The organism is uncultured Methanobrevibacter sp., from assembly GCF_902770715.1.
In the GTDB taxonomy this organism is placed as follows: Archaea; Methanobacteriota; Methanobacteria; order Methanobacteriales; family Methanobacteriaceae; genus Methanocatella.
In genome coordinates this window covers 1-40,938 of the sequence record NZ_CACXTS010000026.1, presented here as the reverse complement: position 1 = coordinate 40,938, position 40,938 = coordinate 1, and the positions used below count along the sequence as shown (strand labels likewise).

45 protein-coding genes, 1 tRNA gene and 1 pseudogene are annotated in these 40,938 nt (G+C 34.3%); 23 read left to right on the top strand and 24 right to left on the bottom strand.

The window, feature by feature from the left end; genetic code table 11:
- The first annotated feature begins 271 nt into the window (after positions 1–271).
- The 8 genes from polC to QZU81_RS08195 all read left to right on the top strand — a co-directional run bounded on the left by polC (position 272) and on the right by QZU81_RS08195 (position 9,517).
- Complete coding sequence (polC, locus tag QZU81_RS08230; RefSeq protein WP_295591112.1) at positions 272–3,568, top strand: DNA polymerase II large subunit; 3,297 nt, start codon at positions 272–274, stop codon at positions 3,566–3,568.
- Between the two features lie 257 nt (positions 3,569–3,825).
- Entirely contained in the window at positions 3,826–6,144 is a 2,319-nt protein-coding gene (gene nrdD / locus QZU81_RS08225) for an anaerobic ribonucleoside-triphosphate reductase (RefSeq protein ID WP_295591110.1), read from the top strand.
- Between the two features lie 286 nt (positions 6,145–6,430).
- Positions 6,431–6,721: a 50S ribosomal protein L21e gene (locus QZU81_RS08220; RefSeq protein WP_295591108.1), complete on the top strand. Its 291-nt coding sequence runs from the start codon at positions 6,431–6,433 to the stop codon at positions 6,719–6,721.
- A gap of 5 nt (positions 6,722–6,726) precedes the next feature.
- Positions 6,727–7,071, top strand: coding sequence for an RNA polymerase Rpb4 family protein (locus QZU81_RS08215; protein WP_292824032.1), 345 nt, complete (start codon positions 6,727–6,729; stop codon positions 7,069–7,071).
- Between the two features lie 161 nt (positions 7,072–7,232).
- Positions 7,233–7,868, top strand: coding sequence for a DUF655 domain-containing protein (locus tag QZU81_RS08210; RefSeq protein ID WP_295591105.1), 636 nt, complete (start codon positions 7,233–7,235; stop codon positions 7,866–7,868).
- Positions 7,869–7,876: 8 nt separating this feature from the next.
- Positions 7,877–8,749, top strand: a complete 873-nt coding sequence (gene rsmA / locus QZU81_RS08205; protein ID WP_292824036.1) for a 16S rRNA (adenine(1518)-N(6)/adenine(1519)-N(6))-dimethyltransferase RsmA — start codon at positions 7,877–7,879, stop codon at positions 8,747–8,749.
- A 5-nt stretch (positions 8,750–8,754) separates the two neighbouring features.
- Positions 8,755–9,339, top strand: a complete 585-nt coding sequence (locus QZU81_RS08200; RefSeq protein ID WP_295591103.1) for a HemK2/MTQ2 family protein methyltransferase — start codon at positions 8,755–8,757, stop codon at positions 9,337–9,339.
- Positions 9,340–9,352: 13 nt separating this feature from the next.
- Complete coding sequence (locus QZU81_RS08195; RefSeq protein WP_292824042.1) at positions 9,353–9,517, top strand: hypothetical protein; 165 nt, start codon at positions 9,353–9,355, stop codon at positions 9,515–9,517.
- Between the two features lie 4 nt (positions 9,518–9,521).
- On the opposite strand, the gene dapF is transcribed toward QZU81_RS08195, so the two are convergent.
- Together dapF and lysA are read right to left on the bottom strand one after the other, a co-directional pair.
- A complete protein-coding gene (dapF, locus tag QZU81_RS08190; protein WP_292824045.1) occupies positions 9,522–10,382 on the bottom strand; it encodes a diaminopimelate epimerase in 861 nt (286 codons plus the stop codon).
- 9 nt (positions 10,383–10,391) lie between these two features.
- The gene (lysA, locus tag QZU81_RS08185; protein WP_295591100.1) at positions 10,392–11,675 is read right to left on the bottom strand and encodes a diaminopimelate decarboxylase; all 1,284 of its coding nucleotides are present in this window, start codon (positions 11,673–11,675) and stop codon (positions 10,392–10,394) included.
- 100 nt (positions 11,676–11,775) lie between these two features.
- Between lysA and QZU81_RS08180 the strand changes: the two genes are divergently transcribed.
- Positions 11,776–12,198 (top strand): NUDIX domain-containing protein, encoded by a 423-nt coding sequence (locus QZU81_RS08180; protein WP_292824051.1) that lies wholly within the window; start codon positions 11,776–11,778, stop codon positions 12,196–12,198.
- Here QZU81_RS08180 and QZU81_RS08175 read toward each other — a convergent pair.
- A complete protein-coding gene (locus QZU81_RS08175) occupies positions 12,195–12,899 on the bottom strand; it encodes a hypothetical protein (RefSeq protein ID WP_292824054.1) in 705 nt (234 codons plus the stop codon). The genes QZU81_RS08180 and QZU81_RS08175 overlap by 4 nt on opposite strands.
- Before the next feature lie 9 nt (positions 12,900–12,908).
- Positions 12,909–14,069 (bottom strand): acetylornithine transaminase, encoded by a 1,161-nt coding sequence (locus QZU81_RS08170; RefSeq protein WP_292824057.1) that lies wholly within the window; start codon positions 14,067–14,069, stop codon positions 12,909–12,911.
- Positions 14,070–14,139: 70 nt separating this feature from the next.
- Between QZU81_RS08170 and QZU81_RS08165 the strand changes: the two genes are divergently transcribed.
- Entirely contained in the window at positions 14,140–14,571 is a 432-nt protein-coding gene (locus QZU81_RS08165; RefSeq protein WP_292824060.1) for a peptidylprolyl isomerase, read from the top strand.
- Between the two features lie 59 nt (positions 14,572–14,630).
- Here the strand turns inward: QZU81_RS08165 and QZU81_RS08160 are convergent, their stop codons facing one another.
- From QZU81_RS08160 to QZU81_RS08125, 8 genes are all read right to left on the bottom strand, one after another.
- Positions 14,631–15,992, bottom strand: a complete 1,362-nt coding sequence (locus QZU81_RS08160; RefSeq protein WP_295591097.1) for an MFS transporter — start codon at positions 15,990–15,992, stop codon at positions 14,631–14,633.
- A 114-nt stretch (positions 15,993–16,106) separates the two neighbouring features.
- Positions 16,107–16,502 carry a nuclear transport factor 2 family protein gene (locus QZU81_RS08155; RefSeq protein WP_295591095.1) on the bottom strand — a complete coding sequence of 132 codons (396 nt, stop codon included), beginning with the start codon at positions 16,500–16,502 and terminating at the stop codon, positions 16,107–16,109.
- A gap of 28 nt (positions 16,503–16,530) precedes the next feature.
- Positions 16,531–17,451: a DNA glycosylase gene (locus QZU81_RS08150; RefSeq protein ID WP_295591093.1), complete on the bottom strand. Its 921-nt coding sequence runs from the start codon at positions 17,449–17,451 to the stop codon at positions 16,531–16,533.
- Entirely contained in the window at positions 17,448–18,272 is an 825-nt protein-coding gene (hisF, locus tag QZU81_RS08145; RefSeq protein WP_295591091.1) for an imidazole glycerol phosphate synthase subunit HisF, read from the bottom strand. The genes QZU81_RS08150 and hisF overlap by 4 nt, the downstream gene beginning before the upstream one ends.
- Positions 18,273–18,324: 52 nt before the next feature.
- The gene (locus QZU81_RS08140) at positions 18,325–18,486 is read right to left on the bottom strand and encodes a preprotein translocase subunit Sec61beta (protein ID WP_292824075.1); all 162 of its coding nucleotides are present in this window, start codon (positions 18,484–18,486) and stop codon (positions 18,325–18,327) included.
- A 69-nt stretch (positions 18,487–18,555) separates the two neighbouring features.
- Complete coding sequence (moaC, locus tag QZU81_RS08135) at positions 18,556–19,023, bottom strand: cyclic pyranopterin monophosphate synthase MoaC (RefSeq protein ID WP_295591089.1); 468 nt, start codon at positions 19,021–19,023, stop codon at positions 18,556–18,558.
- Positions 19,024–19,028: 5 nt separating this feature from the next.
- A complete protein-coding gene (locus QZU81_RS08130; RefSeq protein WP_295591087.1) occupies positions 19,029–20,234 on the bottom strand; it encodes a tRNA pseudouridine(54/55) synthase Pus10 in 1,206 nt (401 codons plus the stop codon).
- 1 nt (position 20,235) lies between these two features.
- A complete protein-coding gene (locus QZU81_RS08125; RefSeq protein ID WP_292824084.1) occupies positions 20,236–21,579 on the bottom strand; it encodes a signal recognition particle protein Srp54 in 1,344 nt (447 codons plus the stop codon).
- Positions 21,580–21,674: 95 nt separating this feature from the next.
- Between QZU81_RS08125 and hpt the strand changes: the two genes are divergently transcribed.
- From hpt to QZU81_RS08085, 8 genes and pseudogenes are all read left to right on the top strand, one after another.
- Positions 21,675–22,244 (top strand): hypoxanthine/guanine phosphoribosyltransferase, encoded by a 570-nt coding sequence (gene hpt, locus QZU81_RS08120; RefSeq protein ID WP_295591084.1) that lies wholly within the window; start codon positions 21,675–21,677, stop codon positions 22,242–22,244.
- A gap of 1 nt (position 22,245) precedes the next feature.
- Positions 22,246–23,197, top strand: a pseudogene (dph2, locus tag QZU81_RS08115) (diphthamide biosynthesis enzyme Dph2).
- A 119-nt stretch (positions 23,198–23,316) separates the two neighbouring features.
- The gene (locus QZU81_RS08110; protein ID WP_295591082.1) at positions 23,317–23,886 is read left to right on the top strand and encodes an exosome complex RNA-binding protein Csl4; all 570 of its coding nucleotides are present in this window, start codon (positions 23,317–23,319) and stop codon (positions 23,884–23,886) included.
- A 14-nt stretch (positions 23,887–23,900) separates the two neighbouring features.
- The gene (locus QZU81_RS08105) at positions 23,901–24,179 is read left to right on the top strand and encodes a DNA-directed RNA polymerase subunit L (RefSeq protein ID WP_292824096.1); all 279 of its coding nucleotides are present in this window, start codon (positions 23,901–23,903) and stop codon (positions 24,177–24,179) included.
- A gap of 31 nt (positions 24,180–24,210) precedes the next feature.
- Positions 24,211–24,630: an NUDIX hydrolase gene (locus QZU81_RS08100; protein ID WP_295591080.1), complete on the top strand. Its 420-nt coding sequence runs from the start codon at positions 24,211–24,213 to the stop codon at positions 24,628–24,630.
- Between the two features lie 76 nt (positions 24,631–24,706).
- The gene (locus tag QZU81_RS08095) at positions 24,707–25,018 is read left to right on the top strand and encodes a transcription factor S (protein ID WP_295591078.1); all 312 of its coding nucleotides are present in this window, start codon (positions 24,707–24,709) and stop codon (positions 25,016–25,018) included.
- A 9-nt stretch (positions 25,019–25,027) separates the two neighbouring features.
- Positions 25,028–25,996, top strand: a complete 969-nt coding sequence (locus tag QZU81_RS08090) for a topoisomerase IV (protein WP_295591076.1) — start codon at positions 25,028–25,030, stop codon at positions 25,994–25,996.
- A gap of 22 nt (positions 25,997–26,018) precedes the next feature.
- Positions 26,019–26,092, top strand: a tRNA-Arg gene (locus tag QZU81_RS08085).
- On the opposite strand, the gene QZU81_RS08080 is transcribed toward QZU81_RS08085, so the two are convergent.
- On the bottom strand, positions 26,093–27,922 hold the full coding sequence (locus tag QZU81_RS08080; RefSeq protein WP_295591074.1) for a helicase C-terminal domain-containing protein: 1,830 nt from the start codon (positions 27,920–27,922) through the stop codon (positions 26,093–26,095).
- 95 nt (positions 27,923–28,017) lie between these two features.
- On the opposite strand from QZU81_RS08080, the gene cobI reads away from it, so the two are divergent.
- Positions 28,018–28,722: a precorrin-2 C(20)-methyltransferase gene (cobI, locus tag QZU81_RS08075; protein ID WP_292824111.1), complete on the top strand. Its 705-nt coding sequence runs from the start codon at positions 28,018–28,020 to the stop codon at positions 28,720–28,722.
- On the opposite strand, the gene QZU81_RS08070 is transcribed toward cobI, so the two are convergent.
- Entirely contained in the window at positions 28,719–29,492 is a 774-nt protein-coding gene (locus tag QZU81_RS08070) for a V4R domain-containing protein (RefSeq protein WP_292824114.1), read from the bottom strand. The genes cobI and QZU81_RS08070 overlap by 4 nt on opposite strands.
- 424 nt (positions 29,493–29,916) lie before the next feature.
- Between QZU81_RS08070 and QZU81_RS08065 the strand changes: the two genes are divergently transcribed.
- From QZU81_RS08065 to QZU81_RS08055, 3 genes are all read left to right on the top strand, one after another.
- The gene (locus QZU81_RS08065) at positions 29,917–30,741 is read left to right on the top strand and encodes an amino acid ABC transporter substrate-binding protein (RefSeq protein WP_295591072.1); all 825 of its coding nucleotides are present in this window, start codon (positions 29,917–29,919) and stop codon (positions 30,739–30,741) included.
- Positions 30,742–30,948: 207 nt separating this feature from the next.
- Positions 30,949–31,590 carry a heparan-alpha-glucosaminide N-acetyltransferase domain-containing protein gene (locus QZU81_RS08060; protein WP_295591070.1) on the top strand — a complete coding sequence of 214 codons (642 nt, stop codon included), beginning with the start codon at positions 30,949–30,951 and terminating at the stop codon, positions 31,588–31,590.
- 153 nt (positions 31,591–31,743) lie between these two features.
- A complete protein-coding gene (locus QZU81_RS08055; protein WP_295591068.1) occupies positions 31,744–32,040 on the top strand; it encodes a hypothetical protein in 297 nt (98 codons plus the stop codon).
- A 163-nt stretch (positions 32,041–32,203) separates the two neighbouring features.
- Here QZU81_RS08055 and QZU81_RS08050 read toward each other — a convergent pair whose 3' ends face one another.
- The 8 genes from QZU81_RS08050 to QZU81_RS08015 form a co-directional block, all read right to left on the bottom strand.
- On the bottom strand, positions 32,204–32,476 hold the full coding sequence (locus tag QZU81_RS08050; RefSeq protein ID WP_295591067.1) for a hypothetical protein: 273 nt from the start codon (positions 32,474–32,476) through the stop codon (positions 32,204–32,206).
- Between the two features lie 2 nt (positions 32,477–32,478).
- Entirely contained in the window at positions 32,479–32,763 is a 285-nt protein-coding gene (locus tag QZU81_RS08045) for a hypothetical protein (protein WP_292824126.1), read from the bottom strand.
- 574 nt (positions 32,764–33,337) lie between these two features.
- Positions 33,338–34,117 (bottom strand): class I SAM-dependent methyltransferase, encoded by a 780-nt coding sequence (locus tag QZU81_RS08040; RefSeq protein WP_295591065.1) that lies wholly within the window; start codon positions 34,115–34,117, stop codon positions 33,338–33,340.
- Between the two features lie 163 nt (positions 34,118–34,280).
- Positions 34,281–34,682: a DUF4405 domain-containing protein gene (locus QZU81_RS08035; RefSeq protein WP_295591063.1), complete on the bottom strand. Its 402-nt coding sequence runs from the start codon at positions 34,680–34,682 to the stop codon at positions 34,281–34,283.
- A gap of 956 nt (positions 34,683–35,638) precedes the next feature.
- The gene (locus QZU81_RS08030) at positions 35,639–35,818 is read right to left on the bottom strand and encodes a 4Fe-4S binding protein (protein ID WP_295591061.1); all 180 of its coding nucleotides are present in this window, start codon (positions 35,816–35,818) and stop codon (positions 35,639–35,641) included.
- 19 nt (positions 35,819–35,837) lie between these two features.
- Positions 35,838–36,125, bottom strand: a complete 288-nt coding sequence (locus QZU81_RS08025) for a DNA-binding protein (protein WP_295591059.1) — start codon at positions 36,123–36,125, stop codon at positions 35,838–35,840.
- A 16-nt stretch (positions 36,126–36,141) separates the two neighbouring features.
- On the bottom strand, positions 36,142–36,669 hold the full coding sequence (locus tag QZU81_RS08020; protein WP_295591056.1) for a DUF134 domain-containing protein: 528 nt from the start codon (positions 36,667–36,669) through the stop codon (positions 36,142–36,144).
- Between the two features lie 106 nt (positions 36,670–36,775).
- Positions 36,776–37,282, bottom strand: coding sequence for a GNAT family N-acetyltransferase (locus tag QZU81_RS08015; RefSeq protein WP_295591055.1), 507 nt, complete (start codon positions 37,280–37,282; stop codon positions 36,776–36,778).
- A 220-nt stretch (positions 37,283–37,502) separates the two neighbouring features.
- Here QZU81_RS08015 and QZU81_RS08010 point away from each other — a divergent pair, with 220 nt between their 5' ends.
- A complete protein-coding gene (locus QZU81_RS08010; protein ID WP_295591053.1) occupies positions 37,503–38,729 on the top strand; it encodes an FprA family A-type flavoprotein in 1,227 nt (408 codons plus the stop codon).
- Between the two features lie 44 nt (positions 38,730–38,773).
- On the opposite strand, the gene QZU81_RS08005 is transcribed toward QZU81_RS08010, so the two are convergent.
- Both QZU81_RS08005 and QZU81_RS08000 read right to left on the bottom strand, forming a co-directional pair.
- Positions 38,774–39,904 (bottom strand): site-2 protease family protein, encoded by a 1,131-nt coding sequence (locus QZU81_RS08005; protein WP_292824141.1) that lies wholly within the window; start codon positions 39,902–39,904, stop codon positions 38,774–38,776.
- 16 nt (positions 39,905–39,920) lie between these two features.
- A partial coding sequence (locus tag QZU81_RS08000; RefSeq protein WP_295591051.1) for a molybdopterin molybdotransferase MoeA occupies positions 39,921–40,938 on the bottom strand: 1,018 nt, incomplete at its 5' end.

The following is a 40,938-nucleotide window of genomic DNA, read 5'->3' as shown; positions in this document are numbered from 1 at the left end:
TTTATTTCTATTTCTAATTTTATCTAAGTCTAATTTCACTTTTTGCCCATACATGGCATTTAATGGTTTATCGTTTGACATTAATATCACCAAAATAGCAATAATAATTTAAAATTCAACTACAATATACAACTAAAATTTTTGAATTTTTGAATATTTAAGTATTTTTAAATCCGGATGACAAGATTGAATCTGAAAATTACAAACATTATTAAATTATGAAAATCAATAGATTATATGTTAAATTAATTTTGTAACTTGTGGCGATACCATGGATTATTTTGATAGATTAGAAGCTGAAACCCATCACCTATACGAGATAGCTAATGAAGCAAGATCTAAAGGGTTAGATGTTGAAACAACAACCGAAGTTCCTCTTGCAAAGGATTTAGCTGAAAGAGTAGAAGGGCTTGTAGGTCCCGAAGGTGTGGCTCAACGTATTAAAGAATTAGAACAAGATATAACAAGAGAAGAGGTTGCTTTTGAAATTGCCGCCGAAATTGCATCAGGCAAGTTTGAGCTAACCGGTGAAAAGGCGGACTGGAACGAGGAGCAAAGATGCGACCAAGGTTTAAGGACAGCATTGGCCATTCTTACAGAAGGAGTGGTTGCAGCACCTCTCGAAGGAATCTCTCAAGTAAAAATTAAACAGAACTTTGATGGAACAAAGTATATTGGAGTTTACTTTGCAGGACCTATTAGGAGTGCAGGTGGTACTGCAGCAGCATTAGCTGTGCTTTTAGGAGATAAAATCAGACAGGCTATTGGTATTGATGAATTTAAACCTATTGACGATGAAATTGAAAGATATGTGGAAGAAGTTGAATTATACGAATCAGAAGTTACAAATTTACAATACTCACCAACACCAGAAGAAGTGAGATTCGCTGCAAATCATATTCCCGTGGAAGTTTCAGGAGAACAAACTGACCAAGTAGAAGTGTCACACAGAGATTTGGAACGTGTGGAAACCAACAACATTCGTGGTGGAGCACTTCTTGCGATGGTTGAGGGAGTAATTCAGAAATCAAAAAAGATTCATAAAATCTCTAAAAAATTAGGCCTTGATTGGGAATGGCTCAGCGAATATTCAAAACCTAAAAAAGACGATTCCTCAAAGGATGAGGGAGAGTCCGATATTGTAAGTGAACCAAAATATATTCAGGATATTATCGGAGGAAGACCAATTCTAGGATATCCTTCTGAAAAGGGAGGATTTAGATTAAGGTACGGCAGGTCTAGAAATACTGGGCTTGCTACCATGGGCGTTCATCCTGCAACAATGGCTCTGCTTGAATTTTTAGCAGTCGGAACCCAGCTTAAAATTGAATACCCAGGTAAAGGAAACTGTGTTGTTCCTGTTGATTCCATTGAAGGACCAACAGTCAAACTCAAAAACGGAGATGTCGTGATTATCGACTCCGTTCGCCAAGCACGTGAACTTAAAAAAGATGTTGTTGAAATATTATTCCTGGGAGACATGCTTGTTGCGTTTGGAGAATTCTTAAGAAACAACCAGCCTTTATATCCATCAGGATGGTGTGAAGAATGGTGGATTCAATTATTAATGAGAAGTGAAAACTTCGATAAGGACAACAATGACCTGGATTTACATAAGCTTGAATATGAGTATTTGACATCCATCGAGGCATTTACATTATCCAAAAAGTACAACATACCTCTTCATCCGAAATACACCTATTGCTATAATGACGTGACTATTCAGGACTTGAACAATTTAATTGACCTGATTGAGAAAGGAAAATCAACATATAAACAGGATGAAGGAATTAAACTTGATTTATCATTCCAGAAAAGAACACTGGAGGTTATCGGTGTTCCCCATACTGTCCGTGACGGAAAAATAGTCATCGACAAAGATCATGCTTATGCACTTTTAGTAACATTATCAAAAAAATTACCTCAAAAGGAGAGTACCATTGAAGCCATAAATGAAGTTTCACCGGTTGAAATTAAGAATAAAGCTCCGGCATATATCGGTACTCGTGTAGGTAGGCCTGAAAAATCAAAAGAAAGATTGATGAGACCTGCACCACACGGATTATTCCCAATCGGGAACAATGGAGGTACAAGAAGATTAGTTGCAACAGCTGCTAAAAAAGGAAATATCAAAATTGATATATCCAGAAGAAAATGTACAAATCCGGAATGCGGAATTAGCTCATTCGGTTCCCTTTGTCCTAAATGCGGAGCTCCAACTGAAATGGGAAAACCGTCTCAAAAAAGCATCCCTCTTGCATCCATGCTTAAAAAAGCATCAGACAATGTTAAAGTGAGAAGAGTGGATGAATTTAAAGGGGTTATGGGTATGATTTCAGAATCAAAAATACCTGAACCGCTTGAAAAAGGGATATTGAGAGCTAAAAATGAAGTATTCACATTTAAGGACGGTACAATTCGTCATGACTCAACTGATTTGCCGCTGACACATTTCATTCCAAAAGAAATTGGAGTTACAGTTGACAAATTGCTTGAGATGGGTTATGACAAGGACTGCTACGGAAATCCAATTGAAAATGAAGATCAAATCATTGAACTTAAAGTTCAGGATATTGTAATTTCCGACAATTGCGGCGAATACCTGCTCCATACCGCACAGTTCATTGACGATGAACTTACAAGATACTATGGAATGGATGCATTTTACAATGTCAAAGAAAAAAGTGATTTGATTGGACATTTGGTAGCAGGACTAGCACCTCACACATCTGCAGGAGTACTTGGAAGAATCGTTGGATTTACAAAGGCGCTTGGTTGTTATGCTCATCCGTATTTCCATTCTGCAAAACGTAGGAACTGTGATAGTGACGAAGATGCCGTAATGTTATTATTGGATGCATTAATAAACTTTTCAAAATCATATTTACCAAACACTAGAGGAGGAAGTATGGATGCTCCTTTAGTTTTATCTTCAAGAATTGACCCTGAAGAGATAGATGACGAATCACATAACCTGGACATATTCGAAAGATTCCCTGTAGAGTTTTATGAAGAAACATACACTCCTCATAAGCCTGCTGAAGTCTTGGAGTACATCGATAATGTTGAAAAACATTTAGGAACTCCGGAGCAATATGAAGGATTGATGTTCTCACACCACACCTCAAATATTCATGCGGGTCCAACAGTCTGTCTTTATAAAAGATTGCCATCCATGAGAGAAAAGGTAGAAGCTCAAATTTCCCTTGCGGAGACCATTAGGGCTGTTGATCAACGTGGAGTTGTGGAAAAAGTATTGTCATCCCATTTCTTACCGGATATTATGGGCAATTCCAGAGCATTTTCCAAACAAAAAGTAAGATGTACCAAGTGCGGTGCAAAATACAGAAGAATGCCACTTACCGGAAAATGCAGATGCGGAGGCAATCTGATTCTTTCCGTTTCCAAAGGATCAGTGACAAAGTACCTCGAAATTTCACAAGAGCTGGTTAATAGATATCCTGTTTCCCATTACCTAAAACAACGTTTAGAAATTCAGGAATATGGTATTAACTCATTATTTGAAAGTGATAAATCAAAACAAAGTTCTTTAGATGTGTTCTTCTAAAGAATTTTTACAATACTTTTCAAATGCTCTTGGACGCTTAATATAATATATAAAATATATAAAAAATTTCATGGCACGTAAATATTGTTCGATGTAAGACGAACAATTTATATACCACGTCGCATAAAGTATAATGTAGATGTTCGTACTAATACGAACAATTAATTATACAAGTGCTTACAAATAGTATAGCATATGGGAGAGTGCTCTCTCAAAGGATAATAAACTTTTTAATAAATAGGAAAAATGGTGTGAAAATGGAAAAAATATCAGAATTAGGAAATAATTTAAATGAATCCGTTAAAATCAATGTAGAAAAAAATAACGGAATTAAAGAAAGATTCAGTTATGAAAAGTTAGTAAAATCTTTAGTAATGGTTGAAACCCCATTCTTCGAATCAGACAAAATCGTTGCAACCGTAGTATCTCAATTATACGATGGAATTAAAACTAAAGAAATTAAAAAAATCGTTTATGAATGTTTAGAAGATATTGACCCTGAAATCGCTAACAAATACTTAGCAAGTACCCAATTAAAAGTACGTACTTCAAGAGATACTATTGAAGCATTCGACTTATCAAAAATTGCAAATACATTAATTGAAGAAACCGGAGCAAGCCAAGAAACCGCTTTTGAAATCGCAACTGAAACCTGGAAAGAACTCAAAAAATTAAACGTCGAATACTTAACCGCACCAATGATCAGGGAAATGGTTAACACCAAATTGATTGAATACGGTTTAGAAGATTTAAGAAGCCGTTACACTCGTTTAGGTATTCCTGTATACAACATTACTTCTTTAATTGAAAACGGTAACAGGGATAACGCAAACATGATCCACAACCCTGAAAGTATTCACAAACATGTGGCTGACGAAGCATTAAAACAATATGCACTCTTAAAAATGCTCCCTGCACACTTGGCAGATGCACACATGTCCGGTGACATTCACATTCACGATTTAGAATTCTTCGCAGGAAGACCTTTAAACTGTATGCAACATGACATCAGAACTTTCATCAAATATGGTCTTAAAGTAGACGGTACCGGTGACCACACCTCAATTGCAGGAGCACCAAACCACATGGAAACTTTAATGAACCACACTGGTGAAATCATGCTCGCAGCACAACAAAACATGTCCGGAGGACAAGGAATGTCCCTTTGGAACGTATTTGTTGCACCATTCGCAAGAGGAAGAACCTATGAAGAAATCAAACAATCAGTACAAATGCTTGTTTACAACTTAAACATGGCTTACGCTGCAAGAGGATCACAAGTTCCATTCACAAGTATGGCATTGGAATTCGGTGTCCCTGATTTCTTAAAAGATGAAACTGCATACGGACCTAAAGGTAAAGTAGTTGGAACCTACGCTGACTTTGAAGAAGAAACCAGATTAATTCAAAGAGCATTCACTGAAACCTTACTTGAAGGAGACAACGAAGGAAAACCTCATTTATTCCCAAATACTATCTACACACTCCGTAAAGAAACAATGACCAGCGAATACGAAGATGACATAAGATTAGTTCATGAATTATCTGCAAAATATGGTTCATCCTACTTTGTTAACATGTTCCCTAAATACAGAGGAAAAATGGCTAACTACATGGGATGCAGAACTTGTTTACAAGACACTTGGACTGGTGACTGGGATCAAGACTGTTTAAGAACTGGTAACCTCGCATACGTAACCTTAAACTTCCCAAGAATCGGATACCAATCCAAAGATGAATCCCAAGTATTCGAATACTTAGATGAATACATGGATTTAGCGGTTGAAACCTTAATGCTTAGAAGGGAACAAGGATTAAAATGTTTAAATGACTTCCACATTTTACCATTCTTAAAACAGCAAGTAGGTGAAGAATCATACTACAGAATCGAAAACTCAACTTTATCCTTTGGTTTTGTCGGACTCAACGAAATGTTATTATCCTTATTCGGCGAAGGTATTGAAAATCCTGATGCTAATAAATTCGGTGTAAAATGTCTCGAATATGTTAACGACAGGGCTAAAAAGTTACAAGAAGAAACCGGACTTAGATGGTCTGTTTTACAAACCCCTGCTGAATCAACTGCATACAGATTTGCAACTCTCGATAAAAAACAATATGGCGATCAAGCTATTGTACAAGGAGACGGCAACGCTAACTACTACACTAACTCATCACATGTGCCAGTAGATACCAGCGCTTCACTCATTGAAAAAATCAAAATCGAAGAGCAATATCATAGTTTAACTCCGGGTGGACACATCTTCCATGCATTCATGGGAGAATCCTACTCCGATCCAGATTCCTTAATGAGCTTAACTAACAAAATTGCTAAAAAATCCGATATCGGATTCTGGGCTTACAGCTCAGCTTTAAGTTTCTGTTTAAAATGTAAAACTTTAATGAAAGGGTTAAACAATACATGCCCTACCTGCGGTGAAACAGAAGATGTGGAATGGTATGACAGAATTACCGGTTACGTACAACAAGTTGGACGTGCAAAATCTGCATCTGGTGGTTGGAACCCAGGTAAACGTCAAGAATTAATTGACAGAAGAAGATTTGAAGATAACTAAATAGTTATCTTCTTCACACCATTTTTTTAACACCAAAAACCATCAAAAAACAAACCCTGAAAAATAGATCAATCACATTTTTGAAAAAAATTTGAAAATATCGAATTTTGCCCTAAAAACTAAAAGTATATTAATACCATTAAACTAAAATTATAATATTATCATATCACTGATGGTAATAGTTATTTTCACATTCTATGTTACTAGTATTTATGGGCATTTTTTAATACTAGGTCGCTGATAACATAGATTTATACCCAGACTGAACTGATTAAGAGGTTATATAATGCAAAGATCAAGAGGATTAAAAAGTAGATCAAGAAAAAAAATGACTAAAGTGCAAAGACCGGGTAGAACTAACCCTATTACAAACAGACTCCAAAGATTTGAAGAAGGAGACTTAGTTCACATTACTATTAACCCATCCATCCAAAAAGGACAACCTGCTCCTAGATTCCACGGAAAAACCGGAAAAGTTATCGGTCAAAAAGGTAAAGCATACATTGTCGCTTTAAAAGATGGAAACAAACCAAAAGAGTTAATTGTAAGACCTGACCACTTAAAATTACAAAAATGATTTCTATGATTGGAAAAGAGGTTATTGAAACAAAACCAATTTCTGGTGCAGAAGTTAAAGAAATTCTTGAAGATTTTTCCAATGATAATGAGTTAAATTACGAGCAAAATCTTACATTGAATCATCTTGCAAGATTCAAAAGATACTCAATTGAAGATTCAAAAGAAATTGTTGAAAAGCTCCAAGATGAATTCGGATTAAGAGACAAAGTCGCTGTCCATATTGTTGATTTGGCTCCTAAAGATTTAGCAGACTTAAGATTAATTTTTGCTAAAGAACCTAAAAAAATCGAAAAAGAAGAAATGGAAAAAATCCTTGAATTCTTGGAACAATATGATATTGAAGAATAGTATTTAACTATTCCCCCCCCCTTTTTTTATTATTTTTAAATATTTATTTTAATTTGCACTTTTTTTTAGATATCTTTATTAATACTTAAAAACTAAAATTTATAATATATTTATATAATAGCTAATTTAACTTATATAAAAACAATAGTGAGTGATAAAAGATGGTTGATAATAGAAAGAGAAATGAAAAAAAACCAACAGTAAAAAAAGAACAATATGCTGTTGTGCTCGATTATCTAAGTCGAGGCTATGTTAAATCTGATATGTCTAAATTCGGAGGTAAACCTATTGCTCAAGCTATTGGTACAGAACAATTCACTTTACTCGAATTAGCTCCTAAAAATGGTGTTGATTTAGAAATACAGGACACCGTATATATTGGAAAAGGAAAGAGAGATAAAATCTATAGAGTGCTTGGAAGATTAGATTTCGAAAATTTAACTGCTACAAGTAGAATTGAATTAGATTATGCTATTCGTGACATTGTTGAAGCTAACGAAGCAAAATATGTTGAATTCTTCAATACAACTGAATCCGTAAGTACAAGACTTCATTCACTTGAGTTAATTCCAGGAATAGGAAAAAAATATATGTGGGACATTATCAATGCTAGAGAGGAAAAACCTTTTGAAAGCTTTAAAGATATTACAGAAAGACTCCCAACATTAACCGATCCTGCGGGCATGATTGTAAATAGAGTAAAACAGGAACTCGACACAACCACTATCAGAAGAGGTAACAAAGGCAAATACTATATATTTACTCAGCCCCCAAAAAGACCTAGAAATTCAAGATAAGTGATAAATTGACTAGTGAAAATTCCCAATCTTTATCTAAAATAACAAAAGCTATTTTAAATCAACATGGGATAAAGTTAAATAAAAATCTTGGTCAAAATTATTTGATTGATAAAAATAAGAGAGACCAGATTATTAACTTTGGAAATATTGATGAAAACGATACAATTTTAGAGATAGGGACCGGAATTGGCACACTAACAATTGAACTTGCCAAAAAAGCTAAAAAAGTAATAGCAATTGAACAGGACAAAAAGATTTATGAAATTTTAGCCCAACGACTTAAAGAGGAAAAAATAGATAATGTAGAATTAATAAACGATGATGCGTTGAATGTTGAATTTCCAAAGTTCAATAAAATCATCTCCAATCTACCTTATCAAATTTCATCACCGATTACTTTTAAATTTCTTAATTATGATTTTGATTTGGCCATTTTAATGTATCAAAAAGAATTTGCTGAACGCATGAATGGCGAAGTTGGAACAAAAAACTATTCAAGACTTTCTGCAATGCTATATTTTAAATGCAATGTTGAAAAATTGGCGGATGTTAGTTCAGAAAGCTTTATACCTAAACCGCAAATCGATTCGGCTGTTGTTAGATTAACACCGAAGGAAAATAAAATTTCAGATGAAGACTTTAAGGTTTATTCTAATTTTACAAAGGCATTATTCCAGCATAGGAACAAAAAAATAAGAAATGCCCTGATTGATTCAAGACACATTATAACTGACCTTGACAAAAAAGAAATGAAGAAACGTTTGAATGAAATAAAATCTGAAAAAATAGAAGAATATTTCAAAAAGAGAGTTACTGTAGTCTCACCAGAAGAGATACTGTTTTTATCAAGAGAAATTAACCCGATTTTAAATGGATAGATAATATGGTATATTTTATAATTAATACCGATGACAATGTATATATTCCGGCTGAAGACAGCTATTTATTAGCCGATAATTTGGAAATCAAATCCGGACAAAGCGTTTTAGAGATTGGAACCGGATCTGGAATTGTTGCAATGTACGCCTCAAAGTTAACTGATGACATTACCGTTACGGACATCAACTTTGATGCCTGCCTTTTGGCCGAAAAAAATTTCAAAGACAATGGCATTGAAAACATTGAGATTCTATTTGGAAATTTATTTGAGCCCGTGAAAAATAGAAAGTTTGATGTAATTTTATTTAATACTCCATATCTGCCTACTGAAGATGATGAAGTTTTAGATGACACTATAAATTATGCATTCGATGGTGGATTAAACGGTAGGAAAGTTATTGACTTATTCTTAAATGAAGTGGGGAATCACTTAAATGATGGAGGAATTGTCCAGATGATACAGTCTTCACTTTCAGGTAATGAAGAAACCCTGGAAAAATTGGATCATTTAGGCTTCATTGCTGAAATAGCTGCTTCGGAACACTTTTTCTTTGAGGATATAACTTTAATTAATGCTTATAAAATATAATGACGTGATAATTATGGAAGAATGGAAAAAATCAGTTTTAATAGGTACAATACTTTTAATTCTTGCAGTGATATTTGCAATAATTAGAAATGAGTTCAATATCTGGATAATATTGATAATACTGCTTGCAGTAATTGATATCATTTTCGGGATTATCAGAAAAATAAAAAAAGTATAGAGAATTAGAATTCTCCATCGAAAACAAGCTCTGCAGGGCCTTCCATGAAAGCTCCAAGAGCATCTTCTTTTTTATAAACATTGAATTTTAAGTCGCCACCAGGCAAATGAAGCAATATGTTTTCATCGAATAAACCTAGTTTATAACCGGAAATAGCTGTGGAAGTTGCGCCTGTACCGCATGCAAGTGTTACACCAGCACCTCTTTCCCAAGTAATCATTTTACCTTCATTTTTAGAAACGACCTCTACAAAGTGAACGTTGATTTTTTCAGGGAACACTTCATGGGCTTCAATGGCCGGACCGTATTTGTTGATGTCTATTTCATCAACATTGTCGACGAAGATAATGGCGTGTGGATTTCCAACACTAATGGCAGTCAAGTTAAAAGTGGTGTCCAATACTTCTAACTGGCCGTCTAAAAATTCTTCCTTATCGCTGGTCATTGGGATTTCAGGAGTTTTGAATGTTGATAATCCCATATCCACTTTGAACAATACAGGTTCATCACTATCTAAAGTAATCTCGATTGTTTTTATTCCAGCTCTTGTTTCAACAGTCATTTTTTCTTGTTTTAAAATGCCTTTTCTGTAAACAAAATCACCGAAACATCTTATACCATTTCCACACATTTCAGCTTCGCTTCCATCAGGATTGAACATTCTGTATCCGATGTCTGCAACTTCAGACGGTTCGACGAATAGTACTCCATCCCCCCCTACTCCAAAGTTCCTGTGGCATAAAATCCTACAGGCTTCCGGTTTGTCAGCTTCTGGAATGACTTCCCCATCAAATTCATTGATTATAGGAAAGTCATTGCCTATTCCGTGCATTTTTGAAAATTTTAATCCTTTTAAATCTACCATATTATCAACTTATTTTAAGTGTGGTGGAATGCTTTGTTTTGCATATAAGTCTTCAAAAGTTTCTCTTTCACGTACTAAACTACATTTTCCATCAGTTACAAGAACTTCAGAAGCTAATGGTCTTGAATTGTAGTTTGAAGACATTGTAAATCCATATGCACCAGCATTTAGAATACCTAATACGTCACCTTCTTCCACATCAGGCATTGGTCTGTCACGTGCGAACAAGTCTCCGGATTCACAGACATTTCCTGCAATATCGACTTCCTGGGTATTTTCAACATCCATTTTAGTTGCATCGACAATGTGGTGGTATGAATCATACATTGCAGGCCTTAAGAGTGTATGGAAACCTGCGTCTACACCAATGAATTTTCTGTAGCTTTGTTTTACACTATTAACTGTTACTAAAAGAACACTTGCATCTCCAACCAAGTATCTTCCAGGTTCTAGATACATTGTAGGATTTCCCATGTCGTATTCTTCTAATTTTTCTTTGAATAAACCTACATTAACTTCTGCAAATTTGTCCAAATCCACAATGTTTTCTTCAGGGGTGTATGGAATACCTACACCTCCACCAAAATCAACAAATTCGAAGTCGATTCCCGCTTCTTGGTGAACTTTTCCTGCAATATCCATTGTAGATTCAATAGCTAATTTGAATGGTTCAGGGTCTAAAATACCTGATCCAATGTGTGAATGCATTCCAATCGGATTGAATCCTAATTCTTTAGCCATTTCATATACTTCTACAGCTTCATTATCCATAATACCAAATTTACTCATTACCCCACCGGTGATACAGTGGTCATGGTGTCCGGCACCTACCATTGGATTAACCCTAAAGGATATTTTTAATCCTTCCGGATTAACTACCTGTGAAAGTCTTTTGAGGGCTGAAACTGAGTCAATATTTAAAACTGCACCTTCATCATGGACAAATTTCAATTCATCGTTAGTGATATTGTTACCTGTGAATAATATCCTATCGCCTGAAAATCCAATCATTTTTGCTATGTGAACTTCTCCAGGTGAAACCGCATCAATACAACAACCTTCACTTTCTAAAATTTTCATGACAGCAAGGTTGGTATTTGCTTTACATGCATAAAATACTTTAAAATCAGAATAATATTTTGAAAAAGCAGAGTAAAACCTATTATAGTTATCTCTTATCCTATTTTCATCAATTACATAGGTTGGAGTTCCGAATTCTTCTGCGATGTCCAATGCATCTGCACCACCAATATCTAAATGGTTTTTATCGTTTACTTTTATATTTAAATCCATAATTAAAACTCCTAAAAAAGTTACATTATGTTTTTACATATCTTGTTTAATATATTTAAAATTTGTTAAGGAAAGGATTTTTCCGTTTAAAATATTAATCATGAAATTAAAAATAGTCAATATGGCATTTTATGGACTTACAATGAGAGGAGTAATCAAAAATACTGACAATGAAATCCTGATTTTGAAAAGACATCCCAAATCAAAAACAGACCCCGAGATGTGGGAACTTCCGGGAGGAAAAGTTGAAAAGGGAGAGCATTTTACAAATGCCCTTATCCGTGAAATCAAAGAAGAAACAAACTTGGATTGTGAAGTCGGCGATTTCTGCGAAGCCGTTCAAAATGATTATATGCACAAAAGAACCGTGCAGCTGATAATGTATCTTGAAAATATAAAAGGTGATGTCAAAATCAGCGAAGAGCACACCGAGTTCATGTGGGCTGACTTGGAAAAAATAAGGTCATTGGAAATATCTTCATCACTCAAAAAAATATTGGAAAAAAGGAATTGGGAAATTTAATCAACATTTCGGACTTCAACAGTTACAAAATGACCTTCCTTACATTTTGGACATAATGAAGAATCCTTTAATGAGTGAAGCTCGCCGCCACAATGCTGACAATTGCCCCTATAGTCAAATAATAGTACGGTTAATTCATTGGTGTGCTGTTTGAGAATGTATCTTATTGAATCTTCATCCACATTAGATAAATTCTGCATAACTACAAATTTATTAATCTGCTTTTTACAGTTATCGCAGTAATATCCATAGTAATAGCCCCAAAAGTCATAATTATCATTATCCTTAAAATCATGGATATATGAATCTTCAATGACAAAATCATCATCCTTGCCAACTGCAAACGCCTTTTCGGATCTGACGTCCAGACTTCTTGAGCAGTTCAAGCAGTTTTGGAACTTATCATCGAATTTGATAATTTTAAAGGTATGATCGTAATCCTCAATCAAATTGATTATATCCTCATTGCTCATTTTTGAAGGATTTTCGGATATAATAAACTCTTTGACAATACTATCACAATCATAGCAGTAATATTCATGATAATAACCGCTTACCAATGCCTTTGACATTTCGGTGGATGTTAAAAACAATAACATGCTCACGTTTATTTCACAATTTTCATCAATCCAGAAAACTTCTAAATCCTGAACATGTTCATGTCCACAAACATCACATTTATATTTAATGAATTGACCCATACGAATGACCTACAAAATTTCATTTAAAGCTTTTACAAACTCATCGACTTCTTCTTTGGTAATAATCAATGGTGGAACGAATCTTAAAACATTGCCTGCAGTACAGTTGATTAAGAATCCTGCTTCTCTTAGTTTGTCCACATATTCAGCTCCAGGTTTAGTTAGCTCCAAACCAACCATCAAACCTTTACCTCTTACATCAGCGATGATTTCCTTATCCAATTTCTTGAGTTCGCTGATAAAGTATTCGCCGACTTCATTGACATTATCCAAAATGTTTTCCTCTTCAAATGCATCCAAAACAGCATTTGCTGCTGCACAAACCAGAGGTCCTCCACCGAAAGTGGTTCCGTGGTCTCCAGGCACGAATGCACCGGCAACCTTTTCGGTTGCAAGAATGCCACCCATTGGAACTCCTCCGCCTATTCCTTTAGCCATTGTCATGATATCAGGTTTGACATCAAAGAGTTCATGAGCAAATAATGTTCCGCATCTTCCAAAACCTGTCTGTACTTCATCCACGATGAATACGATATCCTTTTCATGACAGATTTCTTCAATTTGCTTTAGATAATCCTTATCTGGAACATTCACTCCACCTTCACCTTGAATAGGTTCGACAATGATAGCTGCAGTATTTTCTGTAATGGCCTCTTTAATGGCATCAATATCATTGTATGGTACGTTGATGAATCCTTTTGGCAATATTTGCTTAAATGGCTCATGGTATTCCTCATGACCAGTTGCTGCAAGTGTCACCAATGTTCTTCCGTGGAATGAATCGACAGTTGAGATTACTTCACTTTTTCCAGTGTATTTTACAGCTAATTTAATAGCTCCTTCATTTGCTTCAGCACCGCTGTTTGCATAAAAAATTCTGTCGAAACTGGTTTTGTCAATCAATTTTTTAGCATAAATCAATGCTGGTTCGTTATAATAAATGCTTGAAATGTGAATGAGCTTTTCTGCTTGATCTTGTATTGCTTTTACAAGCTTTGGATGATTGTGACCTAAAGCATTAACTGCAATACCTGCAAACATGTCCAAATATTCATTTCCATCAATGTCTGTAACCTTAACACCCTCCCCATGATCTAAAACTAGTGGTTGTCTTGTGAAAGTGTTAATGAAATAATCATCTTCAATTTTAATTAATTCTTGAGTATTCATATTATCCTCCATAAACTATTTAATCAATAATATTTATATTAATAGTATTATTTAAAAATTAGGTGATAAAATGAAAGTCGCTATAATTGAAACTGACAAAGGAAATATCGAATTAGAATTATTCCCAAATGAAGCTCCAGGAACTGTAGCTAACTTTGAAAAATTAGCAAACGAAGGATTTTATGATGGATTAACCTTCCACAGAGTAATTCCAAACTTTGTAATTCAAGGCGGATGTCCTATCGGAAACGGTACCGGAGGACCAGGTTACACCATCAAATGTGAAACTGAAGGAAACCCACACAAACACGGTACTGGTGCATTATCCATGGCACACGCAGGAAAAGATACCGGTGGAAGCCAATTCTTTATTACACACAGCCCACAACCACACTTAGACGGTGTTCACACCGTATTCGGTCAAGTTATCAAAGGTCAAGATGTTGTTAATGCAATCCAACAAGGCGACAAAATGAATAAGGTGACCATTGAAGAAAGATAATTTTATCTTTCAACTTATTTTTTATTTTTAACTACAAAATTTCTTTTATTTCTTGAAATCTAATTTTTAGATTTAATTCCAACAAATGAAGCAAACACAGACGCTATGCATAACACCACACAGATAATGCATGTTATTTGACAGCTGCTTATTAAAAGAGGATAATACTCTTCTACAATCGGCACATTGCCCATCACAAACGCAAACACCAATGTCAATATCCCCAAACTCATTGCCTGACCGACTGTACGCATTGTCGCTACTGACGCTGACGCCACCGATGTATCCTTTGGAGGAACGGAACTCATTATGACATTTGTATTCGGTGGGGAAAACAGTCCAAATCCAACACCATAAATTATCATTGCCACTATCAAAAATTCAAGTGATGTGGCCTCGTTTAAAAATGAGAAAAAAACCAGTGAAACTGTTCCAAGCCCCATTCCAATAGCTGCAAGAATCTGCGGAACATACTTGTCAGATAACCTTCCTGCAATCGGAGCAAGCACAACTTGACATAGAGGTGCTGCAAGCAAGATTATTCCTGCAGTCTGTGAATCATATCCCTTAATGTACTGCAAGTGATAATTTAGAATTGTAGTGACTGCAAAAGTAGCCAAATAGGCGCATAATGATGCGAAATTGGATGATAGGAATTTACGATTTTTGAAAAATCTTATATCGAATACAGGATGATCTTCTCTCAATTCTATAAATCCGAATATAATCAAGAATACAATACCTAAAACTGTTAACATTACTCCAAATGGCTCATTCAGTATGGTAAATCCATATATGAATAATACCATTCCGATTCCATAGAAAATTGACCCTTTCACATCAAGAGGAACACCTTCAAATGTAACCCACTCCTCATCAACTTTAGTTAAAAGCAATGCCAGGATGACGAGTAAAAATGGAACTCCAAATAGGACCACAGATCTCCATCCCAATTGGTAATTTAAGACACCACCAAGAACCGGCGCTAGGGACAGCGCAATATAAACTCCTGTAATGGTTATTCCCAATGCCTTTCCGCGCTCTTCCGGTTTAAATGCTGAGACAACCATTGCCATGGATGTGACATTGAAAAATGAAAGGGCAATGCCCAGAACTAGACGGCAAAGTAAAAACTGCTCGGAAGATGTAACCAGCACATTGGCAATTGAAATTAAAATAAATAATATGACGCTTATGATTGTGACTTTTTTAAGACCATATTTTCCTGAAATCTGACCTGCAGGAACCGATAATACTGCCACAACTAATAAAAAGATGATTATAGCCCAATTTTGAACGATATTGCTCATATGAAACTCAGCGGCTATTGTTGGAATTACAACCATGACTGAATTAACCGCAAAAACAGCGAAAAATGACAATACCGTACAAATAAAAAGAATCAGATTTTTATTTTCCATCAAATAATATATTAATTTTATACAATATAAAATCTTATCTTGTCTGAATAAAACAATGTCCAATCCATTAGACACAAATTATCGGATTGATTAATGATGATATTTAATTATAATCTAATTGTCCCATTTGCTGATATACCATTTGTTATTGACCTTTTCCATTGTTTGCTGTGAATGCAAGGTCCAAGTTCCTTTAATACCGTATACTTTCGCATCAAGCGTTACATCAGCATTGAAAATAGCTTTTGTTTCTTCAATTATTTTAATTTGGGGGCAGTCAATAGTTGATTCGTAATAGTTCAATGTTCCGTCCATGATTTCATCGATGTATTCCTGTTTTGTTTGTGTTTTTCCGGACATGTGTGTTAATGTGTAATCATCATCTAAAATCTCATCGAGCGCATCGAAATTCTTTTCTATCATTGCCAATTGGAATTCTTTAAATCTCTCAAGAACTTCTTCTTCGCTTTTTGTCAATTCCTTTTTGTTTATAACAGATACTTTTGTCATGATATCACGAAAACTATAATAAACATGTTCATTTACGTTTCAATTTATCCATCAGTCCGGATTTTCTTGCATAATGGAACATGTACAACTGGACATATCCCGCCATGTCGCCAAATTCCTCCATTCCAAATTCACGCACCTTGGCTACACTCATATCCTTTCCATCAAAATACAAGTGAGAAACAATCCTTTTTATCCACACATCGGACGGGAAAGCCTCTCTAAAGTTAAATCCATAAAGCAATATGCAGTCTGCAACTTTCGGACCAACACCCGGCACCTCCAAAATTGTTTCAAACGCTTCATCATATGTCATTTTTGGAATTTCCGAAAGCTCCATTTCAAGTGTAAATAGCTCAGATGCCTTTCTCATGTATGGTGCTCTATATCCTACGCCACAACTTTTGAGGTTATTGTTGCAGTCACAAATATCTTGAATGTTCGATGAATTAAATTCATCTTCCTCATCCAAGTATATCTTTGCTAAGTCGCTGCTTTGAGGAAAAGTATAGTAATCTTCGTATTGATTTCCCCAGTTTTGTTTCATCTCAGAAATCGATTTTGTCCATCTTTTAATGGAATTGTTAGCGGAGCATATTGATGAAATAATGCATTCGAACGGGTCATGTGCCAAAAATAATCTCAGGCCATTGCAGAACTTTGACATTTCAGCCAACTCGGCATGATTGTTCAAATACCTATAAAAATTATCCAAATCAAAATCCAAATCATAGATGTATGTCAGCATAGAAATGGCCTCATCGGTTGAAATATCCCCTTTAAAATCAAAATCTAAAAACTCGTCGGACTGTTTTACACTGAAAATAACCGGATTATCATTGACATTTACAACTTCCCTATAACAATCACCAAATTTTCTCCAAGGGGGCTGTGATGTTTGGCCTGACAGTTGGGTCAATTCTAAGTCAATAGGGGATTTGATAATCATAAACGAACAGCTACATTATTTTCTTTTAAAAATTCTTTTACTGTGCCGATGGAATATTGGTTAAAATGGAATATGCTGGCAGCAAGAGCTGCAGAAACATCTGTTTTTTCAAACACTTCAAGAATATGTTTTGGTTCACCTACACCGCCACTGGCAATGACAGGAATATCAACAGCATCATTGATTGTCTTATTTAGCTCAATATCATATCCATTTTGAGTCCCATCACCATCCATACTGGTTAAAAGAATTTCACCTGCGCCGAGATCTTGGCATTTTTGTGCCCATGCGATTGCATCAATGCCTGTGAATTCACGTCCGCCATAAATGCTTGTATCAAACCAGCAATAGCCCTTGTCGGTTTCAATGACAATCTTATCCGGCGCGTCATCCGGATGTTCGACGTATCTTCTTTTTGCATCTATTCCAATTACAACCGCTTGAGAACCTACAACCTTTGAAGCTTCAGTTAAAAGTTCGGGATTTTTAATAGCCGCTGTGTTGGTTGAGCATTTATCCGCTCCAGCCTTAAGCATCTTAATATAATCGTCGACTTTTCTTATTCCCCCGCCTACGCAAATTGGCATGAATACATTCTCTGTTAGCCTATCAATAACATCAGCCATTGTAGCTCTTCTCTCGTGTGATGCTGTGATATCCAAAACTACCACCTCATCTGCGCCTTCTTCATAGTAGCGAGTTGCCAGGTCAACAGGATTGCCTGCATATTTAATCTGTTTAAATTCAACTCCCTTAACGACTCTGCCTTCAGGCACTTGTAAATCACAATCTAAGCAAGGAATAATTCTTTTAGTCAACATAATATCAAATTAATAAAAAAAGTAGTATTGTTTTTTAAAAAAAACAATATGTTTAAGCAGAATATCTTAAAACAAAGCACAAAATAGCTATAATAACAGTAGCTACGAGAACGTGCTCAGGAGAAAGTTTTGGTCCAAGACTTTCTTCATCAAAGTATCTTACTAAACCTGCACCTGTTTGAGGCATAGAAATCTTATTATCTTTTTTTGCCATAGTAAATCTCCATAAAATTAATTACTAAAAATAACTGTATATAATTATTATATTCCTAGTATATAAAGTTTAAATTTTCTCCTTTTTGATTACTTTAATGTCGCTGATTCTGGTATCAGGGTATTGTCCTTTCTCATCTTTTTCAACAGCCTTTACCATATCCCATACAGTAAGCAATGCAACGCTTACCCCAGTAATAGCTTCCATTTCAACTCCAGTTTTGCCGAGAGTGTTAACGGCACATGTGGCAGTGATTTCATCTTCCTTTACTTCAAAATCAAGCTCAATTCCGGTTAAAGCCAAAGGATGGCAAAGCGGAATTATTGAAGATGTGTTTTTAACGGCCTGAATACCTGCAATCTGAGCAGTTGTTAATACATTACCCTTTTTGATTTCTTCGTTTTGAATCAGATCAATTGTATTTTTATCTAAAAATATGCTGCCTTTTGCAATGGCTCTCCTTTTTTGATCAGGTTTTGCCCCAACTTCGACCATATGTACTCCGCTATCAGTTAAATGTGTAAATTCATCACCCATAATATCTACTTCTCACTTACTTCAATTACATCCAATTGTTCGCAAATTGCATTAACTCCCAATATTTCACCCACATTAGGATGGCTTCTGCCTTCATCGCCAGAAATTAATTCTTTGATGTATAATCCACCTTCTGTCTTAATGCGCATGCTAAATGTTTTCTCATCGATTACATCATAAGATAAGTCAAGCACATGTTTAATGCGCACCTTATCGGCCCTACGTCTTAAAACCCTTAAAGGAGTTTGCTGGTGGATTTCATTTAATTTTGTCAATTCTTCAAGCTTAACTTCGTCAAATGCCTCATCGCATTTAACCAAAGCTCTGTAAACTTTATAAGTATCCGGAGAGGATTGCTTTATCTCTGCTTTTCTTCTTCTTTCACAGACATGCAGATTATGATAGGAAGTTTTGCCTTCATTAATCTTGTTTATTTCCTCTTCCAATTTTTGCAAATCCAGTTTTCTGATTTTTGGTTCCTTTATCTCTAAAACGAATGGTCTTCCGGAACCTAGCATTAAAACATCAATGTCTTCACGTCCAGCACCATGGAATTTGGCTTCTCTTCCCTTGGTAAGCTTCAAAAAATGCTCAGAAATTAATTCTTCAACTGATTCGGGATATTGCTTGCCTGTGAAGTTACATTCCTCGCATCCCCTGCCTTTACATTTGGTGCAAGGCCATTTTGTTTGGGGAATGCCACGCTTTAATTTATTGTACTTTCCTTCTATGTATAACGGATTAATTTGAATTTTGACCTTGGGTTCGCCAACCAAATCAACATTGAAAACAATGTCCTGTGATTCGAATTCAGCTTCCTTATCATAAATTTCCCAAATTCCCAGACCTATAAGCCTGTTTACTTCCTTTTTAATTGTTTCAACGCTCAAATCAAACTTTTCAGAAAATTCCTCATCCCTTTTCTGAATGGATTTGTCTATTTTAGAACCTACAAGAAAAGTATCGAATTCTATTCCCAGCTGATTGATCTTATCATCTATTTTCTTATATAGCTCTTCATCCAACTTATCGAAGAGATTATTACATATTACGCAATCAGCATCATCCAAATTGATATCCAATTCAGAGCATACCTTATCTGCCCTATCAATGTTGTCGGTTCCTTCAATTGTTTTAGATAGCTTACGCCCAAGACAATTTTTACAGATTTTGCCATCCGTTTCTTCTAGAATCTGTTTTGCTAATTTCATATTATCTATTCATGAATTGTCCCATCATACGATTCATTGCACCGCCGCTTAAACGACTGCCACGTTTTCCTATTCCTTTCATTGTCTTTCTGGTGTTGTTATAATATTTTAAAAGTTCTTTGACTTCACTCTCATCAACACCGGAACCCCTGGCAATTCTTTGGACACGTGACTGCTTAATAATCTTAGGATTTAACATTTCTTCTTCAGTCATTGAAGACATCATGATTTTATAGGATTCTATTTTGTCTTCAGTCATCTTGGAAGCTTCTTTGGAAATCTTATTTCCCATACCCGGAATCATGTTCAAGACCTGCTGCATAGGACCCATATTGTTCATCATTTCAAACTGGTTCTTCATATCCATCAGTGTGAATTTACCGGACATCATATTTTTCATGGTCTGTTCGGCAATATCCTCATCAATGGTCTCTTCAGCCTTTTCGATGAGTGATTTGATATCCCCCATACCAAGCAATCTTGAAATGAATCTTTCCGGATCGAACAATTCAAAGTCATCGATTCTCTCACCGGTACCGATGAATTTGATTGGAGCGCCTGTTTCGGCTACAGCTGACATCGCACCCCCACCTTTTGCTGAACCATCCAATTTGGTAATGATGATTGATCCGATATCGGTAGCTTGTGAAAATGCCTTTGCCTGTTCACCGGCTTGCTGACCAATTGTTCCATCAATAACAAGGATTGCTTCATTTGGATTGATAATATCATCCAATTCATCCATTTCAGCGATTAAATCCTCTTCTTGTTTGTGTCTACCTGCAGTATCGAAAATAATGACTTTCCTATTCTTAAATTCCTGCAAACCTTTTCTGGCCAAGTCCAGAGCATCCTTATTTTCAGGATCCCCATACAAAGGAACATCCATTTCTTCAGTCAATTGCCTTAATTGCTCATAAGCAGCCGGTCTCCATGTATCTGTACAAACTACTGCCGGATTGAAACCTTTTTTCTGCAGGTATCTGCATAATTTACCTATGGTGGTTGTTTTACCACTACCCTGAAGACCCAAGAACAGAATCTTATAAGGCCTATCATTAATATCCAATCCTGCAGCTTCGCTGCCTAAAAGATTTACCATTTCTTCATAGATAATTGTTATAACATGCTCCCTTGGAGTAATACCTTTTGGAGGTTCCTCTTCAAGAGCCCTTGTCTCAATTTTTTTGGATAAATCTAAAACTAATTTAATATTAACGTCAGATTGAATTAAAGCACGTTGTATGTCTTTTACAACTTCCTTAATAGTTTTTTTATCAATAACGGACATTCCCACTAATTTTTTCATTGTATTAGTAAGATTTTCTCCTAAATTTCCAAGCATATTATCACTTTAATAACAGTTAATATAAGAAAATTTAATTATTATATTAAAATATATTTATATTTAATGAGTTTTTATAATTTTGGTGTGATACTATGTTAGAGGAAGTAAAAAAATCTTTAGAAGCATCTCCAATCGTGAAAAAAGGTGACTACAATTACTTTGTAAATCCAATAAGTGACGGCGTTCCGGCAATGGACCCTAAAATGTTACGTGAACTGTCTTTAGCTGTCCATAAACATGCAGACCTTGATGTTGATAAAATTGTGGCTGTTGAAGCTATGGGAATACACTTAGCTACCGCACTCTCCCTTGCAACAGATATACCATTCGTTGTAATCCGTAAAAGACAATACGGACTTGAAGGCGAACAGCAAGTTTATCAAAAAACAGGTTATGGCTCATCAAACCTCTTCATAAACGATTTGCATGCAGGTGAAAGAATCCTCATCATTGACGATGTGGTCAGTACCGGCGGAACATACATAGCCTTATTGAATACTCTAAAAGATATGGGCTTGGAAATTAAATCCGCAGTTGCAGTTATTGAAAAAGGCGACGGAAAAAAAATAGTTGAAGAGGAAACCGGTATCGATATCATATCCCTTGTAACATTAGATGTCATTGACGGCAAAGTAGTTATCCAAAAAACAATTGAAGATTAAAATGTCAATGTATGATATGGATTTGGATAAAGTAATCCGTAAAATCAACGCAAAAGATGCGAGAACAGTTGGCCTTCAATTTCCTGAAGGATTAAAGATGCAGGCCGTTAAGATAGCTAAGCAAATCGAAAATGAAACTGAAGCCACTGTAATCATATCAGGAGATCCCTGCTTTGGAGCTTGTGATGTAAGCGACTACAAAATGAAGGGATCCGTAGACCTGATTGTTCATTACGGACACACACCACTTCCTTTAAAATATGAAGTTCCGACAATCTTTATAGAAGCGTTCTCAAAAATAGACATTAAAAGAGACCTTGAAAAATCACTTGAATACCTGAAAGACTATTCAAGAATCGGACTTGTAACAACAACCCAACACCTGCATCTTCTAAATGAAACCAAGGACTTCCTGGAGGATAACGGCAAAGAAGTCATTCTTGGCTCATCACCTTCAACTAGAAAAGGCCAGGTATTGGGATGCAATTTTTCATCTATAAAGAACCTCGATGTAGACGTTATTCTATTTATTGGCAGCGGCAATTTCCACCCATTAGGCATAAAACTATTTTCCAATACACCGGTATTGGCTTTAGACCCCTACAACAGTGAAATCAGAAGCATGGACGAGTATGCCGACAGAATCTTAAGAATAAGATTTGCAAGAATCACTAAAGCGAAGTCCGCGAAAAAATGGGGAATTTTAGTATCTACAAAAGAGGGCCAATACAGAATGACACTGGCCAAGGAGATTAAGAAAATATTGGAAGACGCTGAAATGGAAGCATATATTATTTTTTGTTGTAAGTGCCTGTCCAAGAATTGCTATTGATGATTCTCAAATGTATAAAAAGCCATTGATAACACCACAAGAGCTGGAGATTGTGTTAAATAAACGTGAATGGGAAAATTACCAGCTTGATGAAATATTATTCCATGAACGCTACAAATGAACTACTGCCGCTTAAAAAATTGGGGATTATTACACATTAAGATACTTTTAAATATTAATATGGATAAAATTATTATATTAAAGAAATTTTTATAAAATCTTTATTCTGGTGTTTTTAATATGAGTATAGAAGAGAAAAACATTGTAATGCCTGGAGAAAAATTAGGTATCATAGAGCAATATCTTCCAGGAGAAGGTACTTATGATGACAATGGAGAAATTAAATCATCAGTACTTGGAAATGTTAAAATTAATCAAAAAAAGAAGGTTATTTCTGTTGTGTCAGATGCGAAACCTGCTCTTTTAAAAGTTGGGGACATTGTTTACGGTCAAATAACTGATATAAAACCACAAAGAGCAAACGTAAAAATTGAATGCATTAAAGATAATGCAAGACCTTTAGCATTGCCTTATATGGGTGCTATACACATCTCTCAAGCTAAAAAAGATTATTTAGAAAAATTATCTGATGCTTTTAGAATAGGTGACATTATTCAAGCAAAAGTTGTTAAAATTACTGGAGATAATGTCGATTTAGGTACTGTAGATGCAGATTGTGGAGTGCTTAAAGCTATGTGTACTCGTTGTAGGGATTTCATGCATACTACACAAAAAGAAAATGAACTTCAATGCAATACATGCAACAAAAAAGAAAGACGTAAAGTATCTAAAAACTATGTTAATGAGTAATTAAGGTTGATAAAATGGAAAATTTTGAAATAGTAGAAGAAAAAACTTTAGAATTAACTTTTATTGTAAAGGATGAAAGTCACGGAGTTTGCAATGCATTAAGACACATTTTAATGCAAAACCCTGATGTGGAATATGCTGTTTACAATATTGATCACCCTCTTACTGGAAAACCAGAAATGACTATCAAAACCAAAAGAGGAAAAAGACCAAGAAAAGCATTGAAAAAAGCAGCTGAAGAACTCCAAAAAGAAAGCGCTGAATTCAAAAAACTTATTGACGAAGCTTTATAGCTTCAACTATTATTTTTTTTAAAGTGGTTTGATGACCAAATATAAGATTCCTTCACTGACAACTGATATTTTTATTTTTGATGACGAATTTAATTTTATTTTAATTAAAAGAAAAAATGACCCTTACAAGGATTGCTGGGCATTACCTGGAGGATTTGTTGAATACGGAGAGTGCGTAGAAACTGCAGCTATCCGTGAAGCAAAGGAAGAAACCAGCATTGATGTTGAACTTAAAGATTTGGTCAATGTTTATTCAAATCCTGACAGAGATCCAAGAGGACATACAATAACCATAGCATTCACAGCTAAAGGGGACTTCACCAGCAGAAAAGCTGATAGTGATGCGAGTGATATCAACATCTTTTCACCTGAAGAATTAGGTGATATCAATCTTGCCTTCGACCATGAACAAATAATTAAAGACTGCTTAAATAAAGCTAAAAATGGATAAAAATGCTATATATTTAAATAATTTAAAAAAAAAAATTATTTATGATATAGATTAAATTTAATAGAGGGAGAGTTAAATGGAATTTTGTCCTGATTGTGGAGCAATGATGTTTCCAAAAGATGGAGTTTTGAAATGCAATAGTTGTGGGTACTCTAACGAAAATATTGATGAGGATAACTACAACTTAAAAAAAGAAATTAAAGCTGGAGAAACTGTTACTAACTTAGGCGAAGACGTTGAAGTTGGTCCGGTTACAAACGAAACCTGTCCTGAATGTGGAAATGACAAAGCTACATATAAATTATTACAAACTCGTAGTGCTGATGAAGCACCTACACGTATTTTCAAATGCACAAAATGTAAGCATACATGGAGAGCATATGACTGAGGGTTTTTTATGAAGGATTCGAAAGAAAAAGAGCATAGAATTTCTAACCTTAAAGACATGATAAATAATGTCAAAGACGAATCTGATAATTTAGACATCGAAGAGGATGCTGAATTAATAGATTATCTTAATGAGGACACTATTGACTTCGGAGATTTAGAAATTGACGATGAATTCATTTATCGCCCAGGCGACGATAAAGAAAATGCAATCAATTTAGAAGAAAAACCTATTGATGAAGACTTTATTATCAAAACCCCAAAAGAAAAAGACATTGAATATTCTACTGACAATTCTGAAATGGATGAATCAGAAGATTTTATTGGAGAAATGAGTGATAACTTTGATACTTTTGTAAATGCAAAAATCGGTAGGACACCTATTTTGGCAATTATAAGTTCAGTATTGGGAATATTGTTAATCTTAATTTCTATTTTCATTTTCCAATCACGTAGTGATCGTGTGATAGACAATGTTGTTTCTGGTGAAACAAACTTCTATTCCATCGTTGTTTTAGCAATAGGATTATTATTATTGATTTATGGTATATTTAAAATATTCAACATTAAGAATCCTATCGAAGGAATTACAAATTCTATTAATTCCATTGATTTGGGTAGTGAAAAAGATAATGTTCCTAAGGAAAAGCGTGATGAAAACATTATTCCTAAAAGCAACATCCCACTCGACAAAGAATCCTACAAAATAGGTGAATTTGATTTGGGAGACTTGAAAAAGAAACTCAGAAAACCAACTTCTTCTAAAAAACCAAAACCACTCACCGAAGATATCGACAATATCCCCCCAGCAAAAGAAAAAGAAGATTATAAAAAAGGATTGACTGCTGAGGAAATTGAAGATTTAGAATATGAACAAGCTAAACTCGATAATGAAAGTATTGATGATATTTTCGCTGAAGTAGAAGATATTGATGAAATGCCTATTATTTCTATTGACTCTGAAGACAAAAAAGAATAGAAATAATACTTTTTATTTTTTTGGGCCTGTAGTCTAGTCAGGAATGACACAGGACTTCGGATCCTGAGGTCGGGGGTTCAAATCCCTCCAGGTCCGTTAATTTTTTATTCTTACAACTGCTTCTTTGAAGAAATCAGGTATTAAAGACCTGTACATTGGACTCTTAAACAGCATGTTAATGTCACTGTCAATGATATAAGTGTAGCAGGAATCATCTTCTGCCCTCATTCCACGACCATAAGCTTGCATTAATGTCATTACTGTCTTGTAGGCATACCATTTTTTATCCCTTTTCATTCTCATGTTAACCTGCTTGTCTCCAAGATAAGGGAATGGAATTTTATAGATGATTTGGAATCTGCATTTATCATATGGCAAATCAACACCTTCACTCATAGAAGGAGACACCAACACCAATGGATTTTCATCCTTTTCAAAGAAATCCAAGATTTGCTCCCTATTTCTTGGGGTATGAGAAATTAATCTGGAATTATACAAATTATTGGTAATATACTGTTGGCATTTATAGCTATGAGTATGAATCAGACCTTTATCACCCTCATGCTTCTTTAAGATCTCTTGCAGAATCGGAATTGTTTTTGGGGCAGTATTCTTAATTCTGTTTGCTGACATTTTTCCGGCCAGATTAAGAATGATTGGTCGTTTTTCTTTTGTAAATGGACTGTCAACCTTAATATGGTAAACTTCATTTGGATTTAAGCCTAGCCATTTTGAAAACATTTTATGGGAAAGGATTGTTGCGCTCATGAATATGACCACGTCCCCATACTTCAACAAATTGTTTTTGGCGTAATGGTGAACCCTTAGAGGTTTAAACACCACTCCCGCTTCATCAGTGTCAATGACCCAATTTCTTGGCTCTTTGTCAAGATTAATATTAAGGGTTTTTAATCTTGAGATTGTTGATTTGATTCTATCCGCCTTATTTTTGCTGACGTCCTTTAAATCAATGTCCTCATAGGACTCTCTAATTGCATCGATTTCCATCTTCCAATCTTCAAGTTCGCCATCCTTTAACGTTTCGGGAGAAATCCTTTTGTTAATGTCCTTTTCAAGAGTTCTGTTATACAAGGTCACTTCCATGGTAGACATCAACTTGTTTTCGATATTATGAGCTTCGTCCAAAATCAAAAGTGAACGGGTCCCGAAGTGCTTTACATAATTTAACTCAACGATTGCATAATCATAATTCATCAATGTTATTGGAGAATTGATTGCATTTGCCTTTTGATTCCAATAATGGCAATGATTTCCTGATTGATAAAATACAGTTCCTCCAAATGAGTCCTCAAAAGCAAGTTCAGCATCGAGTGTCGGATTTTTTGCAACACCATAAGGACAGAAGAATTTGCTTGATGTCGGTGTTGTTTTGCATGCACCAATGTCACAGGTGGATTCTAATTGGTCATTCAGGCAGGCAAAATTGCCTCTGCCTTTAACTAATGGGAATTCGAATTCATTAGAATACTGTGCCTGGAGTTGTTTTGTCATGGTCAGTATGTAAGCGGACTCATACATTTTTGCAAGTGTTGTGGCAATCGCAGACTTGCCTGTACCTGTTCCCGCCTCTAAGATAATGTATTTATATCCCTTTTTAATTGCATCCTGAATATCCTGAATAATATCCAATTGACCGGTTCTAGGTTCATCGAATGGAAAATTTTCAATAATCTCATCATCGATATGTGGGTATATTTCTTTTAGATATGCTGCAGTACCTTCGTCTTGCTTGTGGTCATCCACTGAATAAACTTCAGGAATATCATCATCTAAAATTGATGAAGTTCTAGGCTTAGAAAAACTAAATAAATTTGTTGGGCCTTTTGATTCCTTATTAGGATACTTTCCACAGGTACAGTTACTTTTTAACATTCCGCAATTTGGACAAAACATAGAATTTGACATTAAAAATATATTAGATAAGTATACTATAAATAAATTATAGAAAGAGCATTTGCAAAATAATATTTAAAATAAAGAATTGTATTTAAAGTGATTATATGGCGGAAAAAGGAAAATTATATGGAATTGGTGTTGGACCTGGTGATACTGAATTACTTACTCTGAAAGCTGCAAGAATATTGGAAAGTGTTCCAGTAGTATTCTCACCAAAATCTTCAAAAGAAAAAGACAGTATCGCATTATCCATTGTAAAACCTATACTTGAAAAAAGAGATGATTATAAAAGATTGATGGTGGTTGCACCTATTTTTCCAATGATTGAAGACAAAAGCGAACTTGAAAAGATATGGGACAGTGCCGCTGAAATGATTGCACAATATTTAGACAGCGGAAGAGACGTTGCTTTTGTCACTCTCGGTGATACTTCAATATTCAGCACATATTCATATGTGCAAAAAAGGTTAATTGGCAAATATGAGATAGAAACCATTCCTGGAATAACCTCATTTACTGCATGCGCAGCTGCTAGAAACAAAGCTTTAGTTGAACAAAACCAAATTTTAACTGTTGTTCCAAAAATTGATGATAGATTAGAAGAAGTTTTAGAGTATAGCGATTCAATTGTGCTTATGAAAGCTTCAAGAAATACCAATGACCTTGAAAAAAGCATTGAGGAAAAAGAAAGGAAAAAAGAAATCTACTCTGTGCAAAATTGTACCCGTGAAAACGAAAAAATAATAGAAGGTTTTTCTCATGAAAAACCATATCTAACAACTACAATCATAAAATTTGAGGATGATTAGTTGTAGGATTTTGTGTTGAGAGGTTCTACCTCAAAAACACACTTCTCATCACCCATAGTATAGCATTGTGTTTCAATTACACTTACGGGCAAATTAAAGAATTCTGTGAATAAACCTTCAAAAATGCCTGTATCTAAAAAACAAGCTGGTTTTCCTGTTTTTGGAAGCAATCCACATTCAAAACAATCATAGGTGGTAATCTTAATTATTTGGCCTATTTTATAAGTAATCCTTCCCAGGCCTTTTCGTTGCCAAAATTCGGCAATATTTTCCATGAAGACATCCAAATCATCATCATATAACTTATCAAAAATAGATTTTCCGATGCTGTTTCCGGTTGATTGCAAAATAGGATCAATATTTATTCCTTCTTGAATAAGCATCGCTTTTAATGTGTGGAACAATAATGTTGAAAATTCAGCATCTTCATCAACAATATGCTTAATTAAATAATCCGATTGCGTTTCTTCAATTTCTTTTGGCTCGGTTATGTTAACAGAACCAATATATTTGGAATTTAGATAAAATATTTTTTTTCTATTATCAACAGGATGAACCCTATATGAAATTATTCCATTTTCTCTTAAACTTTTTAAATGAACTGAAACTGTTGATTTGGATTTTCCGGTGTTACTAACAATTTCATCAAATTCCATATCTCTGTCTCTGAGCATTTCTAGGATTGTAAGTTTTACTGGGCTTTTAACAACATTGACGCCGATGTTATCATTAAAATTTGAAAAAATCTGAATAGGTTTTTGTTCGCTCATTGCTATCCCCCTTATTATATAGGTATATTTATATTTAGTTAATAAATATAACTATTAATTAAAAATTGTTCAAAATAATAAATTTTATTAAAAAAAATTGAATATTGTATAACAAATAAAAAAGAAAATGATACGAACTGTTCGTTTTAAACAAATAAAATAGTTCGCATTACATCAGAGCATATGTCCAGTGAAAACTTAATAGTGGGAGCATTTTCCATTAATCATAAGATTCTTGGAAGCCGTTCCAAATCATGAAAAAAATTAAAACATATTTTAAAAATTTAATATTAGATTATATGAATAATATCATCACCATGCAAATATTTAACATTTTCTAAAAAAATATTCCTATTAATTAAAATATGATAAATGAAATAACTTATAAATAGAATTTAAAAAAAAAACTTGAAAGGGATTGAAAATGAATAAAAAGGTAATTTTTACTTTAACGGCTGTATTGGTCTTATTTTTTATGATAAGTTCAGTAAGTGCTGAGAATATGCTGGATTTTTTCAATAGTGATGAAGCAAACCAAACAAATACTGAAGACAATCTGATTATAGGTTTTAATGCACAATTTCCACCATTTGGATACAAAGATGCAAATGGAGAGTATACCGGTTTTGATATTGATTTAGCTAAAGAGGTTTGTAAAAGAAACAACTGGACATTAAAACTACAGCCAGTAATTGATTGGACCAGCAAAAAATTGGAATTAGACAGTGGCGAAATCGATTGTATCTGGAGTGAATTTACAATAGACGGAAGAGAAAATGATTATACCTGGTCAGAACCTTACTTTAAAAATACTCCGTACATTATTGTGAAATCTAATTCAAATATAAACACATTAGATGATTTGAAAGGCAAGACACTGGAAATTCAGGCTGGAACTTCCGTTTTGGACAACATCAAAAATAATGAAACATTAAATGGCACTTATAAAGAGATTGTTGAAGTTGGCGAATACAATACTGCACTGATGGATTTGGACTCAGGAGTTTGTGACGGAATAATTGTTGACAGCGGATTGGCAAATTATCTGGCAATTGAGAATAAAGACCTTAAACTCTTGAATAAAAGCATTGCAAATGAAAATTACGGTATTGGATTTAAAAAAGGAAACACAGAGTTACGAGATCAAGTTCAAAAAACTTTAGATGAAATGTTTAAAGATGGAACTGTCGATAAAATTGCTCAAAATTATAGCGAATACGGAATTCCTGAAGGTGTAATTCATCCATAGGGGGATAATTACTCTGATTCAATTATCAAAAAAAGAATCGCTTATTTAAAAAAAATGTTATAAGGTGGATGAGGCTTATACTGTAAATCTATCAATGAAAATACCCAAAATCATTTAAACTAAGAAATAGCTACTCTATTACTTAGTTTAATCCTTTTTTTAAATGTAAAATATTATATATAGTGCAAAATGAATAAAATATAATATATGAATATTTCAGGTTTATTTTCATATGAAAAAGTCAATACCGGCAGACAAGTCGAATTGGATATTGCTAAAGCCCTTTCGATTATATTCATGGTTTTTCTTCACACAATGTGGGTAATGATGAATTATAACTATGCTTTCAGCCCCATTTATGAATTTACTGTCGGCAATATTTTGGGCCGACCCTATGCCGCACCTATCTTCATGTTCTGTATGGGCATTGGTATAGTCTATTCTAGGAATAGCCAATGGGACAAAATGGTAAAAAGAGGAGCAATATTATACCTTTTAGGAATTTTGGTGAATATTTTTGAATTCTTTATACCTAATATTGTTTCCGGAATTCTTTTGGGAAATTGGGATGCTTTCCCGATATCCGGTGGGCTATTACTCTTTTGCGTTGATATTTTAGCATTCGCCGGTTTGGCATTTATTTCAATGGGAATATTAAAGAAACTTGAACTTTCAAACAAGACTTGGATTGCCATTGCAGTCATTATGTCACTAATTGGAACCTTATTAAGAGGCACTGATTTTGGCATTCCTCTCATGAATTTATTTTTTGCTGATTTTATTGGATCCGCAGGCGGATTCACCGCTTTTCCACTATTCAATTGGTTAATTTTTCCAATTGCAGGATAGGTTTGGGGGCAGTATTTTATAAGGGCTAAGGATAAGGGTGACTTCTTTAAGTTCTGGCCTATTTTCATTATACTCGCTTTAATATACTTTTTTGCATCTGCAAACCTGTGGGGCGGCATCCTCTCAACTGATGATATTCACCTGTATTACTTCATGACTACTTTAGATGCACTGTTTTGTATAATCAATGCTCATGGTGTAATCGGTTTATGTTATTGGATTTCCAAATATCTGCCGGATGCAATTATTAAGGCAGTTACAATTTTAAGCAGAAATATTAACACTATTTATATTGCACAATGGTTCTTCGTACCTTTAACAATCATATTCCTATCCTACTTCTTTAGGGACTTGATAATAAACGACCTGTTGAATTCAATAATTGCAATATGCATGATACTCCTGGCTACACTGGTTTCAATAGGATATAACAAATTGAAAAACTCTTAAATTAGGATACTGATTCTCAGTAACGCTAACTACTAATCAAATATCTTTAAAAAAATAGAAAGGATGTTGATGATTTAAAGGAGTAGAACTCCGCTATTAACACATCAAAAACATGGATATTATAACAATGATTATTTGTTGAGGATTAACCCGACTTATTTTTTTAAAAAAAATAAACAGCTTCAAGCATGGATTGCAGACCCAAAATGATAATGGCCACACCGCCAATGATTTCGATGTAGTCCGCATACTTAATAGCCATCTTAGTTCCATATGTTCCTATTAAAAACCATATTATAACTAAAATTAAACTTAAACCACCAAGGATGTATGGATTTACATGAGCCACCGCACCTTGTGATGCCAAAATCAGGTTTTCAATGTTTCCAAAAATAAGCAAACCAGAAAATTGAGCATAATCCCTTAAGTTAACCATGATTAATTGCCCCCTTTTGACCTGATATTTTTTACAGCTCCATAAACTGCCTGAATACCTAATATGAATATTGCAAGTCCTCCGATAAAGTTAATGACGTTTGCATATTGCATGGCCATATCAGTCAAAACTGTACCTAATATCAACCAGACTATTACAACTAGTACACTCAAACCACCCAACACTTTAGGGTCCACACCATTAACGACACCTTGTGAAGACAAAATAAGGTTCTCAATATTTCCAAAAATTATTAGTCCCATAAAGGGCATGAATTCTTCCAACATATTATTTTTCCACCATATAATTAGTATTATCACCATTCATTAGTGAACTATATCGAATTGTATAACAGACAAAGTATTTATTTTTTATCTTAAACGTGCAAGAATATCATGACATCTTTAAGTCCTGGATGAATTGCAAAGGTAGCATACATCAAAATGCTTTCTGTAAAAATACAAACAATTCTCTAAATAATATGAATAGTTATAAAAAGTATATTTTTAATATAAAAAATAAACCAACAGTTAACACTATTAAAAAAATAGGGCATTATATAAATAATATATGGAACATAAAAACGCATCACTATTAGGGGGATCTAATTACTGATTACCAACATTAATTTTATAATGTTAGAGGCTTCACTTGATCCAGTTCCAACTATAAAAAAAGTTACCTTATAATAATATATAGGACTAATTTTGTAATAGTATCAACTATTGTTTTTTAGCTAGTTACTATAACCATCAGAAATAACTGGGGGGAGCTATTTCTTACTTTCACTAATCTTAATTAACAACTCTTGATATAAGTTATCAGCTAACTCTTTTCTAATCACTAGCTAAAAACCATCATCTATTTTTCAAGAACGGCAATATAGTCCATTCTTTTTCTTAACAATGGAAGCCAAGTGACTATCCTATAATGCGGTTTGTAAACATTAACGCCATCAAATAGATTAACGTCCTTTATCCACTTGAAGTTAGGATTCAATTTTCTCAATTCATGGCCTTTTTCAACGCCCCATATGAATTTGGAATCAGTATCTTCAATCGATGCCTCTTTAGTGTTTTTAACTGAAATTGGAGGCATTATCTCCATAAAGACTGTACATTTATCGAAATTTGAATCTATTACATTAATGATATCTTTCACATCTTTTTGATTTAGATACATTGTCAGTCCTTCAACAATGAATAGAACGTCCTTTCTTATTTCGATTTCTTGAGCCCAGTCAGGATCCATTGCGGAATAGGCAAGTGTTTTTACCCTTTCGGTATCCTCAATATATTTTAACCTGTAATTAGCTGAATTTTCCAAATCAACATTATACCAATTGATTTTACCGTTATCCAGCCTGTTGAAGCGTGTATCCATTCCTGATGCAATGTTTACGATTGTACATTCTGGATGGACGTTGATGTAGTCGCTGACCATTTCATCCAATACAATTGTTCTTGCAATTGTTCCAAGCTGCATAAATTTATCCTTCTCAGCTATGCTGAAATCATAATCAACTTTTGAAATTACCTCTATTGCTTTTGAATCATAGAATTTATGATTTTTTTGTTGTGAATGCTTTGCTTTTGCAAATAATGTCAAAAGCATGGTTTTTTCTACGCCTTCTAAATTCATAAGTATACCTCCATAGGTTATTTTGATTTATATAATAGTAGTATGCAATACTATATAAATTTTTAGGCATACCTAAATTTTTTAAATTTTAGTAGTTTTCATCATCAAGATTTATAAAAAACATTGACTAGACCTATAGCTAGAAAAATATTAAAAACTAAAATTAGCGTAATTTCTTAATTTCCCTTAATAATTTTTTACGGGTAGTTAGCAAATGCAAAACTAAAAATACCAGACTTAAAATTGAAGAGGATTTATGAATATGTGATATTTCATGATTTCCAATCCTTAAACTTTTAAATGACTTTAGGCTGGAAAGAATACCTGAAATGATTGTTATTGACAAAGAAATCAGCAAGCCAATATGTATGATAAGGTCTATGGTTCTTTTAAGATTGTATTTTCCTTTGGGTATTGCTTTAAAATAGTTTTTATTTAATTTAATATGAAATATAATTAAAAATATCAGTCCTACCCCTATAATTTCATGAATTAAAATAGGAAGGCTAATGAATTCCAATATAATTGCCAAACCCATTAAAATGTCTACAGTAATTTTTTTCATCGAATCATCACTAATTTAATATTCATTTACCCCCTATTTAAATTTTTAGTCATACCTAAATTTTTAAGCCTATTAAAAAGTTACCATATAAAACTATAAAAAAATAATGATTTAATATAACGAAACCAAGAATAATACGAACAATTCGTATAAAACATGTGATATAGTTCGCATACTTATCTATTTGAACTACTAAACCCCTTAAAAGATTAATTTTTTGATAATTGAAGCTCTCGAATAGGTCCATTAGACTCTTCAAAAACTTTGCAAAAACCTTAATTTTGTTTGAATTGAATCTTTTTTTAAAATATACATTGCCAAATATGAAATTAAGCAAAATAAACTATTTAAAACCATATTTACTCTTAAAAGGTTAAAAAAACAAGGTGGTGGGACTCGAACCCACGAAGCAACTAATGCATAAGACCCTGAATCTTACTCCTTTGACCACTCGGATACACGTCTAAAAGAAATATCAGAAAAAGTAATCAATGTAATGAATTTTAACTATATTAATATAATACTTTTTTTAGTATAAATATGTAATCTTATTCGATCCCTTGATTGTTATACAAACCATCTTATATTCTCAATTTTCACCAGGTTTTTTAAGTAATGACACCTATGATAACAACTTGGCATTATATAAAGCAATATCATATATTGTTCTTATTGGTACCGATAATATCAAAATTAGGGATATAATATACAAAATGGAATAATATTTCTCATATCATGATTTTTTAACACTGAAAACGCTTTATTTTATATAAGAAACACTATAATACAACAATTCGTATAAAACTTATAAAGTTCTATACTTATCAAATTCCGGCGCTAAAAACTCTGAAAAAATTATCTTATAGTACTTATGAAATTTTTGAAGAGTTTATAATTTAACTTTAATTTAATGATGTATTACTTTAAAAACAGAAAAAAAGAAAGAATTGAAAGTTTTACTCTATTGTGATGCATTCGTTAGGGCAAATATCCACACAAGTTTCGCAGTAACTACATTCATCTGGGTCATTGATGGTTAATTTGCCATCCTCCAGAATTAAAACTTCCATAGGACAAACGTCTGTGCAGTCCCCGCAATTGTCACATTTATCAGTATTTATTGTAATGTCTGCCATTTTTTAACCTCAAATAATTTTAGCATACCCTATGTCCGCAGCATTTTTCAGGACCATGTGGAATGTTTAAATCATGGTGGTCTGGATATGGTTTTCCACATGTCAATGGCCCCCTTCCACGGGCAGAACCGCAACATCCTCCCATCCTTTTGTTGTGATTCAATATGGAATCGATATCTAAATCTTTAACTTCACCAACATATTCTATGGTTTCGCTGTGACATTTTGGACACATTTCATGTTCGCCATTCAATGTTATCCAATTGAAGCCGCATTCTTTACAGATATATTCTAAATTATCAGCCATTAAAATCATCTCCCATTTAAATATTACATAATCCTCTTCCTTGCAGTAGTGAACCACATTCAGGGCATGTTTTACTTCTGCATGGAACACCTCTAATTTTCTGTTCTGTATAACTGCAATTAGGACAACTGCATGTGTCATTTGACATTTGATTTCTTCTATTGTTTGTGTTTAATTTGCGGATGTTTGTTGATTTACAGTCTGGGCATTCACCATACTCTTTTTCTGGATTTGACCATTGAAAACCACAATCTTCACATAAATATTTATTAGGGTCTATCATTGTATCACCTTTGACAATTACTATTGGTCGGCCTTCAATCAAAGAGGTAGCCATTTTATGTCTTGCAGAATTCAGGATTCTGTGAAAAGTTGACTGTGAAATTCCCATGAATTCAGCAGCCTCGGTTTGCTTTATATCATGGTAATCTTTAAATCTGATAGCTTCAAACTCATCTACTGATAATTCAATCGGTTTTCGATTATTATTCAACTCATGTTTGTGACATGTGACTACTCTTCTCATTCTTTTAGGTCTTACCATAATATTCTCCCCAAATGTATCTTCAGGTATTATGAATATATATTCATAACTCATATATAAATGTTACAGTACTTTGAAACATTTAATGTTGATATTTTTTAAAAAGTCATTTTTTCATTATCTTTTTGAATTTGAACATTTCCTGACCCTGCATAGGATGATTTTCATCCCAATCTTCGTCCGGATTTTTCCCATTATAAAATTCAACTATATGAAATTCCAATCTATTAACATAAAAATGAATATTCCTTTTGTCAAAGTATGGTGTACATGTCTCCCATATTTCTGTATCGGGATATAAAGTTTCTATTTCACTCCAAATCCTTTGTCCAATGCCTTTATTTTGACAGTGAACATTGACAAACAAGAAATCCAATAGATTGTGTTGCGTTTTTTCATTTATTTCAAGAACCACACCGCCAAGTATCTCATTATTATCCTTCATTACATAAGCATGGCTGTTTTCTTTTTTCAGGCACTCATCAATGTCTTTTTCAGGCAATATTAATTCGTCGCTTTTACCAAAAACTTCTTCATAGCCAAATTGAAATGATTCTTGCATTAATCTTTTAAATTCGGCTGAATCTTTATCCTGCAATTTAATTAATGCCATAATTATATTTATTGTACTCTAATCTAAATAATCATTTATACCCTACACCATCTGATGTTATATACTTACAATTTTTCAACATTAACTTTTGTTATACAGAACCAGTAAAAACACGAACATTCGTATAAAACAAAACTATATATAATAATGATTTTAAAATAATTATTAAATTCATAGCTTAAATTATATGAATTAAACCAAAAAAAATTGGAGATTAAAAATGAAAGCCCACGCACAAAAAATAGCTGATGGAGTATACTGGATTGGTGTACTCGATTGGGACTTAAGAACCTACCACGGTTACACATTAGACGGTACCACTTACAATGCATACATTGTATTTGGAGAAGACGAAGTAGCAATTATTGACAATGCTTACCCTGGAAAAACCAAAGAAATGATGGCTCGTATCGACGACGCTTTCGCTCAAGAAGGAAGAGAAGTCAAAGTTGACTACATCATCCAAAACCATGTTGAAAAAGACCACTCCGGAGTATTAGTGGACTTACACAAAAGATTCCCTGAAGCACCAATTTACTGTACAAAAATTGCAGTAAACGGTCTTTTAAAACACTACCCTGCACTTGAAGGAGCAAAATTCATTACTGTAGGAACTGGCGACTCATTGGATGTTGGTGGAAGAACATTAGCATTCTTAGATGCATTCTTATTACACTGGCCTGACAGCATGTTTACCTTACTTGCAGATGAAACCGGTATTTTATTCCCTAACGACGCATTCGGTCAGCACTTATGTTTCACCAAAAGATTCTCAGATGAAATTCCAGAAAATATCTTAATGGATGCAGCGCAAAAATTCTACGCAAACTTAATAACCCCACTTTCAAAACTAGTTCTCAAAAAATTAAACGAAGTAGTTGAATTAGGCTTGCTCGACTCAATCAAAATGATTGCACCATCCCACGGTCAAATCTGGACTGATCCTATGCAAGTAATCGGAGCTTACCAAAACTGGGCTACCGGTGTATGTGAAGACAAAATCACTATCATCTACGATACCATGCACTACTCAACCCAACAAATGGCTCACGAAATTGCAGAAGGTGCAATGTCTGAAGGCTATGATGTAGAAATCTTCTTCTTGCATGAAGACGAAAGATCAGAAATAGTTAAAAGTATCTTAACCAGTAAAGGAATTGCTGTTGGAGATCCTACCATCAACGATGTGCCATACCCAAGTATCGGAGACATCATGTACTACTTGAAAGGATTATTATTCAACAGAACCGGCATTGTAAGAAAAGCAGTTACTTTCGGTTCCATGGGTGGAAAAGGTGGAACACCAGCTATGCTCGCTGAAGAATTGAACAACTGCGGATTCGATGTTATTGAATCACAAGAAATTACTTTCGTGCCAACCGCTGAAGAAGAAGAAGCAAGTTACGAGTTAGGTAAAAAATTAGCTCAAGCTTGTAAAGAATTATAGAAAGAATTATTATTCTTTCTTTTTTTACTTTTTTTAAATCAATTTTAAATAAAACTAGCAACCAGACTGAATACAATAATCATTGCCATGACAGCTGATAATGAATTAACAATCGGCTTATAATGCTCTTCAGATAACTTATAACTCAACAATATCTCAAGCATGTATCCGCCGTCCAATGGCTTGAGCGGAAGCAGATTGAATAAACCAATTCCTAAGTTTAACATGAATACCCATTCGAATAGTTCGCCCAATTCGAATAATATCCAAGGAAGTGGTCCTAAACTATTATCTATTAATTCAAAATGTTTATTTGCCTGGATTCCAAAAAATCCTCTAGATTCATTGTTCGGATTTTTATCTAAAGTCAAGGTATAAGTTCCCTGATCCGTTGTTACCGTTACATTGTCTCCCGGCTTAAATGTACTTACTGCGTTAGAGTAAGATTCTGAATCATTGATTTTTTGATTATCAATAGCCTCTAAAACCATTCCCTCTTTTAGAATTCCATCTGAAGGTGAATCCGAAACGATTCTATCAATAGCTATCCCATCTTCAGCAAAATAATGTGGAATTCCGGCAGATACCAAAGAGACAATCAATAATGCAATGACCGCTAAGGAAATATTAGCAATCGAACCCGCCGCATAAACTCTTAGTCTTGAAGATCTTTTAGCCTTTTTCAGTTCATCCTCATCAGGCTCTACGAAGGCTCCCGGAAGAATAATGAACAATAGCAATCCGATTGATTTGATTGATATCTTTTCGCCAACGGCCTGTATACCATGTGAAAATTCATGAACAATAAGAACAGTTGCCAAGGCTATCAGACCATAGAAAAATGGAATATAGATTGATGAACCCGGCATTTCGACACCTGGAATTACAATTGAAACTGCAGGAGTATCAAAAACCGATGGAATTGACGAAATCAATGTCCATGTGATAAAAATCATAGCGGCAAATGCCACAACAATTCCAACATTCATGAACCATCGCCAGAATGTTGGTGAAAAATTAGAAATTCTAGATATCAGCCCGCGAAGTCTTTGGGTCTTCCACATTATGACCGGGAAGTTCAACTCGACTCCATAGTTTGATAATTTTTCATGGAAAATTCCGACCAATATCCAGATGACAGCAAAAGCTATCAAATAATAATAAATACCATTCATTAAAATACACCTTGGACTACCAAAGTAGTGAATCAAAGAAGACTACATCAACTATATCACCCTTTTGATATCCTTCATCATTTTCGTCTATAATGATATAGCTGTTCGCCTCAACCATTGACCTAATAATGCCAGAACCTCTGTTCAAGACATGCTTGGCATATTCATCATCGGAAGTTGCACGTATGAAATCTGTGAAATCTGTTCTTCCAAGCTGTGAAGGCACTTTTAGTTGAGATTCTCTTTTAACAATGTGGAAATCAAATGATCTTCCCTGCATTTCAAAGAGATATTTCCTTGCAAAAACATCAAATTGACTCATGGCAGCAACAGGCTGGCCTGAAAAAGTAAATACCACTTTATCATTGACAACTCCAGCACCGGCAGGTTTTCCCGGTCTCATTGCAACACCGTGGAATAGAATCTCGCCGATGTCATCAACAACATCCAGAACAACATCTCCCTTACTGATAGCTGTTCCTCCGGTTGTCATGATTACGTCAAAGTCATTGGAAGCTTCTAAAATAGCTTCTTTAACCTCTTCAAAAGTATCTCCAGCATGGACAATATCCGCAATTGCACCAGAATCCTCAATCATGGCCTTAATAGTGAATTGATTAGAGTTAATGATTTTAGCTTTATCGATTTCTTCCTTGGTTGGCTCTACAAGCTCATTTCCTGTAATGATAACCCTAACTCTAGGTTTTTTGAAAACTTTAACAGCATCATAACCCGCTGATGCGATTAAACCCAATTCCTGATATCTGATAAAGGTATTTTTATCCAAAATCTTTTGACCCTTTTCAATATCTTCAGATTTAGGGCTGACATTTTCACCAGGTGTCACTTGAGAGTAAATTGTTAAGTCATCACCATCAGTGGTAGTGTATTCCTTCATGATAACTGCATTAGCTCCTTCAGGAATAGGGGCTCCAGTAGCAATTACAATGGCTTCACCTTCACCAACAGTCTTTTGACTAAAATCTCCTGCACCGATTGCATCAATAATTTTGAGTTGCTTAGGAGCTGATTGA

Excerpts from the sequence above, each read along its gene's own strand:
- polC (WP_295591112.1), top strand. The coding sequence starts at position 272 with ATGGATTATTTTGATAGATTAGAAGCTGAAACCCATCACCTATACGAG.
- nrdD (WP_295591110.1), top strand. The coding sequence starts at position 3,826 with ATGGAAAAAATATCAGAATTAGGAAATAATTTAAATGAATCCGTTAAA.
- QZU81_RS08220 (WP_295591108.1), top strand. The coding sequence starts at position 6,431 with ATGCAAAGATCAAGAGGATTAAAAAGTAGATCAAGAAAAAAAATGACT.
- QZU81_RS08215 (WP_292824032.1), top strand. The coding sequence starts at position 6,727 with ATGATTGGAAAAGAGGTTATTGAAACAAAACCAATTTCTGGTGCAGAA.
- QZU81_RS08210 (WP_295591105.1), top strand. The coding sequence starts at position 7,233 with ATGGTTGATAATAGAAAGAGAAATGAAAAAAAACCAACAGTAAAAAAA.
- QZU81_RS08200 (WP_295591103.1), top strand. The coding sequence starts at position 8,755 with ATGGTATATTTTATAATTAATACCGATGACAATGTATATATTCCGGCT.
- QZU81_RS08195 (WP_292824042.1), top strand. The coding sequence starts at position 9,353 with ATGGAAGAATGGAAAAAATCAGTTTTAATAGGTACAATACTTTTAATT.
- dapF (WP_292824045.1), bottom strand. The coding sequence starts at position 10,382 with ATGGTAGATTTAAAAGGATTAAAATTTTCAAAAATGCACGGAATAGGC.
- lysA (WP_295591100.1), bottom strand. The coding sequence starts at position 11,675 with ATGGATTTAAATATAAAAGTAAACGATAAAAACCATTTAGATATTGGT.
- QZU81_RS08180 (WP_292824051.1), top strand. The coding sequence starts at position 11,776 with ATGAAATTAAAAATAGTCAATATGGCATTTTATGGACTTACAATGAGA.
- QZU81_RS08175 (WP_292824054.1), bottom strand. The coding sequence starts at position 12,899 with ATGGGTCAATTCATTAAATATAAATGTGATGTTTGTGGACATGAACAT.
- QZU81_RS08170 (WP_292824057.1), bottom strand. The coding sequence starts at position 14,069 with ATGAATACTCAAGAATTAATTAAAATTGAAGATGATTATTTCATTAAC.
- QZU81_RS08165 (WP_292824060.1), top strand. The coding sequence starts at position 14,140 with ATGAAAGTCGCTATAATTGAAACTGACAAAGGAAATATCGAATTAGAA.
- QZU81_RS08160 (WP_295591097.1), bottom strand. The coding sequence starts at position 15,992 with ATGGAAAATAAAAATCTGATTCTTTTTATTTGTACGGTATTGTCATTT.
- QZU81_RS08155 (WP_295591095.1), bottom strand. The coding sequence starts at position 16,502 with ATGACAAAAGTATCTGTTATAAACAAAAAGGAATTGACAAAAAGCGAA.
- QZU81_RS08150 (WP_295591093.1), bottom strand. The coding sequence starts at position 17,451 with ATGATTATCAAATCCCCTATTGACTTAGAATTGACCCAACTGTCAGGC.
- hisF (WP_295591091.1), bottom strand. The coding sequence starts at position 18,272 with ATGTTGACTAAAAGAATTATTCCTTGCTTAGATTGTGATTTACAAGTG.
- QZU81_RS08140 (WP_292824075.1), bottom strand. The coding sequence starts at position 18,486 with ATGGCAAAAAAAGATAATAAGATTTCTATGCCTCAAACAGGTGCAGGT.
- moaC (WP_295591089.1), bottom strand. The coding sequence starts at position 19,023 with ATGGGTGATGAATTTACACATTTAACTGATAGCGGAGTACATATGGTC.
- QZU81_RS08130 (WP_295591087.1), bottom strand. The coding sequence starts at position 20,234 with ATGAAATTAGCAAAACAGATTCTAGAAGAAACGGATGGCAAAATCTGT.
- QZU81_RS08125 (WP_292824084.1), bottom strand. The coding sequence starts at position 21,579 with ATGCTTGGAAATTTAGGAGAAAATCTTACTAATACAATGAAAAAATTA.
- hpt (WP_295591084.1), top strand. The coding sequence starts at position 21,675 with ATGTTAGAGGAAGTAAAAAAATCTTTAGAAGCATCTCCAATCGTGAAA.
- QZU81_RS08110 (WP_295591082.1), top strand. The coding sequence starts at position 23,317 with ATGAGTATAGAAGAGAAAAACATTGTAATGCCTGGAGAAAAATTAGGT.
- QZU81_RS08105 (WP_292824096.1), top strand. The coding sequence starts at position 23,901 with ATGGAAAATTTTGAAATAGTAGAAGAAAAAACTTTAGAATTAACTTTT.
- QZU81_RS08100 (WP_295591080.1), top strand. The coding sequence starts at position 24,211 with ATGACCAAATATAAGATTCCTTCACTGACAACTGATATTTTTATTTTT.
- QZU81_RS08095 (WP_295591078.1), top strand. The coding sequence starts at position 24,707 with ATGGAATTTTGTCCTGATTGTGGAGCAATGATGTTTCCAAAAGATGGA.
- QZU81_RS08090 (WP_295591076.1), top strand. The coding sequence starts at position 25,028 with ATGAAGGATTCGAAAGAAAAAGAGCATAGAATTTCTAACCTTAAAGAC.
- QZU81_RS08080 (WP_295591074.1), bottom strand. The coding sequence starts at position 27,922 with ATGTCAAATTCTATGTTTTGTCCAAATTGCGGAATGTTAAAAAGTAAC.
- cobI (WP_292824111.1), top strand. The coding sequence starts at position 28,018 with ATGGCGGAAAAAGGAAAATTATATGGAATTGGTGTTGGACCTGGTGAT.
- QZU81_RS08070 (WP_292824114.1), bottom strand. The coding sequence starts at position 29,492 with ATGAGCGAACAAAAACCTATTCAGATTTTTTCAAATTTTAATGATAAC.
- QZU81_RS08065 (WP_295591072.1), top strand. The coding sequence starts at position 29,917 with ATGAATAAAAAGGTAATTTTTACTTTAACGGCTGTATTGGTCTTATTT.
- QZU81_RS08060 (WP_295591070.1), top strand. The coding sequence starts at position 30,949 with ATGAATATTTCAGGTTTATTTTCATATGAAAAAGTCAATACCGGCAGA.
- QZU81_RS08055 (WP_295591068.1), top strand. The coding sequence starts at position 31,744 with ATGACTACTTTAGATGCACTGTTTTGTATAATCAATGCTCATGGTGTA.
- QZU81_RS08050 (WP_295591067.1), bottom strand. The coding sequence starts at position 32,476 with ATGGTTAACTTAAGGGATTATGCTCAATTTTCTGGTTTGCTTATTTTT.
- QZU81_RS08045 (WP_292824126.1), bottom strand. The coding sequence starts at position 32,763 with ATGTTGGAAGAATTCATGCCCTTTATGGGACTAATAATTTTTGGAAAT.
- QZU81_RS08040 (WP_295591065.1), bottom strand. The coding sequence starts at position 34,117 with ATGAATTTAGAAGGCGTAGAAAAAACCATGCTTTTGACATTATTTGCA.
- QZU81_RS08035 (WP_295591063.1), bottom strand. The coding sequence starts at position 34,682 with ATGAAAAAAATTACTGTAGACATTTTAATGGGTTTGGCAATTATATTG.
- QZU81_RS08030 (WP_295591061.1), bottom strand. The coding sequence starts at position 35,818 with ATGGCAGACATTACAATAAATACTGATAAATGTGACAATTGCGGGGAC.
- QZU81_RS08025 (WP_295591059.1), bottom strand. The coding sequence starts at position 36,125 with ATGGCTGATAATTTAGAATATATCTGTAAAGAATGCGGCTTCAATTGG.
- QZU81_RS08020 (WP_295591056.1), bottom strand. The coding sequence starts at position 36,669 with ATGGTAAGACCTAAAAGAATGAGAAGAGTAGTCACATGTCACAAACAT.
- QZU81_RS08015 (WP_295591055.1), bottom strand. The coding sequence starts at position 37,282 with ATGGCATTAATTAAATTGCAGGATAAAGATTCAGCCGAATTTAAAAGA.
- QZU81_RS08010 (WP_295591053.1), top strand. The coding sequence starts at position 37,503 with ATGAAAGCCCACGCACAAAAAATAGCTGATGGAGTATACTGGATTGGT.
- QZU81_RS08005 (WP_292824141.1), bottom strand. The coding sequence starts at position 39,904 with ATGAATGGTATTTATTATTATTTGATAGCTTTTGCTGTCATCTGGATA.